The 55847-nt window shown below is 73.5% G+C and carries 54 protein-coding genes (2 of these 54 only partly in view); 23 read left to right on the plus strand and 31 right to left on the minus strand.

Annotation, left to right across the window (positions count from 1 at the left end; genetic code table 11):
* The 3 genes from F8568_RS10000 to F8568_RS10010 all read left to right on the plus strand — a co-directional run.
* Positions 1-206, plus strand: the 3' end of a protein-coding gene (locus F8568_RS10000; protein ID WP_151593228.1) for a SpoIIE family protein phosphatase. It extends 2017 nt beyond the left edge of the window; 206 of the gene's 2223 nt are visible here — the last part of the coding sequence; its start codon lies beyond the left edge, outside the window; its stop codon occupies positions 204-206.
* A gap of 42 nt (positions 207-248) precedes the next feature.
* On the plus strand, positions 249-749 hold the full coding sequence (locus tag F8568_RS10005) for an inorganic diphosphatase (RefSeq protein ID WP_151593229.1): 501 nt from the start codon (positions 249-251) through the stop codon (positions 747-749).
* Positions 750-878: 129 nt separating this feature from the next.
* The gene (locus F8568_RS10010) at positions 879-1769 is read left to right on the plus strand and encodes an RNA polymerase sigma-70 factor (protein ID WP_151593230.1); all 891 of its coding nucleotides are present in this window, start codon (positions 879-881) and stop codon (positions 1767-1769) included.
* A 9-nt stretch (positions 1770-1778) separates the two neighbouring features.
* Here F8568_RS10010 and F8568_RS10015 read toward each other — a convergent pair whose 3' ends face one another.
* Positions 1779-2285 (minus strand): hypothetical protein, encoded by a 507-nt coding sequence (locus tag F8568_RS10015; protein WP_151593231.1) that lies wholly within the window; start codon positions 2283-2285, stop codon positions 1779-1781.
* Positions 2286-2324: 39 nt separating this feature from the next.
* On the opposite strand from F8568_RS10015, the gene F8568_RS10020 reads away from it, so the two are divergent.
* The gene (locus F8568_RS10020; protein WP_202124739.1) at positions 2325-3266 is read left to right on the plus strand and encodes an HpcH/HpaI aldolase/citrate lyase family protein; all 942 of its coding nucleotides are present in this window, start codon (positions 2325-2327) and stop codon (positions 3264-3266) included.
* 58 nt (positions 3267-3324) lie between these two features.
* Positions 3325-4698: a CPBP family intramembrane glutamic endopeptidase gene (locus tag F8568_RS10025; protein WP_151593233.1), complete on the plus strand. Its 1374-nt coding sequence runs from the start codon at positions 3325-3327 to the stop codon at positions 4696-4698.
* Here the strand turns inward: F8568_RS10025 and F8568_RS10030 are convergent.
* Positions 4684-5079, minus strand: a complete 396-nt coding sequence (locus F8568_RS10030) for an NUDIX hydrolase (RefSeq protein WP_151593234.1) — start codon at positions 5077-5079, stop codon at positions 4684-4686. The genes F8568_RS10025 and F8568_RS10030 overlap by 15 nt on opposite strands.
* Positions 5080-5161: 82 nt before the next feature.
* Between F8568_RS10030 and F8568_RS10035 the strand changes: the two genes are divergently transcribed.
* The 4 genes from F8568_RS10035 to F8568_RS10050 are packed head-to-tail and all read left to right on the plus strand — an operon-like array spanning position 5162 to position 8422.
* Positions 5162-5809 (plus strand): DUF6758 family protein, encoded by a 648-nt coding sequence (locus tag F8568_RS10035; protein WP_151593235.1) that lies wholly within the window; start codon positions 5162-5164, stop codon positions 5807-5809.
* Between the two features lie 53 nt (positions 5810-5862).
* Positions 5863-6771: a PHP domain-containing protein gene (locus tag F8568_RS10040; RefSeq protein ID WP_151593236.1), complete on the plus strand. Its 909-nt coding sequence runs from the start codon at positions 5863-5865 to the stop codon at positions 6769-6771.
* Positions 6772-6780: 9 nt separating this feature from the next.
* Positions 6781-7491: an MBL fold metallo-hydrolase gene (locus tag F8568_RS10045; protein WP_151593237.1), complete on the plus strand. Its 711-nt coding sequence runs from the start codon at positions 6781-6783 to the stop codon at positions 7489-7491.
* 37 nt (positions 7492-7528) lie between these two features.
* Positions 7529-8422, plus strand: a complete 894-nt coding sequence (locus F8568_RS10050) for a RecB family exonuclease (RefSeq protein ID WP_151593356.1) — start codon at positions 7529-7531, stop codon at positions 8420-8422.
* Positions 8423-8578: 156 nt separating this feature from the next.
* Here F8568_RS10050 and F8568_RS10055 read toward each other — a convergent pair whose 3' ends face one another.
* Positions 8579-9487, minus strand: a complete 909-nt coding sequence (locus F8568_RS10055; protein WP_151593238.1) for an oxygenase MpaB family protein — start codon at positions 9485-9487, stop codon at positions 8579-8581.
* A 120-nt stretch (positions 9488-9607) separates the two neighbouring features.
* Positions 9608-10813 (minus strand): ABC transporter substrate-binding protein, encoded by a 1206-nt coding sequence (locus F8568_RS10060; RefSeq protein ID WP_236008616.1) that lies wholly within the window; start codon positions 10811-10813, stop codon positions 9608-9610.
* Positions 10814-11089: 276 nt separating this feature from the next.
* On the opposite strand from F8568_RS10060, the gene F8568_RS10065 reads away from it, so the two are divergent.
* From F8568_RS10065 to galT, 4 genes are read left to right on the plus strand one after another with little or no spacing between them, the layout of a single operon-like run.
* On the plus strand, positions 11090-13702 hold the full coding sequence (locus F8568_RS10065; protein ID WP_151593239.1) for a sensor histidine kinase: 2613 nt from the start codon (positions 11090-11092) through the stop codon (positions 13700-13702).
* Between the two features lie 6 nt (positions 13703-13708).
* Positions 13709-14089: a DUF742 domain-containing protein gene (locus F8568_RS10070; protein ID WP_151593240.1), complete on the plus strand. Its 381-nt coding sequence runs from the start codon at positions 13709-13711 to the stop codon at positions 14087-14089.
* Positions 14070-14681 (plus strand): GTP-binding protein, encoded by a 612-nt coding sequence (locus tag F8568_RS10075; RefSeq protein WP_151593241.1) that lies wholly within the window; start codon positions 14070-14072, stop codon positions 14679-14681. The genes F8568_RS10070 and F8568_RS10075 overlap by 20 nt, the downstream gene beginning before the upstream one ends.
* Positions 14682-14691: 10 nt before the next feature.
* The gene (gene galT / locus F8568_RS10080; RefSeq protein ID WP_151593242.1) at positions 14692-15753 is read left to right on the plus strand and encodes a galactose-1-phosphate uridylyltransferase; all 1062 of its coding nucleotides are present in this window, start codon (positions 14692-14694) and stop codon (positions 15751-15753) included.
* A 6-nt stretch (positions 15754-15759) separates the two neighbouring features.
* On the opposite strand, the gene F8568_RS47945 is transcribed toward galT, so the two are convergent.
* Positions 15760-17211 carry a membrane-associated oxidoreductase gene (locus F8568_RS47945; RefSeq protein WP_151593243.1) on the minus strand — a complete coding sequence of 484 codons (1452 nt, stop codon included), beginning with the start codon at positions 17209-17211 and terminating at the stop codon, positions 15760-15762.
* A 135-nt stretch (positions 17212-17346) separates the two neighbouring features.
* Here F8568_RS47945 and F8568_RS10090 point away from each other — a divergent pair, with 135 nt between their 5' ends.
* Positions 17347-18246: a hypothetical protein gene (locus F8568_RS10090; protein WP_151593244.1), complete on the plus strand. Its 900-nt coding sequence runs from the start codon at positions 17347-17349 to the stop codon at positions 18244-18246.
* 12 nt (positions 18247-18258) lie between these two features.
* On the opposite strand, the gene F8568_RS47950 is transcribed toward F8568_RS10090, so the two are convergent.
* From F8568_RS47950 to F8568_RS10140, 11 genes are all read right to left on the minus strand, one after another.
* Complete coding sequence (locus F8568_RS47950; protein WP_328600806.1) at positions 18259-18561, minus strand: asparaginase domain-containing protein; 303 nt, start codon at positions 18559-18561, stop codon at positions 18259-18261.
* Positions 18501-18788, minus strand: coding sequence for an asparaginase domain-containing protein (locus F8568_RS47955; RefSeq protein ID WP_268896207.1), 288 nt, complete (start codon positions 18786-18788; stop codon positions 18501-18503). The genes F8568_RS47950 and F8568_RS47955 overlap by 61 nt, the downstream gene beginning before the upstream one ends.
* A 108-nt stretch (positions 18789-18896) precedes the next feature.
* Positions 18897-19838 (minus strand): LamG-like jellyroll fold domain-containing protein, encoded by a 942-nt coding sequence (locus F8568_RS10100; protein ID WP_151593245.1) that lies wholly within the window; start codon positions 19836-19838, stop codon positions 18897-18899.
* A gap of 64 nt (positions 19839-19902) precedes the next feature.
* Positions 19903-21993, minus strand: coding sequence for a PQQ-dependent sugar dehydrogenase (locus F8568_RS10105; RefSeq protein WP_151593246.1), 2091 nt, complete (start codon positions 21991-21993; stop codon positions 19903-19905).
* A gap of 100 nt (positions 21994-22093) precedes the next feature.
* Positions 22094-23311 carry a hypothetical protein gene (locus F8568_RS10110; RefSeq protein ID WP_151593247.1) on the minus strand — a complete coding sequence of 406 codons (1218 nt, stop codon included), beginning with the start codon at positions 23309-23311 and terminating at the stop codon, positions 22094-22096.
* A gap of 73 nt (positions 23312-23384) precedes the next feature.
* Positions 23385-24188: a sugar phosphate isomerase/epimerase family protein gene (locus tag F8568_RS10115; RefSeq protein ID WP_151593248.1), complete on the minus strand. Its 804-nt coding sequence runs from the start codon at positions 24186-24188 to the stop codon at positions 23385-23387.
* Positions 24185-25315, minus strand: a complete 1131-nt coding sequence (locus F8568_RS10120) for a dihydrodipicolinate synthase family protein (RefSeq protein WP_151593249.1) — start codon at positions 25313-25315, stop codon at positions 24185-24187. Before F8568_RS10120 ends, F8568_RS10115 begins: the two co-directional genes overlap by 4 nt.
* A complete protein-coding gene (locus tag F8568_RS10125; RefSeq protein ID WP_151593250.1) occupies positions 25312-26460 on the minus strand; it encodes a Gfo/Idh/MocA family protein in 1149 nt (382 codons plus the stop codon). The genes F8568_RS10120 and F8568_RS10125 overlap by 4 nt, the downstream gene beginning before the upstream one ends.
* 33 nt (positions 26461-26493) lie before the next feature.
* A complete protein-coding gene (locus F8568_RS10130; protein ID WP_151593251.1) occupies positions 26494-27306 on the minus strand; it encodes an ABC transporter ATP-binding protein in 813 nt (270 codons plus the stop codon).
* Between the two features lie 11 nt (positions 27307-27317).
* Entirely contained in the window at positions 27318-28340 is a 1023-nt protein-coding gene (locus tag F8568_RS10135) for an ABC transporter substrate-binding protein (protein WP_151593252.1), read from the minus strand.
* Between the two features lie 88 nt (positions 28341-28428).
* Positions 28429-29355: an ABC transporter permease gene (locus F8568_RS10140; RefSeq protein ID WP_151593253.1), complete on the minus strand. Its 927-nt coding sequence runs from the start codon at positions 29353-29355 to the stop codon at positions 28429-28431.
* A 190-nt stretch (positions 29356-29545) separates the two neighbouring features.
* Between F8568_RS10140 and F8568_RS10145 the strand changes: the two genes are divergently transcribed.
* Positions 29546-30604, plus strand: coding sequence for a LacI family DNA-binding transcriptional regulator (locus F8568_RS10145; RefSeq protein WP_151593254.1), 1059 nt, complete (start codon positions 29546-29548; stop codon positions 30602-30604).
* Between the two features lie 114 nt (positions 30605-30718).
* On the opposite strand, the gene F8568_RS10150 is transcribed toward F8568_RS10145, so the two are convergent.
* The 7 genes from F8568_RS10150 to F8568_RS49455 form a co-directional block, all read right to left on the minus strand.
* Positions 30719-31498, minus strand: a complete 780-nt coding sequence (locus F8568_RS10150) for a hypothetical protein (RefSeq protein ID WP_151593255.1) — start codon at positions 31496-31498, stop codon at positions 30719-30721.
* Between the two features lie 3 nt (positions 31499-31501).
* Positions 31502-32296 (minus strand): polysaccharide deacetylase family protein, encoded by a 795-nt coding sequence (locus tag F8568_RS10155; RefSeq protein ID WP_160573565.1) that lies wholly within the window; start codon positions 32294-32296, stop codon positions 31502-31504.
* Positions 32293-33594: a polysaccharide deacetylase family protein gene (locus F8568_RS10160; protein ID WP_151593257.1), complete on the minus strand. Its 1302-nt coding sequence runs from the start codon at positions 33592-33594 to the stop codon at positions 32293-32295. Before F8568_RS10160 ends, F8568_RS10155 begins: the two co-directional genes overlap by 4 nt.
* Positions 33595-33626: 32 nt before the next feature.
* Complete coding sequence (locus F8568_RS10165; RefSeq protein ID WP_151593258.1) at positions 33627-35168, minus strand: polysaccharide deacetylase family protein; 1542 nt, start codon at positions 35166-35168, stop codon at positions 33627-33629.
* Positions 35161-36519: a glycosyltransferase gene (locus F8568_RS10170; RefSeq protein WP_151593259.1), complete on the minus strand. Its 1359-nt coding sequence runs from the start codon at positions 36517-36519 to the stop codon at positions 35161-35163. Before F8568_RS10170 ends, F8568_RS10165 begins: the two co-directional genes overlap by 8 nt.
* Positions 36516-37802 (minus strand): nucleotide sugar dehydrogenase, encoded by a 1287-nt coding sequence (locus F8568_RS10175; protein WP_151593260.1) that lies wholly within the window; start codon positions 37800-37802, stop codon positions 36516-36518. The genes F8568_RS10170 and F8568_RS10175 overlap by 4 nt, the downstream gene beginning before the upstream one ends.
* A 243-nt stretch (positions 37803-38045) precedes the next feature.
* Complete coding sequence (locus F8568_RS49455) at positions 38046-38180, minus strand: hypothetical protein (RefSeq protein ID WP_268896208.1); 135 nt, start codon at positions 38178-38180, stop codon at positions 38046-38048.
* 214 nt (positions 38181-38394) lie between these two features.
* Between F8568_RS49455 and F8568_RS10180 the strand changes: the two genes are divergently transcribed.
* Positions 38395-38922 (plus strand): NADAR family protein, encoded by a 528-nt coding sequence (locus tag F8568_RS10180; protein ID WP_151593261.1) that lies wholly within the window; start codon positions 38395-38397, stop codon positions 38920-38922.
* Here F8568_RS10180 and F8568_RS10185 read toward each other — a convergent pair.
* Together F8568_RS10185 and F8568_RS10190 are read right to left on the minus strand one after the other, a co-directional pair.
* Positions 38912-41029, minus strand: a complete 2118-nt coding sequence (locus tag F8568_RS10185; protein WP_151593262.1) for a DUF1990 family protein — start codon at positions 41027-41029, stop codon at positions 38912-38914. The genes F8568_RS10180 and F8568_RS10185 overlap by 11 nt on opposite strands.
* Before the next feature lie 108 nt (positions 41030-41137).
* A complete protein-coding gene (locus F8568_RS10190) occupies positions 41138-41587 on the minus strand; it encodes an amidohydrolase family protein (RefSeq protein WP_151593263.1) in 450 nt (149 codons plus the stop codon).
* 72 nt (positions 41588-41659) lie between these two features.
* Between F8568_RS10190 and F8568_RS10195 the strand changes: the two genes are divergently transcribed.
* Positions 41660-41938, plus strand: a complete 279-nt coding sequence (locus F8568_RS10195) for a hypothetical protein (RefSeq protein WP_151593264.1) — start codon at positions 41660-41662, stop codon at positions 41936-41938.
* Positions 41939-41944: 6 nt separating this feature from the next.
* Here F8568_RS10195 and F8568_RS10200 read toward each other — a convergent pair whose 3' ends face one another.
* On the minus strand, positions 41945-42661 hold the full coding sequence (locus F8568_RS10200) for an LmeA family phospholipid-binding protein (protein ID WP_151593265.1): 717 nt from the start codon (positions 42659-42661) through the stop codon (positions 41945-41947).
* Positions 42662-42774: 113 nt separating this feature from the next.
* On the opposite strand from F8568_RS10200, the gene F8568_RS10205 reads away from it, so the two are divergent.
* From F8568_RS10205 to F8568_RS10225, 5 genes are all read left to right on the plus strand, one after another.
* The gene (locus F8568_RS10205; RefSeq protein ID WP_151593266.1) at positions 42775-45279 is read left to right on the plus strand and encodes an FHA domain-containing protein; all 2505 of its coding nucleotides are present in this window, start codon (positions 42775-42777) and stop codon (positions 45277-45279) included.
* A gap of 72 nt (positions 45280-45351) precedes the next feature.
* On the plus strand, positions 45352-45903 hold the full coding sequence (locus F8568_RS10210) for a 2Fe-2S iron-sulfur cluster-binding protein (RefSeq protein ID WP_151593267.1): 552 nt from the start codon (positions 45352-45354) through the stop codon (positions 45901-45903).
* Positions 45900-46874: an FAD binding domain-containing protein gene (locus F8568_RS10215; protein ID WP_151593268.1), complete on the plus strand. Its 975-nt coding sequence runs from the start codon at positions 45900-45902 to the stop codon at positions 46872-46874. The genes F8568_RS10210 and F8568_RS10215 overlap by 4 nt, the downstream gene beginning before the upstream one ends.
* Positions 46871-48928, plus strand: coding sequence for a xanthine dehydrogenase family protein molybdopterin-binding subunit (locus F8568_RS10220; RefSeq protein ID WP_151593269.1), 2058 nt, complete (start codon positions 46871-46873; stop codon positions 48926-48928). Before F8568_RS10215 ends, F8568_RS10220 begins: the two co-directional genes overlap by 4 nt.
* A gap of 124 nt (positions 48929-49052) precedes the next feature.
* Entirely contained in the window at positions 49053-50699 is a 1647-nt protein-coding gene (locus F8568_RS10225; RefSeq protein WP_151593270.1) for an L-lactate permease, read from the plus strand.
* 5 nt (positions 50700-50704) lie between these two features.
* Here F8568_RS10225 and F8568_RS10230 read toward each other — a convergent pair whose 3' ends face one another.
* Positions 50705-50950, minus strand: a complete 246-nt coding sequence (locus F8568_RS10230) for a DUF2630 family protein (RefSeq protein WP_151593271.1) — start codon at positions 50948-50950, stop codon at positions 50705-50707.
* A gap of 123 nt (positions 50951-51073) precedes the next feature.
* Here F8568_RS10230 and F8568_RS10235 point away from each other — a divergent pair, with 123 nt between their 5' ends.
* Complete coding sequence (locus tag F8568_RS10235; RefSeq protein WP_151593272.1) at positions 51074-51493, plus strand: STAS domain-containing protein; 420 nt, start codon at positions 51074-51076, stop codon at positions 51491-51493.
* A 126-nt stretch (positions 51494-51619) separates the two neighbouring features.
* Here F8568_RS10235 and F8568_RS10240 read toward each other — a convergent pair whose 3' ends face one another.
* The 4 genes from F8568_RS10240 to F8568_RS10255 all read right to left on the minus strand — a co-directional run.
* Positions 51620-52372, minus strand: coding sequence for a succinate dehydrogenase/fumarate reductase iron-sulfur subunit (locus F8568_RS10240; RefSeq protein ID WP_151593273.1), 753 nt, complete (start codon positions 52370-52372; stop codon positions 51620-51622).
* A gap of 2 nt (positions 52373-52374) precedes the next feature.
* Positions 52375-54312: a fumarate reductase/succinate dehydrogenase flavoprotein subunit gene (locus F8568_RS10245; protein ID WP_151593274.1), complete on the minus strand. Its 1938-nt coding sequence runs from the start codon at positions 54310-54312 to the stop codon at positions 52375-52377.
* 2 nt (positions 54313-54314) lie between these two features.
* Positions 54315-55004 (minus strand): succinate dehydrogenase cytochrome b subunit, encoded by a 690-nt coding sequence (locus F8568_RS10250; RefSeq protein ID WP_151593275.1) that lies wholly within the window; start codon positions 55002-55004, stop codon positions 54315-54317.
* Positions 55005-55228: 224 nt separating this feature from the next.
* A protein-coding gene (locus F8568_RS10255) for a PP2C family protein-serine/threonine phosphatase (RefSeq protein ID WP_151593276.1) crosses the window boundary here: on the minus strand, positions 55229-55847 show its 3' portion. The gene runs 581 nt beyond the window's last position; only the last 619 of its 1200 coding nucleotides appear in the window; its start codon lies beyond the right edge, outside the window; it ends in the stop codon at positions 55229-55231.

Consider the following 55847-nt stretch of genomic DNA (forward strand, 5'->3'; position numbering starts at 1 on the left):
ACTCCGACGGGCTGGTGGAGAACCGCCGGCGCGGCGTCGACACCGGGCTCGGCGACCTGGTCGCCGCCGCGGCGGAGCTGGCGCCGGACGCCGCCGCCGACCCGCGCCGGGTCGTCGACCACCTGGTGGCCCGGCTGCTCGCGGGGTACGAGCAGTCCGACGACGTGACGCTGCTCGCGCTGCACGTTCCGGCATCGGCGAAGTAGGGGAGCCCGGCAGGCCGGGTACGACCCCGCGGGGGAGGCACCATGGAAATCGAGATGATCGTCGAGATCCCGCGTGGATCGCGCAACAAGTACGAGATGGACCACCGGCTCGGGCGCATCCGCCTGGACCGGATGCTGTTCACCTCCACGCAGTACCCGGTGGACTACGGCTACGTCCCCGACACGCTCGCCGAGGACGGCGACCCGCTGGACGCGATGGTGCTGCTGGAGGAGCCGACGTTCCCCGGCTGCCAGGTGTCGGTCCGCAGCGTCGGGGTGTTCTGGATGCACGACGGCGGCGAGCCCGATGCCAAGATCCTCACGGTGCCGGCGCGGGACGTCCGCTACGAGTCGGTCCGCGACCTCGGCGACGTGCCCACGTACTTCCTGGACGAGATCGCGCACTTCTTCGACATCTACAAGAACCTGGAGCCCGGCAAGGACACCGACGTGCGCGGCTGGCAGGACCGCGACGTCGCCGACCGGGAGATCGGCCAGTCCATCGAGCGCGCCGCCGACGCGCACCTGGCCCGCACGCGCTGACCGCCCGGCCACACCTCGCCCGGCGTCCGGCGGTTCCGGTCTGGGACGATGTCACGATCCGGGCGGGCGTCCCGTCCTCGGGGGTGAGGGCGGGCGCGCGCGTGCCCGGCCGGGAGAGGCTGAACGATCATGTCTGATGTCTTCGAGGAGCACCGCGACCTGCTGTTCGCGGTCGCCTACCGGATGCTCGGCACCGCCGCGGACGCCGAGGACGCCGTCCAGGACGCGTGGCTGCGCTGGTCCTCCGCCGACCGCTCGGACGTCCAGGACCCCAAGGCCTACCTCGTCCGGATCACCACGAACGTGGCGCTGGACCGGCTGCGGTCGGCGCGCGCGCAGCGCGAGACCTACGTCGGCCCGTGGCTGCCCGAGCCGATGCTGACCTCGCCGGACGTCGCGGCCGAGGGCGCCGAGCTGGCGGAGTCGGTGTCGATGGCGATGCTGGTGGTGCTGGAGACCCTCAGCCCGCTGGAGCGCGCCGTGTTCGTGTTGAAGGAGGTGTTCGGCTACCCGTACGCGGAGATCGCGCGGGCGCTGGACCGCGCGGAGACGTCGGTGCGGCAGCTCGGCACCCGGGCCCGCAAGCACGTGGAGGCGCGCCGTCCCCGGTTCGAGGCGGGCGGCGCCGAGCGGCGCGCCGCGACCGAGCGGTTCCTCGAGGCGGTCGTCGGCGGGGACATCAACCGGCTCATGGAGACCCTCGCCCCCGACGTGACGCTGTGGACCGACGGCGGCGGCAAGGTCCGCGCGCCGCGGAAGATCGTGCACGGCGCGGACCTCATCGCCCGGTTCTTCGCGAACATCACCACCCGCCCCTACGAGGGCGTCGACCCGGCCGACTGGCTGCTGCGCCGGGTCGAGATCAACGGCGGGCCCGCGGTGGTCGTGTCCGGCCCGGACGGGCCGATCAGCGTGATCACCGCCACCGCCGGCGCCGACGGGCGCGTCCGGGACATCCAGCTGGTGGCGAACCCGGACAAGCTCCGCGCGATCGCGGAGGGCCGCACGCTGACAATGTGACGCGGGCGGCTACCGGTCGACGGTGCGGCGCCTGCCGCCGAACATCTTCGGCGGCGGGCCCGCGGTGGTCGCCGGGGTCGGCACCGGACGCACCGTCGCGTACGCCTCCGGGGCCGGGTCGTCCGCCGCGTCCACCGGGGTGAGCCGGACGATCCACGACTCGCCCGCCCAGGTCCGCACCTGGCCCTCGTGGTCGCGGGCGTTCAGCCGCTCCTTGGCCAGCAGCGGCGCGACCTCGTCCCACAGCCCGGTGCCCGGCTCGACCCGCGCGCACTCGGCGGTGAAGGCGACGAGCCGGCCGCCCTTGTCCTTGCTGCGCAGGATGACGGTGACCCGGTCGGCCTCGGGCAGGCCCGGCAGGGGCTGCTCGCCCTCGCCGCCGGTCAGCACGTACGCCGACCCGTCGTGCCACACATGCCAGGCGGCGCGTGGCTGCGGCAGCCCGGGCAGGTCCAGCCAGAGCAGCCCGGACTTCTTCGCCGCCTCGTCGACCAGCGCGCGGTTCAGCTCACCCACGCCGAAAGCGTCTCACACCCGGTGGATACCATCCGGCCCATGCGCTCTCGACGTACCACCCTCGCGGTCCCCGGCAGCAATCCCCGTTTCATCGAGAAGGCGCAGGGGCTCCCCGCCGACGAGATCTTCCTCGACCTGGAGGACGCCGTCGCGCCGTCCGCCAAGGAGGACGCCCGCAAGACCGTCGTCGCCGCGCTCAACGACGGCGACTGGACGGGCAAGACCCGGGTGGTGCGGATCAACGACCTGGAGACGCACTGGGCGTACCGGGACGTGATCGAGGTCGTCGAGGGCGCGGGCGCGAACCTCGACGCGATCATGCTGCCGAAGGCGTCGGACGCCACCCACGTCCAGTGGCTCGACCGGCTCCTCACCCAGATCGAGAAGGCCACCGGCCTGGAGCCGGGCCGCATCGGCATCGAGGCGCAGATCGAGGACGCCAAGGGCATGGTGAACATCGACGCGATCGCCGCGTCGTCGCCGCGGCTGGAGTCGCTGGTGTTCGGCCCCGGCGACCTGATGGCCTCGATCAACATGCGGACGCTCGTGGTCGGTGAGCAGCCGCCCGGCTACCCCGAGGGCGACGCCTACCACTACATCCTCATGCGGATCCTGATGGCCGCGCGCGCCAACGACCTGCAGGCGATCGACGGGCCGTACTTCAACGTCCGGGACGTGGACGCCTTCACCCGGGTCGCCAAGCGCTCGGCCGCGCTCGGGTTCGACGGCAAGTGGGTGCTGCACCCGGCGCAGATCGACGCCGGGAACGCGGTGTTCTCCCCGTCGCAGGAGGACTACGACCACGCCGAGCTGATCCTGGACGCCTACGAGCACTACGTCACCGTCGAGGGACGCGGCGCCGCGACGCTCGGGGACGAGATGATCGATGAGGCGTCCCGGAAGATGGCGCTGGTCGTCGCGGTCAAGGGGCGCGCCGCCGGGATGGCCCGGACCAAGCGCTTCGCCCCCCCGGCGACCTGACGGGACGTACCATTCGTCCCACACGGTGACACCGTCGCGGGGAGAGGATCAGGTGGCGATGGCAGGGGACGGGAACGGCTGGGCCCCGCTCGATCCCGGCATGTCGGACGAGCCCGGGCGGGGGCCGGCACCGGAGCCCGCCGCGCCTCAGCCGCCCCCGGCACACGCCCCCGGCCCGCCCAACCCGGTCGGCCCACCCGGCCCGGTCGCGCCGGCCGGCTGGACGTGGCCCGCGGGCCAAGGCGCCCCACCACCCCACCCGGCGCCCCAGCCCTATCCGGGCCATTACGGCGCGCCGCCGCCGCCCTACGGCGCGCCCTACGGGCCGCCGTACCCCGCGGCCTACGGTCCCTACGTCCCGCAAGGGTTCACCGGGTACGGGCCGCCGCGGCCGAAGGGCCCGTGGACGGCCGAGCCCCCGCCCGGCACCCCGTTCCACCGGATGGCGCGGACACCGCTGCACCACTGGTGGCGGCCGCTCGCCGGCAGCGCGGCGATCGTCGTCGTGGGCATGGCGCTGACGATCGGCATGATGATCGTCGCACTCGTCGTCCGGGTCATCGCGACCGGCGAGGCGCCCGACACCACCGGCAGCGGCTCGGACACGATCCTCGGGAACTCCACCGCGGACCTGGCGTTCAACCTCGCCGCCATCGCGGTCTTCCTGCCGGTCGCGCTGCTCGCGGCGTGGCTGCTGCAGCGGCGCAGGCCCGGCACCCTCGCCTCCGTCACCGGCCGGGTCCGCCGGCGCTGGCTGCTCACCTGCTGCGCCCTCGCCGTCGGGTACTGCGCGGTGTCGTACGCCTCGTCGATCGTCGCCGCCGCGTTCCTGCCCGACGACTCCTCCGGCGGCGAGCACTGGGTCGGCTGGGGCCGGTTCGTGCCCGCGGCCATCGTGATCATCCTGCTGGTGCCGCTCCAGTCGTCGGCGGAGGAGGTCGTCTTCCGCGGCTGGCTGCTGCAGGCCATCGGTGCCTGCACGCTGCAGACCCGCACCGGACGGGTCGGGCGCGCCTTCAGCACCGTCTTCCGCACCCCCTGGCCCGGGATCGTCATCGGCTCCGCCGCGTTCACCTCCTTGCACGGCTACACCGGCTGGGGCATCCTCGACATCTTCGTGTTCGGCGCGGTCGCCGCCTGGCTCGCGACGCGGACGGGCGGCCTCGAGTCCGGCATCGCGCTGCACGTCTGCAACAACCTGCTGGCCTTCCTCGGTCCCGCCGCGGTCGGGGAGCTCGACATCAACGAGGGCTCGGTGCCGTGGCAGGCCGTCGCCGCCGACGTCGCGCCGATGCTGCTGTACGCGGCCGCCGTCGTGTGGCTGGCGCGCCGCAAGAAGATCCAGACCGTCACGTCCGTGCCGGCGGACGCCCCCGGCCCGGACGCGCTCCCGCAGGACCCCGAGCCCGAGTTCGCCTCACGGCCCCAGTAGCCCCCACGACTCCAGCGCCTCGACCAGGCCGTCCGTCAGCGGGAGGCCGCGCAGTTCCGCCGCGGTGACCCAGCGGGCGTCGGCGGCGTCGTCGCCGGCCCGCAGGACGCCGCCGACCACCCGGGCCTCGTAGTCGTGGATCTCGTAGACGACCCCGCCGGGACCGGGACGGTCCACCGACCCGGCGAGCGCGCCCGCCACCACGTCCAGGCCCGTCTCCTCCTTCAGCTCCCGGACCACCGCGGCGGCGTCGTCCTCGCCCGGCTCGACCCGCCCGCCCGGCACCGACCACAGCCCGGCGCCCGGCGGCCGGCCGCGCCGTACCAGCAGCAGCCGTCCGCTCCCGTCCCTGACGATCCCGCCGACGCAGCGCACCCTCATGCCACCATTTTGTCGCGCCTTGCCCGGTCCGCTACCTCGGGGAACTTGACGGCGGAGGGAGGCGGCGCGCAGGGTGGATATCATGAGGGCGGAGCCCACATGCCCGCGATGCGCGGGTCCGGTGAGCGCGCCGGGCCTCTGGTCGAGCGACTGGAGATGCGGCGTGCACGGCGCCGTACTTCCCCGCCAGCCGCCCAAGCGCCCCGGCCCGGACGGGCTGGCGGCCGTGCTCCGGGACGCGAGGGTCCCGGTCTGGACGCCCTGGCCCCTTCCGCCGGCCTGGCTCGTCACCGGCTTCTGCGGCGTGGGCGACGAGCGTTCGGGCGCCCGCGCGACGGCCGTCGCGCTGTCCGGGCCGGGCCTGCTCAGCGGCCCGGCCGACCTGGTGCTGATCGCCGAGGAGCCCGGCATCGGGCTCGGCGGCCACTACGCCGGGCTGGACGGCGGCGACCCCGGCCCGGGGTTCGACGGCAGCCCGCCCGACACCAAGATCGACGTGAGCGGCCCCGCCGCGACCTGCGGGCACTCGGTGCCGATGTGGGCCGTCGGCACCAGGGCGGACCGCGCCGTCTACGTCGGCGAGGCGATGGGCGACTGGCTGTGGGCGGTGCTGTGGCCCGCCGAGGCGGGCGTGCTGATGCTGGACCGCCTGAACCTCCTCGACCTGCGCGAGCCCGGCATGGACCTGGACCTGCCCTACGGCGCCTACAGCCCCCGGCTCGACGAGTAGCCGAACGGCCGCCTCAGCCGACTGTCAGAAGGGGCGGCTGTTAGAAAGGGCGCATGCGCATCGACCTGCACAGCCACAGCGACGCCTCCGACGGGACGCGCCCGCCGTCCGAGGTCGTCCGGCGGGCCCGCGCGAACGGCGTCGACGTCCTCGCCCTCACCGACCACGACACCGTCGCCGGCTGGGCCGAGGCCGCCGCCGCGCTGCCGGACGGGCTGACGCTCGTCCCGGGTATCGAGCTGTCGTGCAGGCAGGACGGGCGCAGCCTGCACATGCTCGGGTACCTGTTCGACCCGGCCGAACCCGTCCTCGCCGCCGAGCTGGCCCGGATCCGCGACGACCGGATCATCCGGGCGAGGACGATGGTGGAGCGGCTGCGGGCGCTGGGCGCGGACGTCACCTGGGACCGGGTCCGCGAGCTGGCGCGCGGCGAGGCCGTCGGCCGGCCGCACATCGCCCGCGCCATGGTCGAGGCGGGCGTCGTCGCGTCCCCCGACGAGGCGTTCACCCGGGACTGGATCGCCGAGGGCGGCCGCGCGCACGCCGACCGCTACGCGCTCGACCCGCGGCGGGCGATCCGGCTCGTCCGGGCGGCGGGCGGGGTGTGCGTGCTCGCCCATCCGCGGACCCGGCGCGGCGGCTACGTCTTCTCCGACGAGGTGATCGCGGGCCTCGCCGCGGCGGGGCTCGCCGGTGTCGAGGTCGACCACCCCGACCAGGACGCGGCGGAGCGCGCCGCGCTGCGCGGCCTCGCCCGCGACCTCGGCCTCGCCGCCACCGGCTCCAGCGACGACCACGGCGCCCTCACCGGCGACCGGCTCGGCGCCGAGACCACCGCGCCGGACGCCTACGCCGCCCTCACCGCCGCGTCCACCGGCTCCGCGCCCGTCGCCTCCGGCGCCGGCGCGGTACCGCCTGGCGCTGACGCGGGGCCGCCCGGAACCGTCCCGGAAGCACGGTAGGGTGCCAGCGTGGACGCGCGCATCGAACAGGTGACGACGTCGGGGAAGCTCACCCTCGACGACACCGAGTACGACGTCGAGAACAACACCTACATCGTCGGCGACGACGACGAGGTCATCGTGATCGACCCGGCCTTCGACGCCGACGCCATCCTCAAGGAGGTCGGCGAACGCGAGGTCATGGCCGTCCTGCTCACCGACGGCGGCGAGCACCGCCTCGAGGTGGTGCTCGAGGTGGCCGCCGCCGGCGAGGAGGACGAGGAGAACTGGGCCCCGATCGCGCTGCACCGCGGCGACCGGGTGCTGTGGCGGGACTACTTCGGCCGCCTCGCCCGCGAGGAGAAGGACGAGGACGACGCCAAGGCGCTGCGCTCCCTGGAGCCCGACATCTGGCTGGAGGACGGCGGCGTCTTCGAGATCGCCGACACCCAGCTGGAGGTGCTGCACACGCCCGGCCACACGCCCGGCAGCGTCAGCGTGATCAGCGAGCAGCTCGGCGTGCTGTTCTCCGGCGACACCCTGCACCGCGGCCGCCCCGGCTCGATCGGCGGCGTGTACGACGAGCTCGGCAAGCAGCTGAACTCGATCGGCGCGCTGCTCACCCCGCTGCCGAAGGACCTGCGGGTCCTGCCCGGCCAGGGCGAGGAGACGACGGTCGGCGACGAGGACGCCCGCTGGGAGACCTGGGGCTCGCTCGCCCGCGAGCAGGACGACGACTGATCCGGTGTCCGGGGGCGAGCAGCTGGGCTTCGACGGCATGCCCCAGCGGCTCTACGCGTGCACGCCGTCCCGGCTGAACACCTGGCTGGACTGCCCGCGCCGGTACCGGATGACCTACCTCGACCGGCCGATGCCGCCGAAGGGCCCGCCGTGGGCGCACAACAGCGTCGGCGCGTCCGTGCACAACGCGCTGGCCGGCTGGTGGCGGCTACCGGTCGCCGACCGGACCCCGGAGGCCGCCGGCGGCCTGCTGGCGCGCGGCTGGCTGACGGACGGGTTCCGCGACGAGGCGCAGTCCGCGCGGTGGCGCGAGCGCGCCCGCGAGATGACCGAGCGGTACGCGGCGGGCCTCGACCCGGCGGACGAGCCGGTCGGCGTGGAGCGCACCGTCGCGGCCCGCACCGACCGCATCGCCGTGTCCGGCCGCATCGACCGGCTCGACGCGCGCGGCTCCGAGCTGGTCGTCGTCGACTACAAGACGGGCCGGTACGTCCAGACGGCGGACGACGCGCGCGGCTCGCTCGCGCTGGCGATCTACGCGGTGGCCGCGTCCCGCGTGCTGCGCCGCCCGTGCCACCGCGTCGAGCTGCACCATCTGCCGTCCGGCGAGGTCGCGGCCTGGGAGCACACCGACGAGTCGCTGGAGCGGCACATCAGGCGGGCCGAGCGGATCGCCGCGGAGGCGTCCGCCGCCGACGACGCCTACCGGGCCCGCGTCCCGGCCCCGCGCCGCGGCGAGGCCCGCACCCGGGTCGCCGCGGCCCCCGGCCGCGATGCCGCGCCGCCGGTCGACCACGCCCCCTTCGACGACCGGTTCCCGGCGCGTCCCGGCCGCCTGTGCTCCTGGTGTGACTTCGCCCGCCACTGCCCCGAAGGCCGCGAAGCCGCCCCGAGAAAAGACCCCTGGGCGGCCCTCGCCGACGAGACCTGATCACCGGTCTTTCCGGACCACGCGCGGACCTCGACCGTCGCGATCGCGAGCGAAGCCGGATTCGAGCTTGCGAGAATCCGATCGCGCGGCGAGGCCCCCAGGGCCGAGTCGGAGCGATGCAGCGATCGCACGCAGCGCCCGTTGAAGGAAGGCGCTCTAGCGCCTGGCGCCGAGGGCGCTGCCAGGCCAACTGCGGGGGTCGCGCAGGCCGTAGAGGCCTTTGCCGAGGTCGTAGCCTTCGGCGGCGAGGTTCCGGCGGGCGCGTTCGAGCATGTCGCGGGTCGGCTTGGCGAAGGCGTAGTCGTGCAGCCTCTCCGGCACCGAGTTCATCGCGAGGCGGAACGAGCGGAGCGCGGCGGTGACGGCGGGCTGCGGGACCTCCGGGAGCGCGCCGTACATCTTGCGCGCCCAGTCGGGCAGCGAGTAGTAGCAGAGCGCGCCGAAGGGGAAGTAGCCCGGCTTGCCGGGGGCGAGGAACCGCAGGTTCTCCGGCAGCGTCGGCCACATCAGGAACCTGACGGTGGCCGCGGCCTCCTCGGTGACGCGCAGGTGCGGGCGCATGCTCGCGAGGTACTGCTCCATCTCCGCGACGCTGCCGGGGACGTCCTCGGCGTGCAGGCCGACGTAGGTGGCGGTGTGCCGCTGCTCGTCCAGGTACCGGTCGGCCATCGCGTCGGTGAGGAGCAGGCCGGAGCGGCGGGCGATCTGCAGGTAGGAGTAGACCTCGGCGCAGTGCACCCACAGCAGCAGTTCGGGCTGGTCGAGGCGCTCCTTCCTGCCGGTGTCGTGGTTGAGGATCCGCAGGCCGCGGTGGATGTCGCGGACCTTCCGGGCCAGCGCGTCGATCTCCTCGCGCGTGCCGAACGTGGCGACGCCGACGAAGTCGGCGGTGCGCTGGAGGCGGCCGAACGGGTCCTCCTGGAAGCCCGAGTTCTGCCAGACGCCCCACATGGCCATGGGGTGCAGCGCCTGCAGCATGAGGCTGCGCACTCCGCCGACCCACATGGACCGGTCGATGTGGACGCGCCAGGTCACGCTCTCGGGGGGCTGGACGGTCGCGGACATTCCCACCTCACCAGACGTCGTGCGACAAACTGGTGTAAGTGTCTCATTACCTGCCGACGGCCGTGCACCGGCCCCTGAGCGCGGCCGGTGCCCGTCCGTTCCGAGACCGATCCTGCCTGGTCAGCCCTTGATCTGCGTCCAGGCCTGGGTCCACCGCTCGTAGTCGACGCAGTCGTCGCCGCGGTCGTCGCCGCAGTCCTTCACCGGAGTGCGCCAGAACGCCAGCCGCTTGTAGAAGCCGGGATCGCCGACGTGGTACGTCGAGCAGAAGCCCTTCGCGGTGTACGCGCACGCCTTCGGGTTGGCCGGCGCCTCACCGAAGTACTGCGCGACCTGCGCCTGCACCTTCGGCTTGGTGATCCAGTTCATCCACTTGTACATGCACGCCGGATGCTGCGCCTTCGAGGAGATCATCCACGTGTCGGACCAGCCGGTGGCGCCCTCGGACGGGATCGTCGTCGCGACCGGCGACCGCTGGTCCGCCGCCAGGTTCGCGGTCACCTGCCACGCGGTGCCCGCGTAGTCGTCGGCGCTCTTGAACGACTGCAACTCGTCGAGGTAGTTCGCCCAGTACTGGTTGACGTTCGGCCGCTGCTGCTTCAGCAGGTCGATCGCCGCGTCGAACTGCTTGTCATCCAGCTCGTACACGTTCTTGATCTTCAGGTCGGGGCGGTGCGCCTTCAGGTACAGCGCGGCGTCGGCGATGTAGATGGGCGAGTCGTAGGCGACGACGTGGCCCGACGCGGGGGAGTCCTTCTTCCACACCACGTCCCAGGACGTCGGGCGCTGCGCCAGCTTGTCCGTCCGGTACATCAGCATGTTGGCGCCGTAGCCGTGCGGGACGCCGTACATCTGCCCGTCCACCGAGTTGTACGGCTGGTTCTTCAGGAACCCGGCGATGTCGCCGTACCCGCTGAGCAGCCGCGTGTTGACCGGCGCGACCGTCCCGCCGTAGATGAGCCGCAGCGACGCGTCGCCCGACGCGGACACGCCGTCGTACTTGCCGGTCCGCATCAGCGCGACCATCGAGTCGGACGTGTCGGCGACCTTCGCCTCGACGCGGCAGCCGGTCGCCTTGGTGAACGGCGTGACCCAGTCGACCGTCCGGTCGTTCGAGCCGTTCTCGGCGTAGCCCGCCCAGACGACCAGGTCGAGCCGGCCCTCCGAGGCGCCGATCTCCTGCTGCATCGGGATGTCGGGCGGCGGCGCCGTGCCGGACGAGCCGCCGCCGCACCCGGCGGTCAGCGCGGCCACCATAAGCATGGCCGGCGCGAGCGCCGCGAGCGGGCGCCGCGCCCGATGTGCGCGGTTCGGGGTGTTCGCCATCACGCTGAGAGATCGTAGGGCTATTTTTGGTCACGTGTGCACACAAAATGTGATGATCTGGAAACTGTCGACACACGGCGCGGGATCGTCCTAGGCTTCCGTGCGTTCCGCGCGGACCAGCCGGTATCGCGCAAACCCCGTCGGCCCCACCAGCCCCCACGAGCGAAAGTCGTCACCGAAGTGCCAAAACGAGGCCGCTCTCCGGACCCCTCCGCCGGCCACCGTCGGGTCCCCAAGGCGTCGCGGTTCCGGTCCATCCGGGTCAAGGTCGTCCTGATGGTGACCGTCTCGGTCGTCTCGCTCGGCGTGCTCTGGGCCTTCGCCGCGAGCATCGCGCTCGGCCAGGGCCTCAACCTGCGGCACGTCGAGACCGTCCAGGACCACTTCGGCTACCCGTCCGGCGCGCTCGGCAGCGCCCTGCAGAACGAGCGCCGGCTGTCGATGGTGTACCTCGGCAGCCGCACCGACGGGGACCGCGCCGCGATGGAGTCCGGCCGGCTCGTCACCGACCGGCAGGCCGAGCTGTTCCGCCGCCTCGTGCGCGACTCCGGCGCCCGCGGCGCCGCGCCCGCGCAGGCCCGCCGGCTCGCCGACCGGATCAGCGGCGAGCTCGCCGCGCTCGGCACCGGACGGCGCGCCATCGACACCGGCGCCACCGGCCGGTCCAAGGCGTTCGCCGACTACACCGCCCTGCTGTCGGACGTCGGGTCGCTGCAGGGCTCCCTCGCCACCCTGGACAACTCCGAGGTCGCCAAGGACGCCCGCAACGAGGCGTCGCTGTCGCGGGCCCGCGAGACCCTCGCCGAGGAGGACGCCGTGCTCGCCGGCGCGCTCGCCGCCGGCCGGATGACGCCCGCCGAGCACGCCCAGTTCGTCAAGCTCGTCGGCACCCAGCGGTCCCTGTACGGGTTCGCCTCGTCGGAGCTGCGCCCCGCCGACCAGGCCTACTACGAGCGCGTCACCGGCATGCCGGAGTACACCCGGCTCCGCTCGCTGGAGGACCGGTTCACCGCGTCCCGCGCGCTCGTCCGCCCGTCCTCCGGCTCCGGGACGCTGTGGAAGACCACCGCCGACTCCAACCTCACCCGGCTGCGCGGCCTGGAGCTGTCGGTGACCGCGGGCGCCGAGCAGCGCGCCAAGCCGATCTCCGACGGCATCATCACCCGGGTCGTGCTGGCCGGCGCGCTCGGCCTGCTCGCCGTCATCGCGTCCCTGTTCATCGCGGTGTGGGTGGCCCGGTCGGTGATCCGCGAGCTGGCCCGGCTGCGCCGCGAGGCGCTCGACCTCGCCGACGTCCGGCTGCCCGGCGTGATCCGCCGGCTGCGCCGCGGCGAGGAGGTCGACGTGGCCGCCGAGGCGCCGCCGCTGGCGTTCGGCACCCGCGAGATCGACCAGGTCGGCGAGGCGTTCAACGCCGCCCGCCGCACCGCGATCCAGGGCGCCGTCGAGGAGGCGACGCTGCGCCGCAACGTCAGCGACGTCTTCGTCAACCTCGCCCGCCGCAGCCAGACGCTGCTGCACCGCCAGCTCAAATTGCTCGACTCGATGGAGCGGCGCATCGAGGTCCCCGACGACCTGGAGGACCTGTTCCGGGTCGACCACCTCGCCACCCGCATGCGCCGGCACGCCGAGGGCCTCATCATCCTGTCCGGGCAGGCGCCCGGCCGCGGCTGGCGCAGCCCCGTCGCGATCGTCGACGTCGCCCGCGCCGCCGCGTCCGAGGTCGAGGACTACACCCGGGTCAACGTCGCGCCGATGGCCCGCGCCGCGATCGTCGGGCCCGCCGTCGCCGACGTCATCCACCTGCTCGCCGAGCTGATCGAGAACGCGACCGCGTTCTCGCCGCCGCACACCACCGTCCAGGTGCACGGGCAGGCCGTCTCGCACGGCTTCACCCTCGAGGTCGAGGACCGCGGGCTCAGCATGGACGAGCCGAGCCTCGCCGCGGCCAACGAGCGGCTCGCCAGCGGCGGCGAGTTCGACCTGTCGGACGCCTCGCAGCTCGGCCTGTTCGTCGTCGGCCGGCTCGCCCGCCGGCACGGCGTCAAGGTCACCCTGCGCACCTCCCCGTACGGCGGCATGACCGCGATCGTGCTGCTGCCCGAGGACCTCGTCGTCCGCGCCGACGCCGACGCGCTGGAGGCGCCGCCCGCGCTCACCACCCGCCGCGCCGAGGACGCCCTCGTCCCGGTCGGCGCGGTCGTCGGCGGCCACCGCCCGGACGGTCTCGCCGGCGACGAGCCGGGCGGCGCCGTGCTGCGCCTGCCCGCCGGACGGCACGCCGCGCCCCCGCCGGCCGGGCCGATCGGCCTGCCCTCCGGCGGTCCGGCCACCGGGCCGATCGGCCTGCCCTCCGAGGGCCCGGCCACCGGCCCGATCGGCGTGCCGGCGCCCCAGGCTTCCGGCGCCGGGACCGGCCCGATCGGCTGGGGCGACCCGTCCGCCGAGACCGCCGAGACCGGCGAGACCGGCGGGACCGGCGGGACGCCTCCGGCGGGCGAGCCGTCCGAGACGACCGGGCCGCGGCCGGTGTTCGCCGAGCCCGTGCAGGGGCCGCTGCCCGAGCAGCGCCGGTCGCCGTCCGCGTGGGGCGAGCCGCCCGCGCGCCGCGAGGAGGAGCGGCCCGCGGCGCAGCGGCCGCCGCGCTCGCCGCGCGAGGTCCGGCGGCGTCCCCCCGGCGCCGCCCGCGGCGACCGGCCGGCGCTGCCGAAGCGCGTCCGGCAGGAGAACATGGCCGCGCAGCTGCGCGAGGAGCCGGCCGTCCGGCCCGCCGCCGAGCCCGCCCCGCGCGCCGGCCGCACCCCCGAGGAGCTGCGCTCGATGATGTCGTCCATCCAGCAGGGCACCCGGCGCGGCCGCGCCGAGACCCTCGGCACCGAGGACTCGTGACCTCGGATGACCGGTCCTGGGAGCGAATGGCTCGATGACGAGGCCGGACCGATCGTCCGGTCGTACGCGCTCACCCGCGGGCGCGCCAGGCCCGCCACGGCCGAGACGTTCGACATGATCACGATCGTCGCGACCGCGGCGCGGCCTCGCTCCGGGTCGCCCGGCATCGGGCCCGAGCACCTGGACATCCTGGAGATGTGCCTGCAGCCGCAGCCCGTCGCCGAGATCGCCGCCCGGATCCGGCTGCCGCTGGTCGTCGTCCGGGTGCTGCTCGGCGACCTGCTGCACCACCGGCTCATCACCGTCACCCGCCCGCACCAGCAGGAGAGCACGCTCTCCAAGGAACGCCTGCTCAGGGAAGTGCTGCATGGTCTCCAAGCCCTCTGAAGCCGCGGGCCCGGCCCCCGCCGCGCCCATCGCGGTGAAGATCCTCATCGCCGGCGGCTTCGGGGTCGGCAAGACGACCCTCGTCGGCGCCGTCAGCGAGATCCGGCCGCTGCAGACCGAGGAGCTGCTCACCGACCGCGGCGTCGGCGTCGACGACACCGCGGGCGTCGAGCAGAAGACCACGACGACCGTCGCGATGGACTTCGGCCGCATCACCATCCGCGACGGCCTGGTCCTCTACCTGTTCGGCACCCCCGGACAGGACCGCTTCTGGTTCATGTGGGACGAGCTGTCGTACGGCGCGCTCGGCGCGGTCGTGCTCGCCGACACCCGCCGCCTCGCCGACTGCTTCCCCGCCGTCGACTACTTCGAGAACCGCGGGCTCCCGTTCGTCATCGCCGTCAACATGTTCGACGACGGCTACGACTACACCGAGGACGAGATCCGCGAGGCCCTCGACCTGACCGACGCCACCCCGATCGTGCTGTGCGACGTCCGGGAGCGCGCGTCCGGCAAGGAGGTGCTGACGACCCTGGTGAGGCACCTGCTGGCGGTCCACCAGGCGGAGACCGCCGGCGCCGCGGCCCGGTAGGCTGCGGGCGATGCACCGGACACGCGCGCGGCTCTCCGACGGCCGCGAACTCGTCTACTACGACGAGACCCCCGGAAGAGTCCCCGTCCCCGACCCGCGCGGCCTGCCGCCCGTCGAGCCGGTCTGCGAGGTCCGCCGCGACCCGCTGACCGGCGACCACGTCACGGTCACCGCGCACCGCAACACGCGCACGTTTCTGCCGCCGCCCGACCAGTGCCCGCTGTGCCCCGGCGGTCCCGCCTCGGAGATCCCCGACGACTCCTACGACGTCGCCGTCTTCGAGAACCGGTTCCCGTCGTTCGACGCCCGCACCCCGGCGGTGCCGCCGACGGTCGACGGCGCGGAGGTGTTCGAGCGGTTCCCCGGCGCGGGACGCTGCGAGGTCGTCTGCTTCACCGACGACCACGACGCCGCGATGGCGGACCTGCCGGTCTCCCGCGTCCGGACGGTCATCGACGCGTGGGCGGACCGCACCGCCGAGCTGTCGCGCCTCCCGGCCGTCCGGCAGGTGTTCGTGTTCGAGAACCGCGGCGTCGAGATCGGCGTGACGCTGCACCACCCGCACGGCCAGATCTACGCGTACCCGTTCATCACGCCGCGGACCGAGCGGATGCTCGCCATGGCGTCCCTGAGTCCCGGCCTGTTCGACGACGTGCTGAAGGCCGAGCGGGAGGGCACCCGGGTGGTGCTGTCCGGCGAGCACTGGACGGCCTACGTGCCCGCCGCGGCGCGCTGGCCCGTCGAGGTGCACCTGATGCCGCACCGGCACGTCCCCGACTTCGCCGCCCTCGACGGCGCCGAACGCGACGAGCTGGCCGTCCTCTACCGCGACCTGCTCCGCCGCTGCGACGCCCTGTACGACACGCCGCTCCCGTACGTCGCGGGCTGGCACCAGGCGCCGACCGGCGAGGGCCGCGACCTCGTCCGGCTGCACCTGGAGCTGTTCTCCGTCCGGCGCGCCCCCGGCAAGATCAAGTATCTGGCGGGGTCGGAGTCGGGCATGGCGGCGTGGATCAACGACGTGCCGCCGGAGGCCGCCGCCGCCCGGCTCCGCGAGGTCGCTGCCGGCTGAGCCCCGTCACTGCCGGCTGAGCGTCCGGCTGATCCCGGCGGCGATCGTCGTCGCGAGCACCCAGCCCGCGACGACCAGCACGTACGCCAGCCACTGGTGCCAGCCGGCCGGCTTGAACGCCTTCTCCTGCCCGAAGTCGATGATGGGCAGCAGCAGGTCGAGGGTGTAGAACAGCGCGTTGAACGGCGGATGCTCGCCGGCCTTCAGCGGCGCGGGCGGATGCGGCCCGAACACCGCCGTGCCCACGGCGAGCAGCCCGGCCAGCCACGCCGCCGCCCACAGCGGCCGGAACCCGTACCCGACCGTCACGTCCTGCAGGTATCCCCACAGCCGCGCGTACCGGGGCCGCGTCGACCGGTGCCGGCGCTGCTTGGCCAGCAGGACGTTCCGCGCCGCCCGGTCGTCGCCCGCCTGCCGGTACGCGGCGGCGAGCTGCTCGTACGCGTGCGGCACGTAGCCCTCCTCGTCGCGCTCCAGCATCGCGATGCGGGCCTTCGCGGGGAGCCGGGGCGTGAGCGAACCGTACGTCAGGCCGTCCAGCCAGACCGTGCCGCCGAGGGCGCCGGGCGCCGCGTGCAGCAGCCCGAACCGGCCTCGCAGCAGGTTCGCGGTGCCGTCGACCCGCGCCTCCCGCAGCCACATCTCGCCGATGACCGCGCTCGTCGCCCGCAGCGCGCAGGTCGCGTCGGAAAGGTGCGCCTGCGTCAGCACCAGCAGCCCGGGGATCGCCGCGCCGCGCACGCTCACCTCGCCGTCGATGCGCGCCCGGGTCGCGACCACGTCCGACCCGACGGTGAGGTTCTCGGCGTCGAGCGCCCGCCGGCCCGGGGCCAGCAGCACGGCCTCCCGGAGGTTCACCATGCCCGCGACGGACGCGCCGTTCAGCCGGATCTCTCCGCGCGCCTCGAGGCCGGGCGCCCAGACGTCGTCCTCGACGACGGAATGGTTGAGGTGCAGGACCTCCTCCCGCGCGCCGTCCTCGCCGAGCCGCGCGCGCTCCAGGAAGAGGGCGCCGGCCAGCCGCGCCCCGCCCAGCCGTATCTGCCCCGGGACGCGGCAGTCGGTGAGGCGCAGCACCCCGTCGACCTTGACGGTCTGCGCCACCAGGCCCGGCAGGAACGAGCCGCTGAGGTTCAGATGCCGCAGATCCGCGCCGTACAGCTCCGGCGCCTCGTCGAAACGGCAGCCCGACAGCCGCACCGGATGCGCGACGGTCGCGTACCGCAGGTCGAGCCGTTCCGAGATCCGCGCGCCGTTCACCCGCAGCGCCGCGATCTCCCCGTCGACGGCCGGGCCGAGCAGCAGCTTGCGCAGCACGCTCGCCCGCAGCGTCCGCGCGGGCCCCCAGCCGCCGCCGTGCTCGGGGTCGTCGTCGCCGTCCCGCAGGTCGACGGGCGTCCCCGTGCGGAACGCCCGCCACACGCGCCGCTCGACGGGACTCAGATCGATCGGCTCCACGACCCTGGAACCTATCGGGATCATCCGGTCTTCCGCCGGGCAACCGGACGACGGCGTGATCACCGCCGGAGGCGGCCTCCGCCTTTTCGCGCACTTCACGGAACGATCTCGGGCCGGTGCCCTAGCCTCCCAGGCATGCCCGAAAGCGTGCTGGCGCAGGGAGCGTTCGACGGGGTCGCCGCCACGGCCGCCGGGCCGCCGCTGGCGTTCGCCTCGCGGGCCGGCCAGGGCGCGAACATCGGCCAGGCCTTCGACCTGCGCACCCGCTCCGCCCTCGGCCCGCCGATCCCCGACTTCCCCGACCACCGCGCCGAGTGGGCGTTCGGGCTGCTGCCGGGCGGCGCGCCCGTCGTGGCCTGGACGCACCGCGACCGCGTGCACGTCCACGACCTGTCCACCGGCGGCGAGTTCACCGTCGACGGGCGGCCCGACCTGCTCGGGCTCGCCGTGCACGGCGGCCGCGGCGCCGTCGTCGCCGTCTCCGGACCGGCCAGCGACGCCCGGGTCGCCGTCCTCGACGCCCGCACCGGCGACCTGCTCGCCGAGTTCGGCGTCTGGCTCGGCCACTGGACCGCCATCGACCGCTGGATCCTGCACGCCACCCCCGCGAGCGGCCCCCTCGTCGGCCTCGCCCGCGACACCGAGCGCACCATCGGGCTCCTCGACGTCGAACGCGAGGAGGAGGCCGCGTCGCTGCCGTCCTCCGGCGCGCACGCGGTGCTGGCGCCCGGTCCGGACGGCCCGCCGCTCCTCGTCCAGCCGTCCGGCGCGGCCGTGCTCGTCCAATCCCTGGACGGCGACCCCGCGGTCGCGCTGCCCGCCCCGGGCGACGTCGGCGCGGTCGCCGCCGCGGTCGCGGGCGACCGGTTCCTCGTGGCCGCCGAGGCCGGCGGCGACCTGCTGGTGTGGGACGCCGCGTCCGTCACCCCGTCCCGCCGCGCGCCCGTGCCGGCGCGGGTGAACGACCTGGCCCTGGCCACGGACGGGACGCTGGTCGCGGCCACCGACGGCGGCCTGCGCCTCACATCGGCGTGATCGCCCGCGCCGTCAGCCGCGTTCGGCGAACGCGGCGGCGATCCCGTCGTCCAGCACCACGGTGTGGAGGCCCACCCGCACGTCCGCCAGGGCCGCCGCGTCCACCTCGACGGGCTCGCGGCGCGGCACAGCGCCGTGCACGGCGACCCGTCCCTCGTGGACGGACCCGATCGGGCCGGCGTTGGGCGACGTGAACGCCCCGGTGCTCGCGCTGTGCGTCTTCCGCACCCACCGCGCCGCGTGGATCTCGTCGTTCAGCACCACCACCGCGCCGAGCCCGCGCGCCTGCGGCGCCACGGCCACGTGTGCGGCCACGAGGACGCCCGCCGCACCAGGTCCAGGATCCGCGCGAACGTCAGCTGCGCGCTCGGCACGGCCTCGATGTCGCGCACCTCCAGCGGCACGCCCATATCGGCCAGGCCGGGGACGGCGGCCGTCAGTTCGGCGCCGGTCAGCCGCGCGACGACCGTCCCGCCGTCGCGGCCGGGACCGTGCCCCGCCATCGCGATCGTCCCGCCCAGCGTGAACAGTGCGACGCTCATCCCATCCCCCTCGCTTGATCAACCTCGCCAACCTACGCCCGACGCAGGCAGCCGGGCATGGCGAGGCCGCCGGTGCGCGGGGCGCACCGGCGGCCTCAGGGGGTGGGGTCAGCGTTTGGCTATGCGGTACTGGAGACGGGCCTCGCCCGGGGTGATGGCGCGGTCGAGGAACATCAGGCCGTCCATCCGGCAGTTGCAGGGGTTCGCCTCCCGGTTGTTCTGCGGGAAGCTGCCGCCGATCTTGATGCCGCGCGGGTCGGTGGCGGAGGCGAGGTGCGGGCCCGGCGTGCCCTGCAGCTTCCAGGGGTCGCCGGACACGGTGTAGAAGCCGTCGAGGGGCTCGCCGTTCTTGTAGAGGGACATCTTGCCGGTGTCGTAGTCGAACGTGGCCGCGAGGTGCACCCAGGTGTTCTGCGGCAGGAGGGTGCGCCAGTCCGTGTTCGCGGCGAACGTCTGCGAGCTGCCGCCGTCGATGCGGCGGCCGAGCGCGACGAGCCGGAGCGTGCCGGAGACGTCGATGATCTCCAGCAGGGCGCGGACGGCGTGGCCGTCGGAGTCCCCGGTGAGGACGCCGATGAGGCCGACCGCGTTGTACACGTCGTCCGGGTTCGCGGTGCCCGAGTTGGGCGACGGGTTCGTGCCGGTCATCTTGAACCAGCCCGCCACGGTCGCGCCGCGCACGGCGTTGAACGCGTGCAGGGACGGGACGCCGGTGGCGGAGTAGACGCCGGCCTTCCAGTCGTCGTTGCCGGCCGTGGACGGGTTCACCTGGCCGAGCTGGATCGCGTGCCGGCGCGCGCCGTCCCGGACGCGCATCGCGGCGCCGCCGTTGACGAGGTCGATGGTGGTGCCGGAGCGGCCGAGGTCGCGCTCCCGCGCGGCATCGCCGCGGGCGGGGTGCTCGAAGTCGTAGTAGGAGACGAGGTTCTTCTTCAGGGACGGGGCGACGCCCGGGGCCGGTGACGCCTGGGCCGGGGCGGCGAGCGAGGCGGCGACGACGGACGCGCCGAGCAGGGCGGTCGCGGCCGTGACGCGGCGGCGGAGCAGCATGGAGGGTCTCCTTCCGATGCCCCCGGGGCGGGCGGGCTCGCTCCCGCCCGCCCCGGGGAGGCCGTTACCGTGCCGGGTTCGCGTGGACGGTCAGGTCGCGGAGCCGTCCGATGTTGTCGAACGATCCGAACCCGACGCGCCCGGACGTGAACGTCTTGTCGAGGGCGGTCATGGCGGGACGGGTGGAGCCGTCCACGTAGACCGCGATCTCGCCGGTGCCGGCGCAGTGGGTGACGCGGACGCGGTGCCAGTCGGCGTCGGTGATGGTCGGCGGGGCGCCGTGCGAGCGGTTGGCGTTCCACTGCTGGTCGATGCGCAGCCGGTCCGCGCCGTTCACGACGAAGATGCCGTTGTGGGGGTAGATGCTGTTGTCGGTGGACAGGTGCGCGTAGTAGAAGTGCGTGTCGTCCTGGTAGCCGAAGACGATGATGACGTCGCGGTTGATGATGTCGACCGGGGTGTCGAGCCGCACCTCGGCGTCGATCTTGGACGAGCCGAGCACCGGGCCGGACTTCAGCACCGCGTACTCGAAGGGGCGGCGCGGCCCGGGCCGCTCGGAGCCGGCCTCGGCGAGGACGACCTCCTTACCGGGGAACCGCCACTTGGACGGCGTGACGGGCGCCCAGTTGTCCGCCGACATGACGCGGCTCTCGCGGACGTCGTTCGGGCGGCAGCCGGCGTAGCTCTTGGTGCCGACGACCTTCCAGATCTTCCCGTTGGCCTTGGCGAGCAGGTAGGGCTCGCCCTTGGCGTCCGAGCCGTAGCGCAGGTCGACCCGGTCGTCGCCGGCGAGCTGCTTCATCGTGACGGGGTTGCCCTTGGTGTCGTAGGCCGCGAGCGAGTAGATCTGCGCGCGGTGCTTGCCGGCCGGGTCCCGCTTCATCTCCGACTCTTCGGTGTACATGAGCCGGCCGTCGACGATGTCGGTGAACAGGTACTTGCCGCGCAGGGCGGGCAGGGCGGCGCCGCGGTAGACGTAGCCGCCGGAGATCGCGTGCCCGGTGTCGCTGGAGCAGTTCCAGTCCGCGGGCGGGTCGTGGTCGTAGGCGGCGACCGGGTAGTCGTAGTTGTACTTGGCGTCGTCGGCGGGCAGCGGGTACAGGTGGCAGCGGTCGTCCTTGCGGAAGGTGTACGCGCCCTCGCGCTCGCTCCAGCCGATGTTGTCGCCGGACTTCACCTCGTGGATCGACTCGATCTCGTGCTCGCCGATGTGCGCGAGGAACATGCGGTGCGTGCCGCCGGTGTCCCAGCTGAACCGGTGGGGGTCGCGCATGCCGTAGGCGTAGATCTCGCCGACCTTGCCGGACTGGCCGGCGAAGGGGTTGTCGGCGGGGATGCCGTACTTGCCGTTCGCGCTGTTGTTCCCGGCCGGGTCGATCCGCAGGATCTTGCCCTGCGGGACGCCGAGGTTCTGCGGGTCGCCGCCGTTGTCGCCGACGTTGCCGTTGCCGCCGTCGCCGACGGACATGTAGAGCTTGCCGTAGTCGGCGTCGCCCGGCTTGGCGTTGGGGTTGAAGTCGATCTGCTGCAGGTTGTGGACGCGGCCGGCGAAGCCGATGCGCAGCAGCTCGCGGTGGGTGCCGTGGAAGGTCTGCGCCTTCGGGTCGTCGGCGGTCCACTCGTCGATGACGCCGTGGTAGCCGGTCTTCGGCTGCGGCGTCAGGTCGGGGGTCTTGGTCGTGAGCGCGTTGCCCGACTCGACGTGCGCGGTGTAGAACTTGCCGTTCTTCTTGAAGTCGGGGTGGAACGCGACGAAGCCGAAGCCCTGGCCGAGGCCCGCGGCGGAGTAGAAGTCGGGGAAGGCGCCCTTGACGTCGAGGTAGACGTGCGACTTCCCGGTCTTCTTGTCGAGGAAGTACAGGTTGCCGTTCAGGTCGGGGACGTAGAGCCGGCCGGAGTGGTCGGGCAGCTCACCGACGTGGTTGATGCGGTTCCAGCGCGCGAGCCGCGGGTCGGTGGGCGGTGCGGAGGGCTCCGACTTGGGCAGCTGGGCGACCTCCTTGAGGACGAGGCCGAGTCCGGACGGGGCGGGGTCGTCGGGGATGGGGTCGAGGATCGGGGCGTCGTCGCGCGCCTGCGCACCGGCCGGGAGCACGGTGATGAGGGCGGCGAGCATCGCCAGGGTGGTCAGCAGGCACCATCTCAGTCTTTTCATTCCGACCGTCCAAGGTGGGGGGTTGGGTGGGGGACGGAGTGGATTGGAAAGCGCTTTCTGGAAGCGCTTTCCCGAACGTACGACCGGCTCTCGCCCGCCGTCAAGAACGGATTCGGCGCCGGATCGCGATCCCGGCGGCCGGCCGGGCGCGCGTCGACAGGGCATGGACCAGCGTCGCGGCGGCCGACACCGCGAGCCCGATCGGGGCCGCCGCCGCGTGCCCGGCCAGCGTCAACGCGACGGCGAGCACCGCGCCCGGCGCCCAGATCCACGTCCGGACGGGACGCGCGGGCCGTCCCCGCCGCCGCCGCGCGGCCTCGGCGGCCATCGGCGGGACGAGCGCGGGCAGCGCGGCGGCCAGCACCGTCAGCCAGTCGAGCAGCATCCGGTCGACGCGCAGCGCGGCGAGCACCGCGCCGGGCACCGCGACCGCCAGCACGCCCCACGCCCGTGCGCCGAACCGGCCGCCGGGCGGCAGGAAGCGGCGGACGGCGAGGGCGCCGGAGTGCACGGCGGCGAACGTCGGCGCGATCACCGACGCGGCGACGAACAGGTTCGCGGCGGGCAGCCCGTCCGGCCCGGCCAGCACCGCGACGACGTCGGTGGACCCGCTGGCCGCCGCGACGCCCGCGCCGACCACCGACGCGGCCAGCGCGGGCCCGACCAGCAGCGCGACGCACGCCGCGAGGTCGCGGCGGCCGCGCAGCCCGGCGGTGAAGTCCGGCGCCCGCACGGCGAACACCGACACGTACCCGATGTAGCCGGCGAGGTCGGCGGCGAGCCCGGTGAACGGGCCGTCCCGCGCGAACGACACCGGCGACGCGGGCGGCGGCAGCCGCACCGCGACGATCCCGATCAGCGCGATGGCGGTGAGCGTGGTGGCGACCGCGATCGCGTTCCACCGCCCGCCGCCGGCCAGCAGGACCGCGACGATCGGGACGGTCAGCAGCACCGCCCCGGCGGCGTCCGGCAGGCCGGTGAGCGCGGCGAGGGCCGCGCCGCCGAGCCCGACGTTGAACCCGAACCAGCCGGCCATCGCGGCGGCGAGCAGCGCGGTGAACGCCCGCTCGGCGGCCGGCGGCAGGTAGCGCGGCGCGAGGACGGCCATGCCGGCGCCGTCCCCGGCGGGCGGGCGCAGGCCGAGCCGCCCCTGCGCCGCGAGCAGCGCCGTCATCACGGCGCCGCCGGCGGCGAGCACGGCGACGGGCAGCGCGCCGCCGTGCCGCCCGCCGACCTGCGCGCCGAGGACGAGCGCGCCCGGCGCCGTCCCGATCCCGAGCCACGCCCCCGACGCCCCCCGCCAACTCCGCCCCTCCATTGAGTTGCGGCGAGTTGTCGTTATGCGCGCCGTCACAACGACGACTCGCCGCAAGTGAACGCGGTTCGGGGGGTCATGCCACGTGCTGGGCGTAGCGGGACAGGGACAGGTTGAGGGCGGCTTGGCCGGGCATCGCCCACAGCTCGTCGTTGAAGATCTCGACCTCGATCGGGCCGGTGTAGCCGGTGGCGTCCACGGCCTCGCGGAACCGGCGCAGCTCGATGCGGCCGTCGCCGAGCATGCCGCGCCCCGTGAGGACGCCCTCGGGGAGCGGCGTCACCCAGTCGGCGACCTGGAACAGGGCGATCCGGCCTTCCGCGCCGGCGCGCGCGATGCCGTCCCACACGGCCGGGTCCCACCACAGGTGGTAGGTGTCGACCATGACGCCGACCTGGGTCGGAGAGAACGGCGCGGCCAGGTCGAGGGCCTGGGCGAGGGTCGAGACGACGCACCGGTCCGAGCAGTACATCGGGTGCAGCGGTTCCAGGGCCAGCTGGACGCCGTGCTCGCCCGCGTACGGCGCGAGCTCGGCGAGCAGGTCCGCGACCCGCGACCGGGCGCCGTCGAGGTCCCGGGAGCCGTCCGGCAGGCCTCCGCTGACCAGGCAGAGGACGGGGGCGTTGAGGGCGGCGGCCTCCTCGATCGCGCGGCGGTTGTCGTCCAGGGCGTCCGGTTTGTGGAAGAAGCCGCCCCGGCACAGCGACGTGACCGCGAGGCCGTGGTCGCGGACGAGCTCGGCCGTGCGGGGCAGGCCGTACTCGGCGACGGGCTCGCGCCACAGGCCGACGCCCGCGACCCCCGCCGCCGCGCAGCCGGCGAGCAGGTCGGGGACCGGCCAGTGCCGGGTCGTCCACTGGTTGAGGCTGAACCTGGTCATAGGGCTCCTTGGACGGTCAGCCAGGCGCGCATCCGGGTCGCGGCGAGGTCCGGGTCGGGCAGCAGCCCGGCCGCGTCCGCGAGCCGGAACAGCCGGGACAGGTGCGGGACGGACCGCGCCGACTCCAGCCCGCCGACCATCCGGAAGTGCCGCTGGTGCCCGGCCAGCCAGGCGAGGAAGACGACGCCGGTCTTGTAGTAGTACGTGGGGGCCTCGAAGAGGTGCCGGGCGAGCGGCAGGGTCGGCGCGAAGATCTCGTCGTAGGCGTCCGAGCCCTGGTCGAGGGCGTGCAGCGCGGCGGCGGCCGCGGGCGCGATCGCGTCGAAGATCCCGAGCAGTGCGTCGCTGTGCCCCTCGGCATCGCCCTTGATCAGCTCCGGGTAGTTGAAGTCGTCGCCGGTGTACAGGCGGACGCCGGCCGGCAGGCGCCGCCGGAACGCGATCTCCCGGCCGGCGTCCAGCAGCGAGATCTTCACGCCGTCGACCGAAGCGGCGTGCTCGCCGATCAGCGCCAGCAGCGCGTCGGCGGCGGCGTCCAGGTCGGACGAGCCCCAGTAGCCCTCCAGCGCCGGGTCGAACATCGGGCCGAGCCAGTGCAGGACGGCCGGGCTGCGCAGCTGCGGCAGCAGCCGCCCGTACACCGCCGCGTAGTCCTCCGGCCCGCGTGCCGCGGCGGCGAGGTGGCGGCTCGCCATCAGCACCGGGACGGCCCCGGCGTCCTCGATGACGCCGAGCTGCTCCTCGTAGGCGGCGGTGATCCGCTCCAGCGTGGCCGGGCCGGGCGGGAGCTGGTCGGTGCCCGCGCCGCAGACGATCCGGCCGCCCGCTGAAAGCGCTTCCTCGCTGCTGCGCACGATGAGCTCGCGGGTCGTCGGCCAGTCCAGCCCCATCCCGCGCTGCGCCGTGTCCATCGCCTCCGCGACGCCCAGCCCGTACGACCACAGGTGGCGGCGGAACGCCAGCGTCGCGTCCCAGTCCAGCGAGTCGCCGAACGGGTCGGCGACCACATGGGCGGCGGCATAGGCGACCCGCGACGACGCCGGCCCCGGCGGCGGGGGATAGGCGCGCGGCTCGCCCATCGTGTGCGGGACGAGCGTCCCGTCCGGCTCCGGCAGGTCGATCTTCATCGCCGCAGCTCCGGCACCTCGAGGCGGCGGCCCTCGCGCCACGCCTGAAGCCCCAGCTCCGCGAGCTGCACCCCGCGCGCCCCCGCGTAGAAGTCCCACTCGAACGGCGCGTCCTCGGCGACGTGCCGCAGGAACATCTCCCACTGCGTCTTGAAGCCGTTGTCGAACACGGTGTTGTCCGGGATCTCCTGCCACTGCGAGCGGAAGTCCTCCGTCGCAGGCAGGTCCGGGTTCCACACCGGCTTCGGCGTCATCGACCGGTGCTGGACGCGGCAGCGCCGCAGGCCCGCGACCGCCGACCCCTCCGTCCCGTCGACCTGGAACTCCACCAGCTCGTCGCGGAACACCCGGGTCGTCCACGACGAGTTGATCTGCGCGACGATCCCGCCGTCCAGCTCGAAGATCCCGTACGCGGCGTCGTCGGCGGTCGCCTCGTACGGCTTGCCGTCCTCGTCCACCCGCTGCGGGACGTGCGTCGCGCCGAGCGCCTGCACCGACCTGACCTGCGCGATCGCGTCGAGCACGTACCGCCAGTGGCAGAACATGTCGAGGATGATCCCGCCGCCGTCCTCGGCCCGGTAGTTCCAGGACGGCCGCTGCGCCTCCTGCCAGTCGCCCTCGAACACCCAGTAGCCGAACTCGCCGCGCACCGACAGGATCCGGCCGAAGAAGCCGCCGTCGATCAGCCGCCGCAGCTTCAGCAGCCCCGGCAGGAACAGCTTGTCCTGCACCACGCCGTGCTTGATGCCCGCCTCGTCGGCGAGCCCGGCGAGCGCGAGCGCGCCCGCCAGGTCGTCGGCGAGCGGCTTCTCGGTGTAGACGTGCTTGCCGGCCGCGACCGCCGCGCGGATCGCCTCGACGCGGGCGCTCGTCACCTGCGCGTCGAAGTAGATCTCGGTGTCCGGACGGGCCAGCGCCTCGTCCAGGTCGGTCGTCCAGGCGTCCAGCCCGTGCCGCGCGGCGAGGTCGCGCAGCTTCGCCTCCGACCGGCCGACCAGCACCGGCTCCGGCCACAGGTCGGTGCCGTCCGCCAGCCGCAGCCCGCCCTGCTCGCGGATCGCGAGGATCGAGCGCAGGAGGTGCTGCCGGTATCCCATCCGGCCGGTCACGCCGTTCATGACGATCCCGATGGACTTGCGTGCCATCCCGTTCCTTCCCAGCCTTGTGTAGAGGCGTGCCTAGTCGAGCGCCGCGCCGGCGCCCAGGAGCTTGCGGATGCGGCCGGTGACGCGGGCGAACTCCGGCTGCGCCATGGTCTGCGCGTAGTCCCGCTCCGCGGGCAGGTCCACGTCGATGACCTCGGCGACCGTGCCGGGCCTGTCGGTCATCACCACGACCCGGTTCGCCAGGTACGCGGCCTCGGCGACCGAGTGCGTGACGAGCAGGACCGTCGTGCCGGTCTCCCGCCAGATCCGGTTCATCTCGATGTTGAGCTGCTCGCGGGTGAGCGCGTCGAGCGCGCCGAACGGCTCGTCCATCAGCAGGACGGGCGGCTCGTGCAGCAGCGCCCGGCACAGCGCGACCCGCTGCTGCATGCCGCCGGACAGCTCGTGCGGCAGCGCGTCCTCGAAACCGGTCAGCCCGGTCATCTCCATCAGCTCGGCGGTGCGCCGCCGCGCCTGCTCCGCGGGCATCTTGCGCATCTCCGCTTGGAGCAGGATGTTCTTGCGGGCGCTGCGCCACTCCAGCAGCGCGGCTCGCTGGAACACGTAGCCGATGTCGGCGCGCGGCCCCGCGACCTGCTCGCCGCGCAGCCGGACGCTCCCGGTGGACGGCTTGAGCAGCCCCGCGACGAGCTTCAGCAGGGTCGACTTCCCGCAGCCGGACGGCCCGACGATCGCGACGAACTCCCCCATCGGGACGTCCAGCGACACCTCGCGCAGCGCGGTGACGTCGCGCTTCTTGCTGCGGAACCGGACGGCCACCTCGTCGATGCGCACGGCGGACGACTGCTCCGCCGCGGCCTTGCCCGGTTCGCTCATGGTCTTCATCGCCCGTCCGCTCATCCCTGCGCCGCCAGCTGCGGCGACCAGTACGTCGACGGCGCCTCGGCCTTGCCGATGACCCCGGTCTGCTGGAACAGCGCGATCGTCTGCTTCCAGTCGTCCTCGCTGTTGACGCCCGGCGCCTTGCCCTGCGTCGCCTGCGTGTGCAGCAGCGTCAGCGTGGTCTTGAACTGCTCGGTGACGACCTTCGCCGGCGGCAGCTGCTCGGACGCGCCGGCCATGCTGGCGACCGCGCCGGCCGGGTCGGCCTCGGCGGCCGTCCACGCCTCGCTGGTGGCGGCGACCATGTCCTTGACCAGGTCCTTGTCGCTCTTCAGCTTCCGCTCGCCGACCAGCAGGCCGTTGGAGAAGAAGTTGACGCCGAAGTCGGAGTAGCGCAGGTACGACACCGGCTTGCCGGACTTGTCGGCGACCGTCGGACCCTGGTCGTTGGCGAACCCGACGAGCCCGTCGGCCTTGCCGGAGATGACCGCGGCGATCTTCCCGGCGGGGTCGGTGTTCTGCAGCGGGACGTCGCTCTCCGACAGCCCGTTCTTCTTCAGGAACACCGGGAACGTGCGCGACAGCGCGTCGCCCGCGGTGATCGCGATCTTCTTGCCCTTCAGGTCGGCGGGGGCCTTGAGGTTCTTGGCGCTGAAGGCCTGCACCGACGCGGGCGTGGTCTGCAGGAACACCCCGATGCTCTTGATCGGCATGCCCTTGTCGACGGCGGCGAGCAGCGCCGGGGTGTCGGCCCAGCCGAAGTCGGTCTGCCCGGCGCCGGTCGCCTGGACGGTCTTCTGCGAGCCCTGGCCCGCCTTGATCTCCAGGTCGATGCCGTGCTTTTCGTAGATGCCCTTCTTCTTGCCGTAGTAGAAGGGCGCGTGCTCGCCGTAGGGGTACCAGTTCAGCGTGAGGGTGACCTTCGTGAGCTTCTTGCCGGAGGCACTGGTGGTCTCGCCGGAGTCGCCGCCGCAGGCGGTGGCGGCCAGGGCCAGGGCCGGGGCAAGGACGGAGACGGCGAGGATGCGGAGTTTCATGGGAGGTCCTCCATGGGTGGGGTGAACTCCCGGCCGGCCGGCCGGTTCGTGGAGGCGGGTTCGGAAGGGCCCGTCCGGACGGGCCGGGTCAGTAGGTGGTGGTGACGGCCTCGCCGCGGCGGCTGGCGTGCCAGGGGAGCAGCAGCTTCTCGGCGATCTCGACGGCGACGAACAGCACGACGCCGATGGCGGACATCACCAGCAGCCCGGCGAACAGCATCGGGGTGTCGATGTTGCCGTTGGCCTGCAGGATCACGTAGCCGAGCCCCTCGTTCGCGCCGACGAACTCGCCGACGACGGCGCCGGTGACGGCGAGCGTCACGGCGACCTTCAGGCCGGAGAACAGGTGCGGCAGCGAGGCGGGGAGCCGGATCTTGGTGAAGGTGGCGAACGCGCTCGCGCCCATCGTGGACGACAGCTGCAGCATCTCCGGGTCGACCGCCTTCAGCCCGGCGACCATCGAGATCACCACCGGGAAGAACGCGATCAGCACCGCAACGACGATCTTGGGGCCGATGCCGAAGCCGAGCCAGACCACGAACAGCGGGGCGATCGCGATCTTGGGGATGACCTGCGCGAACAGCAGGATCGGGTAGAGGGTGCGCTCGACCGTGCTGGAGTAGACCATGATCACTGCGGCGGCGACGCCGATGACGACCGCGAGCGCGAAGCCGATCAGGGTCTCGTAGGTGGTCACCCATGTGTGGTGCCAGATGTAGCCCCACTTGTCGCCCATCAGCTTCAGCGTCGTCCAGGGCGAGGGCACCAGGTACGCCTCGACCAGCTTGAACGCGGTGATCGCCCACCAGGCGGCGAAGCACGCCACCAGCAGCGCGACCGGCCGCCAGGCCGACTCCAGCGCGGTCGCGATCCGCTCGCCCGCGCCGGGCCGGTCGCGTTCCACGACCCCCGGGGCGTCCGCCGGCGGCTTGGCGCCCGCCGCGCCCCGCCCGTGCGGGGGGCGGTTCGCCGAGCGCGGGGGGTCGTCCCCCCGCGAGAGGTGCTGACTCACCATGGTTCCTCCGGGACCGTGCCGAGAAAGCGCGTTCAGAAAGCGCTTTCTGAGGTACCGTAGGAACCTGCGCCGGGCGCGGTCAAGAGGGTCTTTCCGAACGGGCCCGCCGCGCGGCGGCCGGCGAGGCCGCGCGGGACCGCCGCGGTCCCCGCCCGGGCGGCGCGGGGGACGCCCCCCACGAGGAGGACGCATGACCGAGGCGGCGGAGGAGCCGCGCACCGCTGACCGGGCCTACGTGACGCTGCAGGACGTCGCCCGGCAGGCCGAGGTGTCGCTGGCCACGGCCTCCCGCGTGCTCAACGGGACGTCGCAGGTCAGGGCCGATCTGCGGGAGCGGGTGCTGGCCGCCGCCGCCGAGCTCAGCTACACCCCGAACGCGCACGCCCAGGCGCTCGCCAGCTCCTCCAGCAAGTCCGTCGGGGTGATCTGCCACGATGTCAGCGACCCCTACTTCGCCGCCGTCGCCCGCGGCGTGATGCGCACCGCCGCCGAGCACGGGATGCTCGTCATGCTCGCCAGCACGTTCCGCGACCCGTCCCGCGAGATCGAGTACGTGGCGATGCTGCGCGCGCAGCGGGCCCGCGCGATCCTGCTGATCGGCTCCGGCTTCGAGGACCGCGACTGGGAGCGCTCGATGGCCGGCGAGCTGGACCCCTACCAGCGCACCGGCGGGCGCGTCGCGGTGCTCAGCCGGCACCGCAGCCTCAAGGTCGACGCCGTCCTGCCGCAGAACCGGGAGGGCGCCGGGGCGCTCGCCCGCGCGCTGCTCGACCTCGGCCACCGCGACTTCGGCGTGCTCAGCGGGCCGCGCGCGCTCACCACCGTCTCCGACCGGCTCGGCGGCTTCATCGAGGCGCTCGCGGAGGCCGGGGTGCGGGTGCCCGAGGAGCACATCGTCGAGGAGTCCTTCACGCGCGACGGCGGGTACCGCGCGGCGACCGAACTGCTGCGCCGCGACCCCCGTCCGACCTGCGTGTTCGCGGTGACGGACGTGATGGCGATCGGCGCTCTCGCCGCGCTGCGCGACCACGGCGTCGCGGTGCCGGGCGAGATCTCCCTCGCCGGCTTCGACGACATCCCGATCGTGCGCGACCTCGCGCCGCCGCTCACCACCGTCGCGCTGCCGCTGGAGGCGATGGGCGAGCACGTCATGGGCCTCGCGCTGCGCGAGCCGCCCGCCCGCCGCAGCCGCATCGAGCGCGTGGCCGGCCACGTCATCCTCCGCGACAGCACCGCCGCCCCCCGTTGACTTGTGGCGGGGGGGGGGGGGGGGGGGGGGGGGCGAAAAAAAAACACCCCCCACAACAACCCGGGGGGGGGGGGGGGGGTTATGAGGGGCTCCATAACCACGACACGCCACAAGTCAACCGAGGGGGTGGGCGCGGAGGTCGGTGAAGGCGAACTCGCAGTTGTCGGCGCGCAGGCCGATCGAGCCGGGGCGGACGATCGGCGGGCCGTGCCGGCCGCCGTCCACGGCCTCCAGCAGCACGCGGCCGTCCTGGCGGACGGCGATGGTCACCAGCGACCGTCCGTTGGAGGTGATCCGGACGTCGAAGGACTGCCACGCGCCCGGCCGGAACGGGTGCCGGACCTGGCCGAGCGTCGTGTAGGTGCCGCCGTTCTCGGTGCCGCCGGTCAGCTTCTTCTTCACCACGAGCAGCCCGTCGCGCCGGGCCAGCGACGCGACGTACAGCTCGGTCTGGTCCTGGCGGCGCAGCATCAGGTGGAGGCCGTCGGTCGGCTCGGTCGGCGCCCGCCCGCCGCCCGGCACGAGCCGCAGGACGCGGACCCGCAGCGTCACCCGGACGTCCTCGAAGTCGGCGCGGCGGGTGTTCATCCGGAACACGCTCGACCCGGTGCCGGTGGACGAGCGGGCGTCCGGCACCGCTTGGTCGGGCGGCCCGGACCAGCCGGCGCCGTCCCGGACGAACAGGGACCCGCTGGTCACGTCCCAGTCGGGGGACCGGCGCGCGTCGGACGCGCGCGGGTTCCAGTGCGCGTACTCGTTGGTGACCAGGCGGTCGCGCCCGGACGTGCGGGACGCGAAGTCGCCCGGCCCGCCGCATCCGCGCAGCGACAAGACGGCCGCGGGGAGCGCCGCGGCGGCGACGGCGCCCGCGACGATGGTCCGCCGTGACGACATCGGCTACCCCGCGTCGAGCGCCGTGCACAGGCCCCGCGCCCGGAGCCCGGTGATGATCGCCGGGAGGGCCCGGATGGTGGCGGCGGAGTTGGCGACGCCGTCGTGCATCAACACCACCGAGCCGGGGCCGGCCTTGGCGAGGACGGTGGCGGCGATGTCGGCGGGCCGCCGCCCGCGCCAGTCGTTGGTGTCGACCGACCAGCGGACGACCCGCAGCCCCAGCGCGCGCGCCTGCGCGTCCACGACGCCGTCGGTGTTGCCGAACGGCGGCCGGAACAGCGTGGGGCGCGGCGCGCCCGCCCGCATGATCGCGGCGTTGGTGCCGGCGAGCTGGCGGCGGACGGCGGCGGCGTCGAGATCGGCCATGTGCGGATGGTCCCAGCTGTGGTTCTCGGCGAGGTGGCCGCCCGCGACGACCGCCCGGACGAGCGCGGGGTGCGCGGCGGCCTTCTTGCCCATGATGAAGAACGTGGCGCGCACGTCGTAGGCGCGCAGGACCTCCAGGATCTGCGGCGTGTAGACGTCGGGGCCGTCGTCGAAGGTGAGGGCGACGCGCCCGCGCCGGCACGCGTTGCCGGTGTCGGCGTGGTCGAGCAGCGCGCGGTTCACGACGGTCTCGGCGTGCAGGGTGCCGGCGTTGCCGCGCTGCGGGACCAGCGCGTCCAGCGCCGGCGGGACGATCGCGGCGAGCGCGAGGACGCCGAAGCCGAGTTCGGTGAGGTGGCGGCGCAGCCGCCGCTTGCGGCGGGCCGGGCGGCCGGGCCCCGTGGGCCCGGCCGCCTTCGCTTCATCGGTCATGTGCCCTGGTCCGTGAGGGAGAAGTCGTCGACGACGAGGGTCCCGGCGCCCGGCAGCGCGACACCGAAGCTGATGTTGGTGGCGCCCGCGGGGACGGCGGGGGTGGTGACGAGCGTCTGCTGCCAGGTGCTCGTCTGCGTGAGGGTCGGGCCGTTCGTCCAGAACGTCCAGGCGCCGGTGGCGCTGCGGTAGTAGATGCTCATCTTGGTGGTGACGCCGGCCGCCCAGGTGCCCTTGTACCAGACCCCGAGCCGGTAGCTGTGGCCCGGCGTGGCGGCGGGCGCGCAGGTCCCGGCGTCCTGTCTGGTGACGAGCTTGCGGTCGCCGTCGGTGCGGGCGGAGACGTCGACGCGTTCGGCGAACTGCCCGGTGTGCGAGTCGTTCGTCCGCGTCCAGGCGAAGGTGTTCGTCCCGTACCCGCCGAGCTGGAAGCAGTCGGGGACGCCGTCGGTCGCCGCCTCCAGCGACGGGTTCTGCACGGTCGTCGGCGACGGCGGACCGTTGACGGGCGGCTGCAGGCTCCCGCCGATGACCTGGTCGACGGTCTTCACCACCGTCCCGTTCGCCGCGCGCGGCGCGAGCCAGTCCAGGAACGACGACAGCGTGGCCGGGCTGACGGCGTAGGTGTCGTCGCAGCCGTTGCAGACGTGGTGGACGACGAGCTGCACCCATCCGCCGCCGTGCGTCTCGGCCTGCGTCACGTACCCCTGGAGCTGCGCGAGCGTGGTGCCCGTCTTGACCGAGTCGGGGGTCTGGGTGAAGTAGGGGCTCGCCGGCGGGATCGTCTCGGCGTAGCCGCAGCCGTTGCAGTCGCCGGGCGAGACGACCCCGCCGACCGTCCGGGCGCTGTTGTAGCCGCAGTCGTGCACGACCTGCCCGGACGTGCTGCTCGCGTTCCCGTACGGGTAGGCGAAGTTCTTGACGGTGAAGCCCATGTTCAGCAGCGCGACGCGGTCGTCGCAGACCTGCCGCTGCTGCTCGGTTGTGGAGAGGGTGGGCAGGTCGGCGTGCGTGATGGTGTGGCCGCCGATCTCGTTGCCGGCGGACTCCAGCGACGCGATCTCCGCCTGCGTCATGTAGCCGGACGTGCCGACCCGGGCGCTGTTGATGTAGTAGGTCCCCTTCATGCCGTGGCTCGCGAGAGCCGGGCGGGCGTTGTCGTACTGGTCCTGCGCTCCGTCGTCGAACGTCAGCGACACGACCGTGCCGGTGTCGGCGCTCGCCGGCACCTCGGCGAGGACGCACGCCGCGCCGACCAGCGCCGCGGTGACGAGCACGAGAAGTCTTCGTGGAGACATCGGGGGTACTCCGTGGGGAGTCGGGGGTGGGGTCAGCGCTCCTGGAGAGGGGTGAGCGCCGGATCGCGGAAGACCAGCGTGCGCCGGCCGCGCGCCGCGATCTCGAACGTGAGGCCTCCTTCGTTGAGCCGCGGGTCGATGGCGGCGCGCAGCGGCGCGCCGCCCGCCACGGCGACGGTGATCCGGTCGCCGCGCACCTCGATCCGGACGGACCGCGCTCCCTCCCGGGCCGCGAGCCGGGTCCGGCCGAGCACGACCGGGGCCGCTTCCCCGATCTGCTGCCGGACCAGGACGGACGCGGCGCCGACGACGACCTCGACGCGGCCGCGGTGGCCCGCGCCCGCGCCGTCCCGGACCGCGATGACCGCGCTGGTGCGCGGGTCGATGCCGGTGACGGACGTGCTGACCCGGTAGTCCGTCCACTGGCTCGTGTTGACGCCGGTGAGCAGGCAGGTCCCGTAGACGTCGCTGGTGACGCGCAGGTCGGACGCGCGGCGCCGGCAGGTGGCGAGGTCGCCCGTCCAGGGCAGCGCCGCCAGGTCGCGCGGCGGCGCGGTGGGGACGGCGGCGCGGATCATCTCCAGCAGGTCCGCCACCGACGTGGTGGAGCGGACGCCGATCCGGCCGAGCGTCCAGCGCGGCGACCCGGCGGTGAGCGCGTCCACGTGGTCGGTCGGGACGTTCTCGCCGGCGAACGCCTCGCTGAACCCGGCGTGCCGGATCAGCACGGGCAGCTCGGCCGCGATCCGCGGATCGTTGCCGGTCTCGCCCGGCGCGCCGAACGGGTAGGAGAACGCGGTGGCCCGGCGGCCGAGCGTCTTGCGGAAGAACCGCTGGCTGCGGTTCAGGTCGGAGCGGATCCGGGCGCGCCAGTGCCCGAGCGTCTCCGTCCGGCCGCGCAGCCGGAGCAGGTTCGGCATCGGCGGGGCGACGTCCCCCGGCACGCGGGCCAGGTCGTGCAGGTCGTCGCCGTGCGAGCCGAACTCCCACCGCCCGGTCGCGGCCAGGTCGCGGACCTGCCGGGTGGACAGGTAGTACGACGGCGTCCCCGGCTCGACGATCTTCCCGGTGGTGAGGAACCCCACCGCGGTGAAGCCGTGCGCCCTCAGCACCGGGTCGGCGGCCGTCCAGTCGGTGAGCTGCCCGTCGTCGAAGGTGATGAGCAGGGCGCGCGGCGGCAGCCGGACCGGCCGGTGCGCGAGCAGGTCCTCCACGTCCCGCAGCCGGACGGTCCGGTACCCGGCCGCCGCGAGCGCCGCCATGTGCTCGCCGAACAGCCGCCGCGTCAGCGTGCTGCCGGAGTGGTCGGTGTCGGACACCCCGTGGTAGGTGAGGACGAGCACCGATCCCGGGTACCGGGGCAGTGCCGCCGCCGTCCGGGCCGCCGCCGGGTCCAGCCGGACGGCGGGCGCCGCCTGCTGCCCCGGGTCGAACGGCCGGCTCAGCGTCACCCACGTCGTGAGCGCGAGGGCGAGCGCGCACAGGAACACCAGGCCGGTGAACGCCCGGAAGGCCCGGGTGGACCGGCCGGGCGGCGGCCGTTCCCAGGGCGCGGGCTCCTCCCGGTCAGCCATCGCTCGCCGCCGCGGTGTACACCTGGATCGGGCGCGGCGCCGACGAGGGCGGCGACGCGTCCCGGGTGCCCCACTTCCCGTCCCGGATCCGCGCCACCGCCCACAGCAGCTGCGGGGAGAACGCGACGTAGAAGAACGTGCCGACGAACGCGTAGATCCACATGCCGTCGTCGCGCAGCATCCGGTACGTCAGCGCGTACCCCATCGACACCAGGTACAGGCCGAGGAAGTAGATCATCGGGAAGCGGCCGCCGGCGAGCGGGACCGCCAGGCTGTACAGCACCACGATCGGGCTGAGCAGGCCCGCGATCGTCTGGACGGCGATGGACGGCAGCGCGCGCGTCCGGCTCCGCCACACGTGCGCGAGCAGCAGCGGCCCCTCCCGGCTCCACGACTTCTTCCACCGCAGCTGCTGCCGGAAGAACTTGCGGTACCGGTCGGGCGCGTCCGTCCACGCCTCCGCGCGGGCGTCGTAGCGGGTCGTCCAGCCGGTCTTGATGACCCGGTTGGTGAGCGCGCGGTCGTCGCCGTAGGTGCACTCGACGCCGAGGAAGCGCTGGTGCTCCCAGGCGTCCAGCAGCGGCGCGATCGCCGTCCGCCGGTACGCGGCGAAGCAGCCCGAGCAGCAGGTGACCGCGCCCAGCACCGACTCGGCGCTCTTGAGCAGCTGGAAGGACACGTAGTAGCGGGCCGCCTGCATCCGCGTCAGCACGTTGCTCTCGGCGTTGCGGACGTAGGTGAGGCCGGAGATCGCGCCGACCTTCCGGTCCGCGAACCCCTGCACGAGCAGCCGGACGGAGTCGGGCGCGGGCATCGAGTCGGAGTCGACGAACACCAGGATCTCCGCCGAGGTCGCCCGGATCCCGGCCGCCATCGCCGCGCGCTTGCCCTTGTTGGCGCCGAGGTCGACGCAGCGCACCCGGCCCTTCGGGTAGCGCGCGGCGGCCTTGCGCATGTGGTCCCAGGTGTCGTCGGTGGACCCGTCGTTCACCACGACGATCTCCAGCTTGCCGGCGGGGTAGTCCAGCCCGAGGCAGGAGTGGATCGTCCGGGCGACGGCCTCGCCCTCGTTGTAGGCGGGCACCACGATCGCGACGGACGGGGTGATGCCGGCGTCGCGCGGCGGCCGGTAGAACGCGGCGAGCACGAACCGGCTGATCACGTAGCTGCTGACCAGCACCGTGTACGTGGGGAGCAGCAGGTCGCCGCGCATGTAGGCGACCTTCACCCCGACGTGCCAGACGATGACGCCGCAGATCACGGCGACGCCCGCGAGCGCCCCCAGCGAGACCAGGCGGGCGCGCCAGGGCAGGCCGCCGAAGGGGATCGGCGACCGCCGGTCACGGCTCACAGCGCCACGCGCCGGGCCGGACCGGAGAAGCGGTACGTCGCGTCCAGCAGCAGCTGGTCCTCGCGCAGCCAGTCCAGGTCGAGGCCCTGGTGCGGGGTGTGCGCGATCACCAGGTCGGCGGGGCCGGGCTCGGCGCTCGCCAGCTTCGTGCCACCCTCGGTGACCAGCTCGGGGACGCGCGGGTCGTGGTAGCGGACGGCGGCGCCCGCCGCCAGCAGCCCGTCGATGATCTCCAGGGCGGGGGACTCGCGCAGGTCCTCGACGTCCGGCTTGTAGGCGACGCCGAGCACCAGCACGTCCGCGCCGGCCAGGCCGCGGCCGTGGTCCGACAGCACCTGCCGGGCCCGCTCCACCACCTGGCCCGGCCGCATCGCGATCGCGTTCATCGCGGCGGAGACCAGCGGCGTGTGCAGCCGGTCGCGCTTCAGCTGCCAGAGCAGGTAGTGCGGGTCGCAGGGGATGCAGTGCCCGCCGGCCCCGGGGCCGGGGAAGAACGGCATGAAGCCGTACGGCTTGGTCGCGGCGGCCTCGATGACCTCCATCACGTCCAGCTCCAGCAGCCGGCTCGCGTCCGCGAACTCGTTGACCAGCGCGATGTTGACCGCCCGGAACGTGTTCTCCAGCAGCTTGGTCATCTCGGCCGCCTCCGCCGAGGAGACCCGGTGCAGGTCGCCCGCGTACCGGCCGAGCAGCGCCATGGCCCGCACCGCGCAGCGCGGCGTGACGCCGCCGACCACCCGCGGGACCTCCTCGTGCGGGTGCCGGTCGTTGCCCGGGTCGATGCGCTCCGGGCTGAACGCGACGAAGACGTCCGTTCCCACCCGCAGGCCGCGCGCCGCCAGCGGCCGGACGAGCAGGTCCCGCGTCGACCCGACGTAGCTGGTCGAGGTGAGCACGATGGTCTGCCCGTCCCGCGCGTGCGCGGCGGCCGTGGCGCACGCCTCGGTCAGGGCGCCGAGGTCGGGGACGAGGTGCCGGTTCACCGGCGTCGGCACGCAGATGATCAATGCGTCGGCGCGGGCCGCGTCCGCCGGGTCGGCGGTCACGGTGAGGCCGTCCCGCGCCTCCCGGAGCCGCTGATGGTCGCTGTCCAGCAGGTCCACGCGGCCGGCGCGGATCGCCTCCAGCCGGCCGGGGTCCCGGTCGACGCCGAGGACCCGCAGGCCGGCGGCGTGGAAGGCGAGGGCGGTGGGCAGCCCGACGTAGCCGAGCCCGATGACGGCGACGTCGTATGTGGATGAATCCGTGTGCCGGGCCCCGATGGGCGAAGCAGCGGAGGACATGGGTCAGTGATCTCCCCGTGTGAGCTCCGGTCCGATGGCCGGAGTCCATCAGCCGTTGGCAAAGACGGGGTAAAGGGTCATGGGCAGCCGCTTGACGAGGGACCGCCGATCAGCGGAGGGCAGGTACGCCCGATGGCGGATGACATCTCTCCACCGGTAAACGATCATGCTCGTGAGCAGGTGAAAAGCGCAGGACCCGCCCGGAGTGCCGGGCGGGTCCTGATCGCGGCCGAAACCGGCCGGTCAACGTGCGGCGAGGTCGTCCTCCGGGGCGCCCGTCTCCGCGTCCAGGGGGCGCTCGGACTCGGTGTCCGCCGGGCGCCGCTCCGGCCACGAGTTGATCCGGGTGCGACGAGGGTTCGCCAGGGCGTTGTCCATTTCTACTGCTGTCCTCCCGTTGACGACGGCCCGCGATTCTCCGCATCCGGGCCGACCGAAATAAGAAGATCTTCCCCGATGACCCACCTGGTTTAGCAAAATGGTCTAGACCGCGAGGCCTGCACCCCGGCATAACGCCGCGCCCCCGGTGCCGCATTCCGCCCGCCCGAAAACCGGATAGCGCCGCGGGCCCGGTCCTGCCACCATCGTCGGCATGGACGTCCAGCAGCTCATCCGCCTCCACGCCGAGGGCACCCCGCCGAAGTACCTGTTCTTCTGGGGCCACCGGACTCCCGGCCCCGGCTATCTCAGCCAATGGTGGCCGTCCCCATTCACCGTCGACGGAGTGACCTATGCCACGGCGGAGCATTACATGATGGCGGAGAAGGCCCGGCTCTTCTCCGACGACGAAACGGCCGCGGCCGTCGTCGCCGCGCCCCATCCGGGCGCCGCCAAGGACCTCGGCCGCCGCGTCCGCGGCTTCGACGACGACGCCTGGACCGCCCACCGCACGTCCATCGTCGTCGCCGGGAACCGGGCGAAGTTCGCCCAGAACCCCGAGCTGCGCGACTACCTCGTCGGCACCCGCGCCCGCGTCCTCGCGGAGGCCAGCCCCCTCGACCGCGTCTGGGGGATCGGCCTCGCCGCCGACGACCCGCGGGCGCTGGACCCCGCCGAGTGGCAGGGGGAGAACCTGCTGGGCTTCGCGCTGATGACCGTCCGCGACTCCCTCAGCGGCTGACCGCGGCCTCCCCGGCCCGGACGCGGCGCCGCGCGGCGAGCCCCGCCCGCGTGAGGTCCGACATGCGGCGGCACGCCCGCCGCTGGTAGATGAGCTGGGTGGGCCGGCCGAACAGCACGAAGCCGAGCCGCACGAGCGGGTTGCGGATGGCGGCGCGTTGCGAGAAGGCGTGCAGGTGGAACTCCACCTCCCCGGTGTCGAGCCATTTGTGCACCTCCTGGTCCATCTGGCCGCGTTCCAGGTGCCCTTCCAGCGTGCTGTAGTTCCAGCCCCACACGCGCACCCGCCGGCCGTCCCGCTCGACGACCTCGTCGACGACGTCGCCGACCCGGACGCCGAGGTGGAAGCGCAGCCCGAAGAAGCGCGCCTCGAGCAGCATGTCGGCGCCGGGCTCCGGCTCGCCCGTCCGGTAGGCGCTGCGGATGATCCGCGGGTCGGCGAACTCGTAGTCCCGGACGAGGCGGCGCGCGATCTCCCAGCCGCCGTCCGGCTCCGGCGGGCCGGGACGCTCCGGCGGGAGGGCCTGGACGTGGTCGTCGATGTGCCAGGCGGCGGGCCCGGCGTTCTCCGGCCGCTCCCGGGCCTCGAAGTTCACCGGCCGGTCCCGCAACCGCCCGTAGAGCCGCTGGAGCCGGCGGTGCGCGCGCGGGCCCTTGCGCCGGACGGTGCCCCTCCGCCGGCCGCCGGGCAGCGGCCGGCGCTTGCGGGCGTCGAGGTGCTGGACGGCGTCGTAGGCGCTTCCCCGCACCTGATGGAGAGGACCGGCGGGCCGCAACCCGGGGATCGGGTTCCGTACCGGATTGAACCGCACCGGGGCGCCGTCGTCGGCGCGCGCGGGCCCGGTGAGGACCAGCTCCCCGAACCGCTCCCAAGGCCCGAGGCCCGTCGCCACGACCAGGTCCATCGTGATCGGGCCCGCCGCGGCGGCGCGGGCCAGCGCCGCGAAGTCCGCCGGGACGGCGCGCCGGGCGAACGCGCCCAGCAGGACGTACCGGTCGCCCGCCTTGTACGGCAGCAGCGAGCCGTAGAAGCCGGGCCCCCAGTGGTTCGCCGGACGGAGCATGTGACGGGCGGCCCGCCCGTGGCCCGTCGTGGCCAGCAGCAGTTCGGCGGTCGCCGGGTCGCCGTCCTCCACGGGCTGCCGCCAGCGCAACGCCAGCCCGAGGATGTCGGGGTACGGCGCCGGCAGCCCGACCGACCGCGACAGGCGCGCCAGCCCTTGCAGCTCCGCCGTGTCGTCCAGCAGCGGGACGCCCCAGAAGCGCGAGGTGCCGGACAGCCGCAGGACGGCGTCGAGGACGACCCCGCGCGGATGCAGCGGCCGGCCTCCGCGCGCTTTCGCCAGCGCGGTGAACGTCCGGGCGAGCGCGGTGGCCGCCGGGCGGGCCACGTGGCGCCCGTCGACCCGGGAGTCCCCGGCGACCTCGGTGCGCTCGGTGAACACCTCGACGTCCCCCGCCCTGCGGCCCCCGGCCATCTCCGCCACGCGGCAGCAGAAATGGGTCCACATGTGGAGCTGCATCTCCTTCGCCATGCCGACCCGGTCGTAGAGGACGTCGGCCAGCCGGTCGCCGCTGCGCGTCCACGACTCGATGGTGAACCAGAGCCCGCCGTCCCCGGCGTCCCGCGCCCGGAACTCGATCTCGCCGGCCTCGACGTGCCCGCTCAGGGTCGCGAGCCGGAACGACAGCGGCGTGCGCTCCACCACCCGCACCGGGCAGTTCCACGGCCCCGGCATGTGGACGTCGTACTCGTCCCCGAGGTCGAGCCCGGAGGAGGCCCCGGAGATCTTGTCGAACACCGCGAACTCGACCGGCGACGCGGCGTTGACGTCCGCGCGCAGCCGTTCCATCAGCCCGGCCGCGTCCAGGTCGGCGCCCTCGACCCGGACCTGGTAGCGGCGCTGGTAGACGGGCCCTACCCCCTGCCGCAGCCCCTGGATGCGGTCGCCGCCGCGGGTCGGGATCCGCGCGAGGTCGAAGCCCGGCTCCGTCCGGAGCCGCTCCCGCTTCGCGGTGCGGGCCGTCCGGAGCCAGCGCCAGAGCGCGAGCCCCGCCCCCGCCGGCCAGCGCGCCGTCCGCACACGCTGCCGCCACCGTCGTCGCACGGCGCCCTCCAGGATCACCAGCGCCTTCGCGCCGCCTTGCGTCTCCGCGAGTCACGCCCTACCCGAGCCACCCCCGCCAAACCGGCCCCCGCCCGACCGGCCCCCGCCTCACAGGCCGAGCAGCTCGGCGAGGGTGCCGCCGAGGACCCGGTCGCGGGTCTCACCGGGGGAGGTGACGCGCTCGACGGTCATGCGCGCGAGCACGGGGTCGCCGTAGGGCGCGTCCGAGCCGAACAGGGTGCGGCCGGGGATCTCCGCGATCGCCACCCGGACCGCGAAGACGATCGGCGCCGTGGACAGCTCCAGGTACATGTTCGGCGTGTCCCGGACGAGCTCGACCGCGCGCATCCAGTGCGCCCCGCCGAGCTGGCTCACGACCAAAGGGACGCGCGGGTACCGGCGGGCGAGCCCCCCGAGCGTCTCCAGATCCTCCGCCGTCGTAGGCGCCGACCCGTGCACGACGACGGGCAGGCCGCCGTGGTCGCGGGCGGCCCGCAGCACCGGTTCGACGAGCCCGGCGCGTCCCGGCGCCGGCGTCAGCTCACCGATGCCGTTCAACTAAAGGAGGAGCGCAGTGCTGATCGGGGAGCTGTCCCGGCGCACCGGGGTCAGCGAGCGGCTGATCAGGAGATGCTGACCAAGGCGCGCAAGCGCGTGCCCGCGCTGCGGTTCGGCGCGCTCGCCGGGACGCTCGGCGTCCTCGCGACCGCGGCGACGTACCGGATGAACGTGCTGCTGCTGGAGAAGAAGCTGCCGCCGGAGCTGGCGTCGTTCGTCGCGGCGCTGGCCTACGGGGGCGGCGCGGGCGCGGCGGCGGTGGCGGCGTCCCGCAAGTGGAAGGGGCTGCCCGCGCCGCTGCCGACCGAGACGGCCCGGCAGGTCGCGGGGATCATCACCGACACCGGCTGACGGCGGTCAGGAGTCGCTGAACTTCACGTTGCGGCCGACGACGTGGAGGCCGACGCCGTTCGAGGAGACGGTGACGCTCTGGAACGACAGGCCCATCGGCAGGCCGCTCACCGGGACGGTGAAGTCGAGGTCGTCGCCGATCTCCGAGCGCGAGAACCCCTCGATCGACTGCGTCTTCACCACGATGCTGTTGCCCTGCTTGGTGACGGTCGCGGTCGCGGTGGCCTCCGTGATGCCGAGGTCCATCTTGGCCTTGACGAGGTTCTTCCCCGCCGCCGTGAGCACGAGGTCCGGGTCGTCGCTCGCGCGCGCCAGGTCCTTGAAGCTGACGAACGCGGTGCCGTCGACGCTGCCGAGCGTGCCGCTGCCGAACCCCGAATCGACCCGGACGTCCCGTGCGCGCACTTTGAGGTTCGTGATGTGCAAGGGGCCCTCGGTGATTCCGTTGGCCTCGAGCCGCACATCGCCGAAGTGACGGGACGCGACCTGGGTGAGGAACGGGATTCCCTTGATCGTCACTTTCGGCGTCGCCGGGAATCCCTCCTTTTTGATCTGCGCGGCCATCTCGTGCTGCGCGAACACCACGCCGCCGCGGTCGGCCGCCACGAGGAGCAGCGCGATCAGCAGGACGGCGCAGATCAGGACGGTCAGCCACCGTGGCCGCCCGCGCCGCGGAAGGCGTTCGACACGGGTGACGGCAGCCGCGCCCGGCGGTTTCGCCATGGCGCTCACTCAATTCCGTCGCCGGGATCCTGTCAATGGGACCGGTGTCCCGCCGATACCGGGCACGGAGAATGGGCCGCGACATTTGCGGGAAGAGGACTTACACTCCCCGCATGACGGCCGGTCCTTCCGCCGAATCGCTCGCCGCGCCCGTTCTCGTCGTCCGCACGCGGGACCGGGTGCACCGGCTGCGCCCCGGGGGTTCCTACCGCATCGGCCGCGACCCCGCGTCCGACATCGCGCTGTCGGATCCGCGCGTCTCGTGGTGGCACGCGGTGCTGCGGACGGGCCCGGACGGCTGGCTGATCGAGGACGTCGGCAGCAGCAACGGCACGTTCTGCCAGGGCGGACGCATCGAGCGGATGGAGATCGGCGGGCACCGCACGTTCCTGCTCGGGCACTCCAGCGAGGGCGAGAGCCTCGCCTGCTTCCCCGAGAGCCCGCCGCCGAGCCGCCGCCAGGTGTACCCGCCGCCCGCCGGGCGCGGGGCGCCGCCCGCCCAGCCGCCCGCGCAGTCGCCGGCCCCGCCCGGCCGCCCGTCGGGCACCCCGCCGCCGCCGTCGGGCACGGCGCCCCCAGTCCCGCAGCGGCCGCCGCTGCCCCGCACGGTCCCGCCGCCGCGGCCGGAACCGGCCGCGGCGTTCCGGCCGAGCGTCGACCGGAACCCGAGCCAGATCATCCGGGTCGCGCCGAAGACGCTGCGGATCGGCCGCGCCGCCGACAACGACATCGTCGTGCCGGACCTGGTGGTGTCCCGGCACCACGCCGAGCTGCGCAGCCTCGGTCCGGGACGGCAGCGGATCGTCGACCTCGGCAGCCACAACGGCACCTACGTCAACGGCGCCCGGGTCGAGTCGGCGGAGTTCACCGAGCGCGACCTGCTCGGCATCGGGCACGCGACGTTCCAGCTGGTCGGCGAGGAGCTGCGGGAGTACGTCGACACCGGCGACGTGTCGCTGTCGGTGGAGGACCTGATCGTCCGGACGCCCGAGGGCAAGGTGATCCTCGACGGGGTCGGGTTCCCGATCCCGGAGCGGTCGCTGGTCGGGGTGATCGGGCCGTCCGGCGCGGGCAAGTCGACGCTGCTCGGCGCGGTCACCGGCACGCGCCCCGCGACGGAGGGCACCGTCCGCTACGACGGCCGCGACCTGTACGCCGACTACGACGAGCTGCGGCACCGCATCGGGCTCGTCCCGCAGGAGGACATCCTGCACACCCAGCTCGACACCCGGCAGGCGCTGCTGTTCGCCGCCGAGCTGCGGTTCCCCGGCGACACCCGCAAGCGGGAGCGCGAGCAGCGGGTGGACGAGGTGATCGGCGAGCTCGGCCTGACCGCGCACGCCTCGACCCGCATCGACCGGCTGTCGGGCGGGCAGCGAAAGCGGGTCAGCGTCGCGCTGGAGCTGCTGACCAAGCCGTCGCTGCTGTTCCTGGACGAGCCGACCTCCGGCCTCGACCCGGGCCTGGACAAGACGGTCATGGAGATGCTGGCGGAGCTGGCGCACGACGGCCGGACGGTCATCGTCGTCACGCACAGCGTCGCGAACCTGGACGCCTGCGACCGGCTGCTCGTGCTGGTCCCGGGCGGGCGCCTCGCCTACTACGGGCCGCCCGCCGAGGGGCTGGAGCACTTCGGGAAGAAGTCGTGGGCGGAGGTGTTCCAGGCGTTCGACCGGGAGCCGGACCGGGACTGGGCCACCGAGTTCCGCGCCTCGCCGCGGCACGCCCGCTACGTGGAGAGCGGCCGGCAGGGCGGCGCCGTGCAGGCCGACACGGCGGTGCCCGCGCCGCCGCCCCGGCGGCAGTCCCGGCTGGCGCAGCTCAGCACGCTGTGCCGGCGCTACCTCGCGGTGATCGCCTCCGACCGCAGCTACCTGGTGCTGCTCGGGGTGATGCCGCTGATCCTCGGCGGGCTGAGCGCGGCGATCCCGGCGCCGAAGGGGCTGACGGGGCCCTCGCCCAACACCGACGCCGCGTCCAAGCTGATGGTGCTGGCGTTCGCGGCGTGCTTCGCGGGCACCGGCAACGCCGTCCGCGAGCTGGTCAAGGAGCGGACGATCTACAGCCGGGAGCGGGCGGCGGGCCTGTCGGCGGGCGTGTACCTGATGTCGAAGCTGCTGGTCCTCGGGGTGATCACGGCTCTGCAGGCGGTCGTGCTGGTGCTGATCGGGACGATCGGGGTGAAGCTGCCGCCGTCCGGGACGTTCACGGCGGTGCTGCCGGAGCTGATGCTGGCGATGGCGCTGCTCGGCGTGGTGTCGATGACGCTGGGGCTGCTGGTGTCGTCGTCGGTGAACAGCTCGGAGAAGACGCTGCCGCTGCTGATCGTGCTGTCGATGGGCCAGCTCGTGCTGTCCGGGGGGCTGGTGCGGCTGGCGGGCAAGCCAGGGCTGGAGCAGCTGGCGTGGCTGTCGCCGTCGCGCTGGGGGTTCGGCGCCGCCGCCGCGACCATCGACCTCGACACGATCATGCCGCATCCGGGTGGCGCCGATCCGGCGTGGAAGCACGCCGTCGCCGCCTGGGGGGTGGACCTCGGCATCGCGGCGGGCCTCGGCGTCCTGTTCTCCCTGCTGGCCTGGTACCGGCTGTACCGGCTGCGCCCCCGGCGCCGCCGCTGAGACGCCGGCGGGCCCCGCCGGACGCCCTGACCGCCGAGACTGCCCGCGTGGATCCGGGGTAGGCAACCGGGCATGGACAGCGAAGCCACCCCGGTACACGCCGAGATCGCGCTGGTCGTGAACGGGACCGAGCACCGGCTGCGCGTCGACACGCGCGCGTCGCTGCTGGACACCCTGCGCGAGGACCTCGGGCTGACCGGCTCGAAGAAGGGCTGCGACCACGGGCAGTGCGGGGCGTGCACCGTCCTGCTCGACGGCCGCCGGGCGAACGCGTGCCTGGCCCTGGCCGTCGCGCACGACGGCGCGGAGGTCGTCACCGTCGAGGGGCTGGCGCGGGACGGCCGGCTCAGCCCGCTCCAGGAGGCGTTCATCGAGCACGACGGGTTCCAGTGCGGCTACTGCACGCCCGGGCAGCTCTGCTCGGCGACGGCCGTCCTCGACGAGGCGGACCGGGGCTGGCCCAGCGCGGTGACCGAGGACCTCACCGCCGACCCCGTGCTGGACGACGACGAGATACGCGAGCGCATGAGCGGCAACCTGTGCCGGTGCGGCGCGTACACGGGCATCGTCAAGGCGGTCCGGGAGGCGGCGCGCGAGACGGAGACGGACGGGGCCAGGGCATGAGGCCCTTCGTGTACGAGCGCGCCACCAGCGCCGACGAAGCCCTGCGCCTGCACGAGGACGGCGCCCGCTACCTGGGCGGCGGCACCAACCTCGTCGACCTGATGAGGCTCGGCGTGGAGGAGCCGGCGCGGCTCGTCGACGTGTCCCGCCTCCCGAACGGCGAGATCGAGCTGCGGCCCGACGGGAGCCTGCTCATCGGCGCCGCCGTCACCAACAGCGACCTCGCCGCGGACCGGACGGTCCGCGAGAGCCACCCGATGCTGGCGCAGGCCGTCCTGGCGGGGGCGTCCGGGCAGATCCGCAACCTCGCGACGGTCGGCGGCAACCTGCTGCAGCGCACGCGCTGCTCCTACTTCCAGGACGCCGACAAACCGTGCAACAAGCGCGTCCCGGGCACCGGCTGCCCGGCCCGGGAGGGCGAGCACCACAACCTCGCGATCCTCGGCCACTCCGAGGCGTGCGTCGCGACCCACCCGTCCGACATGGCGGTGGCCCTCGCCGCGCTCGACGCCACCGTGCACGTCCGGGGCCGCGGCGGCGAGCGGACGGTCCCGCTCCGCGACCTGCACCGGCTGCCCGGCGACGACCCGCGGCGCGACACCGTCCTGGACAGCGGCGACCTCATCACGGCCGTGGAGGTGCCGCCGCTGGACATCCCGTCCCGGTACCGCAAGGTCCGCGAGCGCGCGTCGTTCGCGTTCGCGCTGGTGTCGATCGCGGCGGCGCTCGACGTGGAGGGCGGCACCGTCCGCGACGTGCGGATCGCGCTCGGCGGCGTCGCGCACAGGCCGTGGCGGGCGCTGCGCGCCGAGGAGGCGCTGCGCGGCGCCCCGGCGATCGGTGAGGAGTTCCAGCGCGCCGCCGAGGCCGAGCTGGCCGCCGCCGAGCCGCTGCGCGACAACGCCTACAAGGTGCCGCTCGCGCGCAACCTGATCGTCCGGACGCTGACCGAGCTGGGAGAGCGATCATGAGCGACCGGCTGGAGAGCCGCGAGAAGGTCACCGGGGCGGCCCGCTACGCCTACGAGCACCCGCTGGAGAACCCGGCCTACGCCGCGGCCGTGCAGTCGACCGTCGCCAAGGGCGAGATCTTGGAGGTGCACGCGGACGCCGCGCTCCGGATTCCGGGCGTGCTGACCGTCCTGTCCTGCGAGAACGCGCCGCACCTGCACGAGGTGGCGAACGGGGAGCTGGCGGTGTTCCAGTCCCGGACGGTCGCCTACCGGGGCCAGTTCGTCGCCGCCGTCATCGCCGAGACGCTCGACATCGCGCGGGAGGCGGCGCGGCACGTCCGCGTCGACTACGTCTCCGAACCGTTCGACGTGCTGCTCAGCGCGGACGACCCGCGCCTCTACAAGCCCGACAAGGTGAACCCGGCGTTCCCCGCCGACACCGAGCAGGGCGACCCGGAAGGGGCGTTCGCCGGCTCGGCCGTCCGTGTGGACGCGACGTACACGACCCCGGCCGAGCACAACAACCCGATGGAGCCGCACACGACCGCGGCCCAGTGGAACGACGACGGCACCCTCACGCTCTACGACTCCACCCAGGGCGCCTCGCTGGTACAGGACACGATCGCCCAGGTGTTCGGCCTCGACCGGACGCACGTGCGCGTCATCGCCCGGCACGTCGGCGGCGGGTTCGGGTCCAAGGGCACACCGCGCCCCAACGTCGTGCTCGCGGCGATGGCGGCGGGCGCGGTGGGCCGTCCGGTGAAGTTCGCGGTGCCGCGCCAGCAGATGTTCGCCACCACCGGCTACCGGACGCCGACGATCCAGCGGTTCCGGCTCGGCGCCGACGCCGACGGCACGCTGAACTCGATCATCCACGAGGTGTTCGAGCAGTCCTCCACCGTCACCGAGTTCGCCGAGCAGACCGCCACCCCCACCCGCGTGATGTACCGGGCGGGGAACCGCCGCACCGCGCACCGGCTCGTCCGCCTCGACGTCCCGACGCCGTCGTGGATGCGGGCGCCCGGCGAGACGCCCGGCATGTTCGCGCAGGAGTCGGCGATGGACGAGCTGGCCGTCGCCGCCGGCGTCGACCCGGTCGAGCTGCGGATCCGCAACGACACCGACCGGGAGCCGGACAGCGGGCTGCCGTTCAGCTCCCGCAACCTCGTCGCGTGCCTGCGCGAGGGCGCCGACCGGTTCGGCTGGGAGCACCGCGACCCGGCGCCCGGCGTCCGCCGCGAGGGCCGCAAGCTCGTCGGGACGGGCGTCGCCGCGTCCACCTACCCGGCCTACCTGCGGCCGAACAAGGCGACGGCGCGCGCCGAGGAGGACGGGACGTTCACCGTCCGGATCGCCGCCGCCGACATCGGCACCGGCGCCCGCACCGCCCTCACGCTGATCGCCGCCGAGGCGCTCAAGGCCGACGCGGACCGGGTGACGGTCGAGATCGGCGACAGCGCGCTGCCGCAGGCGAGCGTCGCGGGCGGGTCCGCCGGCACCGCGAGCTGGGGCACCGCCGTCGTCCGCGCCTGCGAGTCGCTGCTCGGCAAGATGAACGGGTCGGTGCCGCCCGGCGGGCTGGAGGCGTCCGCCGACACCGCCGAGGAGATCCGGGCGCGCGACGCCTACGCCCGGCACGCGTTCGGCGCGCAGTTCTGCGAGGTCGAGGTGGACGCCGACACCGGCGAGGTCCGGGTCCGCCGGATGCTCGGCGTCTTCGCCGCCGGCCGGATCATCAACGCCAAGACCGCGCGGTCGCAGTTCATCGGCGGCATGACGATGGGGATCGGCATGGCGCTGATGGAGGAGAGCGCCATGGACCCGGAGTTCGGCGACTACGTCAACCGCGACCTCGCCCAGTACCACGTCCCGGCCTGCGCGGACGTCCGCGACATCGACGCGGCGTGGGTGGAGGAGTCCGACCCGCACCTGAACCCGATGGGCGCCAAGGGCATCGGCGAGATCGGCATCGTCGGCGCCGCCGCGGCCGTCGCGAACGCCGTGCACCACGCGACCGGCGTCCGCGTCCGCGACCTGCCGATCACCCCGGCCCGGCTGCTCCCGCTGCTCTGACCGGTGCCGCGGCCCTCGGGGAGGTGCTGACTGGTTGAAAAGTTCACCAGCAATGTGAGGCGGGACACATGACGGGGTATTGACGGTCCGAATCGGGGGCCGCTCCTAACCGCGAGGTGATCCCGTGTACCGACAGGTCCTCGATCCCGTCGCCGACTCGCTCGGCTGGAGTTCGCTCGTCGCCGCGCTGCCGCTGGCGGTGCTGTTCGTCCTGCTCGGCGCGCTGCGCATGCGCGCCTGGCTGGCCTCGCTGATCGCGCTGGCGGTCTCGCTGGCCATCGCGATCTGGACGTACGGGATGCCGGCCGACCAGGCGTTCCTGGCGGGCACCGAAGGCGCCGCGTTCGGCTTCTTCCCGATCCTGTGGATCGTCATCAACGCCCTCTGGGTCTACAACATCACCGTCGCGACCGGCCACTTCGACGTGCTGCGCCGGACGTTCGCGCAGGTCAGCGACGATCAGCGGCTGCAGGCGATCCTCATCGCGTTCTCCTTCGGGGCGCTGCTGGAAGCGCTTGCCGGGTTCGGCACCCCGGTCGCGGTCACCTCCGTCATGCTGATCGCGCTCGGCTTCCAGCCGCTGAAGGCCGCCGTCCTCGCCCTCACCGCCAACACCGCGCCGGTCGCGTTCGGCGCGATGGCCACGCCGATCCTCACCCTCGGCAAGGTCACCGGCGAGTCCAGCGACACGCTCGGCGCCATGGTCGGCCGGCAGACCCCGATCCTCGCCGTGTTCGTGCCGCTGATCCTGGTGCTGATCCTCGACGGCCGCCGCGGCGTCCGCGAGACATGGCCGACCGCGCTGTTCTGCGGCGCCGCGTTCGGCGCCGCGCAGTACGTCACCGCCAACTTCATCTCGGTGCCGCTCGCCGACGTCGTCGCGTCGCTGGTGTCGGCCGCCGCGGTCGTCCTGGTCGTCCGGCTCCGCCGCCCGCACGCCCCGGCCCGCCCGGTGATCGCCGGCGGCGCCGCCGACGAGCCGACCCCCGAGTTCGCCGCCCGCGCCGGGCGCGCCGAGGCGCCCGCCGACTCGCGGGCCGACGTCGTCCGCGCCTACGCCCCCTACGCGATCATCATCGCGGTGTTCGTCGTCTGCCAGATCGACCAGGTCAAGGACTGGCTCAACGGCGCGACGCAGACGGTCGGCTGGCCAGGCCTGCACATCACGGCCGCGTCCGGCAAGCCGTCGACGCTGCCGACCTTCACCTTCAACTACTTCACCACGCCCGGCACCCAGATGCTGGTCGCGGGCCTCCTCACCATGATCGCGCTGCGCGTCGGCGCGGGCCGGGCCCTGCGCGCCTACGGCACCACGCTCGTCCAGCTCCGCTGGGCGATCCTCACCGTGATGGCCGTGCTCGCGCTCGCGTTCGTGATGAACGCCTCCGGGCAGACCGTCACGCTCGGCACCTGGATGGCGGGCGCCGGCGGCGCCTTCGCCGTGCTGTCCCCGGTCCTCGGCTGGCTCGGCACCGCCGTGACCGGCTCGGACACCTCGTCGAACTCCCTGTTCGGCGCCCTGCAGATCACCGCCGCGAACAAGGCCGACCTGTCGCCCGTGCTGATGGCCGCCACCAACAGCTCCGGCGGCGTCCTCGGCAAGATGGTGTCCCCGCAGAACCTCGCGATCGCCGCGGCCGCCGTCGGCCTGGACGGCCGCGAGGGCGACATCTTCCGCCGCGTCGTCCTGTGGAGCCTGCTGTTCCTGGCCGGCATGTGCGTGCTGTCGGGGCTGCAGTCCACCGGCGTGCTGTCGTGGATGGTGCCGTGACGGCCCTACTGGCGGTAGCCCTCGACCTCGCTCGCCGGACGCACGTGCGCCTCCTCGGGGTTCTGCCCCGCGTCGATCCTGGCGCGCCGCTGGCGCAGCAGGTCCCAGCACTGGTCGAGGGCCACCTCCAGCTCCCGCAACCGCCGTCTCGCGTCCTCACCGGTGGTCTCGGAGCGTTCATGCGCCTGCCGGAGCGCGTGCTCCTCGTCGATGAACTCGTTGATCCGCTCCAGGATCGCCTTCTCGTCCATGAAAAGCCTCCCGATGGCGGTTTTCCCGCGTGGTGGGGTCCAGAAGGTGTCAACAGGTGAGATCGTGGCATATACGGGCGTCCCCACGGTAGGCGGCGCCCCGGTCCGAAGGGCGAGGAGCGGATGACGGTCTGGCGGATCACCGGCGGCGAGGGCGGCCCCGGCGGGGCGCGCCCGGAGCGCACCGCTCCCCGCTACGACGTCGTCGAACTCGACACCCCGCTGCTGCGCATCGAGGGCGCCGCGGACACCCCCTGGCTGCGCATGTCCGGCGAGGTGGACGTGTCCAACGCGAACGACCTGAAACGCGCCCTGCGGTCCGCCCGCGCCCGGGTCGACGGCGACCTGCACATCGACCTCGTCGGCGTCGACTTCATCGACGTCGCGGGCCTGCGCACGCTCACCGTCGCGGCCCGCGACCTCGCCGGGCGCGACGGCCTGCTCGTCCTGCACTCGGTCACCGCGCACATCGACAAGCTCGTCCGGCTGATCGGCTGGGACGCCGTACCCGGCCTCGAACTGCACTGCCGCCTGCGCCCCTGACCCTCGCGCGGCGCTCCGCCGGCACGGCTCAACGAGCATGCAGGCTGGGGCCGGCGTGATCGGCATGCGCCGACAGCAAGGCGGCCCCGCCCGGGAATCCGGGCGGGGCCGTGGCCTGAGGGCGGGTCAGCGCTTCTTGCCGCCGGCGGTCGCCTTCAGGTAGTCGCGGTTCAGGTTCCCGATCACGTCGAGCGGGATGCCCTTCGGGCACGCGACCGTGCACTCGCCGGTGTTCGTGCAGCCGCCGAAGCCCTCCTCGTCGTGGGTGTCCAGCATCGACACGACGCGGTCCCAGCGCTCCGGCTGGCCCTGCGGCATCAGGCCGAGGTGGGTGACCTTCGCGCCGAGGAACAGCGACGCCGAGCCGTTGGGGCAGGCCGCGACGCACGCGCCGCAGCCGATGCACTCGGCCGCCTCGAACGCGCGGTCCGCGTCCGGCTTCGGGACGGGCGTGGAGTGCGCCTCCGGGGCGGTGCCGGTCGGCGCGGTGATGTAGCCGCCCGCCTGGATGATCCGGTCGAACGCGGACCGGTCCACCACGAGGTCCTTGACGACCGGGAACGCCCTGGCGCGCCACGGCTCGACGTCGATGACCTCGCCGTCCTTGAACTTGCGCATGTGCAGCTGGCAGGTGGTGGTGCGCTCCTCGGGGCCGTGCGGGGTCCCGTTGATGACCAGCGAGCACATGCCGCAGATGCCCTCGCGGCAGTCGTGGTCGAACGCCACCGGCTCCTCGCCGCCCGCGATGAGCTTCTCGTTGAGGACGTCCAGCATCTCCAGGAACGAGGCGTCGGGGGAGATGTCGTCGAGCTTGTACTCGACCATCCTCCCCTTGTCCTGGGGGCCGCTCTGGCGCCAGACGCGCAGTGTGAGCTTCATGATTACTTGTACGACCTCTGCGTCGGGTGGACGTATTCGAAGTTCAGTTCCTCCTTGTGGAGGACGGGCTGCTCGCCCTCGCCGGCCCATTCCCAGGCGGCGACGTAGCCGAAGTTGTCGTCGTCGCGCTTGGCCTCGCCGTCCTCGTCCTGGCTCTCGGCGCGGAAGTGGCCGCCGCAGGACTCGGTGCGGTGCAGGGCGTCGATCACCATCAGCTCGGCGAGCTCGAAGAAGTCGGCGACCCGGCCGGCCTTCTCCAGCTGCTGGTTGAGCTCCTCGCCGGTGCCGGTGACCTTGACGCGCGTCCAGAACTCCTCCCGCAGCGCCGGGATGAGCTCGAGGGCCTTGCGCAGGCCCTCCTCGGTGCGCTCCATGCCGCAGTACTCCCACATGATGTGGCCGAGCTCGCGGTGGAAGGAGTCGACGGAGCGGTCCCCGTCGATCGACAGGAGCCGGTCGATGCGCGACGTCACCCGCTCCTCGGCCGCGGCGATGTTCTGCTCGTCGACGGGCGGGAGCGCGTTGCGGGCGATGTAGTCGTTGATGGTGTTCGGCAGCACGAAGTACCCGTCGGCGAGGCCCTGCATCAGCGCGGACGCGCCGAGCCGGTTCGCGCCGTGGTCGGAGAAGTTCGCCTCGCCGATCACGAACAGGCCGGGGATCGTCGACTCCAGGTCGTAGTCGACCCACAGGCCGCCCATCGTGTAGTGGACGGCGGGGTAGATGCGCATCGGCGTGTCGTAGGGGTTCTCGCCGGTGATGCGCTCGTACATCTCGAAGAGGTTGCCGTACTTGGCCTCGACCTTGTCGCGGCCGAGCCGCTCGATCGCGTCGGCGAAGTCGAGGTAGACGCCGAGGCCGCCGGGGCCGACGCCGCGCCCCTCGTCGCAGACGTTCTTGGCGGCGCGGGAGGCGATGTCGCGCGGGACCAGGTTGCCGAAGGACGGGTAGATGCGCTCGAGGTAGTAGTCGCGCTCGTCCTCGGGGATGTCGTAGGGCTTGCGGGTGTCGCCGGCCTTCTTCGGCACCCAGACGCGGCCGTCGTTGCGCAGCGACTCCGACATCAGCGTCAGCTTGGACTGGTGGTCGCCGCTGACCGGGATGCAGGTCGGGTGGATCTGGGTGTAGCACGGGTTGGCGAACAGCGCGCCGTGCCGGTGGGCGCGCCACGACGCGGTGACGTTCGAGCCCATCGCGTTGGTGGACAGGAAGTACACGTTCCCGTAGCCGCCGGACGCCAGCACGACCGCGTCGGCGGTGTAGTGCTTGATCTCGCCGTTGATCAGGTTGCGGACGACGACGCCGCGCGCCCGCCCGTCCTCCATGATCAGGTCGAGCATCTCGTGCCGCGGGTACAGCTCCACGTTCCCGGCGTCGACCTGCCGCATCAGCGCCTGGTAGGCGCCGAGCAGCAGCTGCTGGCCCGTCTGGCCGCGGGCGTAGAACGTGCGGGACACCTGCGTGCCGCCGAACGAGCGGTTGTCGAGCAGGCCGCCGTACTCGCGGGCGAACGGCACCCCCTGCGCGACGCACTGGTCGATGATCTGCCGGGAGATGTCGGCGAGCCGGTACACGTTCGACTCGCGGGACCGGAAGTCGCCGCCCTTCACCGTCTCGTAGAACAGCCGGTAGACGCTGTCGCCGTCGTTGCGGTAGTTCTTCGCGGCGTTGATGCCGCCCTGAGCGGCGATCGAGTGGGCGCGGCGCGGGCTGTCCTGGAAGCAGAACTGCTGGACGTGGTAGCCGGCCTCGCCGAGGGTGGCGCCGGCCGAGCCGCCCGCCAGGCCCGTGCCGATGATGATGATCTTCTTCTTGCGCTTGTTGGCCGGGTTGACCTGCTTGGCCTCGAACTTGCGGGTCGTCCAGCGGTCCTCGATCGGGCCCTTGGGCGCCTTGGCGTCGGCGATCGGCTCGCCGGACTTGTAGAAGCTGTCGCTCATGTTCAGCCCACCCATCCGAAGGTGACGGAGATCGGGACGGCGATGAAGCCGAGGGTCACCACGGCGGCGACGGTCCCCGCGAGGGCGCGCAGCGCGCCGTTGCTGCGGGGGCTGCGCAGGCCGAGGGTCTGGAACGCGCTCCAGATGCCGTGGTTGAGGTGCAGGCCGACCAGCAGGACCGCGAGGACGTACCAGATGGTGATGTACCAGCGGGAGCCGTCGAAGTCGGCGATGACCCGGTCGTAGGGGGTGGCGTCGGATCCCAGCGGGTTGACCGCGAAGAAGGTGAGGTCAAGCAGGTGCCAGATGATGAAGACCGCGACGACGATGCCGCCGTAGCGCATCGTGTAGGTGGCGTAGCCCTGCGCGTGCGACTTCTTCTTCGACTGGTACTTCACCGGGCGGGCGGACGCGGCGCGCTTGGCGAGCGAGATGGCCGACCACATGTGCAGCACGACCGACACGACGAGCACGATCTCCAGGATCGTCAGCAGCGTCCGGTGCGGAACGGCGGGCTCGCCCATCGTGCGCAGCCAGTGCGCGTAGTGGTCGAAGTCCCCCGCGCCGAGGAAGATCTTCAAGTTCCCGATCATGTGCGCGATCAGGAACAGCACCAGGATTGCGCCGGTCACGGCCATGACGGCCTTCTTGCCGACGGTCGATCGGTAGATCGCAGGTATCGCTATAGCCACGTCGCGAACGGTATGTCCAATTTGGACAAGAGCGCCAAGTCATCAGCGCACTCAATCCGATAGCCACAGGCTATGCATCGAGCCGGGGCGGGCCTCCCCGGCCCCTCCGCCGTCCATGATCGTGAGTGACTTCACAGCGGGTCCGGGAACCCGCCCGGACGGTGACGCAGCCGACATTGACCCGGCGCCGCCGGTGTGCGGTCAGGACGCGGCCGTGACGCGGATCACGACGCCGTGGCCTGCCGCGACAGCAGCAGCACCGCCAGGTCGTCGGTCAGGGCGCCCCCGTTGAGGTTCTCCACCTCGGTCACCAGCTCGTCGATCAGCGACCGCCCGGTGACGCCCTTGGCGCGCGCCCCGCGGGCCAGTTCGACGAGCCCGTCGGTGCCGAGCCGGGCCGAGCCCGCGCCGACCCGTCCCTCGATCAGCCCGTCGGTGTAGAGCATCAGCCCCCACGACTCGCCGAGGTCGATCTCCGTCGTCGGCCACTCCGCGCCCGGCACCAGGCCGAGCGCCGGCCCGTGCGCGTACTCCGGCAGCGCCGCGACCTCGAAGCCGCCGCCGGGCACGTCGCGGAACAGCAGCGGCGCCGGATGCCCGGCCAGGTGCATCCGCGCGGTCCGCCGCGACGGCGCGATCGTGACCATGCACAGCGTGGTGAAGATCTCCTCGCTGCGCCGCTCGTGCCCGAGCACGGTGTCCAGGGTGCCGAGCAGCTGCTCGCCGGTGTGCCCGGCCAGCACCAGCGTCCGCCACGCCATCCGCAGCTGGACGCCGAGCGCCGCCTCGTCCGGGCCGTGCCCGCACACGTCGCCGATCATCAGGTGGACGGCGCCGCCCTCG

It is taken from the genome of Actinomadura physcomitrii (assembly GCF_008923205.2).
Lineage (GTDB): Bacteria > Actinomycetota > Actinomycetes > Streptosporangiales > Streptosporangiaceae > Spirillospora > Spirillospora physcomitrii.

Bases quoted from the DNA above. Each gene is read 5' to 3' on its own strand.
- F8568_RS10070 (WP_151593240.1), top strand. From the start codon at position 13,709: ATGACCGGTCCTGGGAGCGAATGGCTCGATGACGAGGCCGGACCGATC.
- F8568_RS10155 (WP_160573565.1), bottom strand. From the start codon at position 32,296: ATGACCGATGAAGCGAAGGCGGCCGGGCCCACGGGGCCCGGCCGCCCG.
- F8568_RS10175 (WP_151593260.1), bottom strand. From the start codon at position 37,802: ATGTCCTCCGCTGCTTCGCCCATCGGGGCCCGGCACACGGATTCATCC.
- F8568_RS47955 (WP_268896207.1), bottom strand. From the start codon at position 18,788: ATGAGCGTCGCACTGTTCACGCTGGGCGGGACGATCGCGATGGCGGGG.
- F8568_RS10060 (WP_236008616.1), bottom strand. From the start codon at position 10,813: ATGGCGAACACCCCGAACCGCGCACATCGGGCGCGGCGCCCGCTCGCG.
- F8568_RS49455 (WP_268896208.1), bottom strand. From the start codon at position 38,180: ATGGACAACGCCCTGGCGAACCCTCGTCGCACCCGGATCAACTCGTGG.
- F8568_RS10020 (WP_202124739.1), top strand. From the start codon at position 2,325: ATGCGCTCTCGACGTACCACCCTCGCGGTCCCCGGCAGCAATCCCCGT.
- F8568_RS10135 (WP_151593252.1), bottom strand. From the start codon at position 28,340: ATGAAACTCCGCATCCTCGCCGTCTCCGTCCTTGCCCCGGCCCTGGCC.
- F8568_RS10040 (WP_151593236.1), top strand. From the start codon at position 5,863: ATGCGCATCGACCTGCACAGCCACAGCGACGCCTCCGACGGGACGCGC.
- F8568_RS10145 (WP_151593254.1), top strand. From the start codon at position 29,546: ATGACCGAGGCGGCGGAGGAGCCGCGCACCGCTGACCGGGCCTACGTG.
- F8568_RS10150 (WP_151593255.1), bottom strand. From the start codon at position 31,498: ATGTCGTCACGGCGGACCATCGTCGCGGGCGCCGTCGCCGCCGCGGCG.
- F8568_RS10125 (WP_151593250.1), bottom strand. From the start codon at position 26,460: ATGGCACGCAAGTCCATCGGGATCGTCATGAACGGCGTGACCGGCCGG.
- F8568_RS10110 (WP_151593247.1), bottom strand. From the start codon at position 23,311: ATGGAGGGGCGGAGTTGGCGGGGGGCGTCGGGGGCGTGGCTCGGGATC.
- F8568_RS10205 (WP_151593266.1), top strand. From the start codon at position 42,775: ATGACGGCCGGTCCTTCCGCCGAATCGCTCGCCGCGCCCGTTCTCGTC.
- F8568_RS10245 (WP_151593274.1), bottom strand. From the start codon at position 54,312: ATGAGCGACAGCTTCTACAAGTCCGGCGAGCCGATCGCCGACGCCAAG.
- F8568_RS10030 (WP_151593234.1), bottom strand. From the start codon at position 5,079: ATGAGGGTGCGCTGCGTCGGCGGGATCGTCAGGGACGGGAGCGGACGG.
- F8568_RS10165 (WP_151593258.1), bottom strand. From the start codon at position 35,168: ATGGCTGACCGGGAGGAGCCCGCGCCCTGGGAACGGCCGCCGCCCGGC.
- F8568_RS10130 (WP_151593251.1), bottom strand. From the start codon at position 27,306: ATGAAGACCATGAGCGAACCGGGCAAGGCCGCGGCGGAGCAGTCGTCC.
- F8568_RS10035 (WP_151593235.1), top strand. From the start codon at position 5,162: ATGAGGGCGGAGCCCACATGCCCGCGATGCGCGGGTCCGGTGAGCGCG.
- F8568_RS10120 (WP_151593249.1), bottom strand. From the start codon at position 25,315: ATGAAGATCGACCTGCCGGAGCCGGACGGGACGCTCGTCCCGCACACG.
- F8568_RS10200 (WP_151593265.1), bottom strand. From the start codon at position 42,661: ATGGCGAAACCGCCGGGCGCGGCTGCCGTCACCCGTGTCGAACGCCTT.
- F8568_RS10055 (WP_151593238.1), bottom strand. From the start codon at position 9,487: ATGTCCGCGACCGTCCAGCCCCCCGAGAGCGTGACCTGGCGCGTCCAC.
- F8568_RS10075 (WP_151593241.1), top strand. From the start codon at position 14,070: ATGGTCTCCAAGCCCTCTGAAGCCGCGGGCCCGGCCCCCGCCGCGCCC.
- F8568_RS10065 (WP_151593239.1), top strand. From the start codon at position 11,090: ATGGTGACCGTCTCGGTCGTCTCGCTCGGCGTGCTCTGGGCCTTCGCC.
- F8568_RS10090 (WP_151593244.1), top strand. From the start codon at position 17,347: ATGCCCGAAAGCGTGCTGGCGCAGGGAGCGTTCGACGGGGTCGCCGCC.
- F8568_RS10210 (WP_151593267.1), top strand. From the start codon at position 45,352: ATGGACAGCGAAGCCACCCCGGTACACGCCGAGATCGCGCTGGTCGTG.
- F8568_RS10195 (WP_151593264.1), top strand. From the start codon at position 41,660: ATGCTGACCAAGGCGCGCAAGCGCGTGCCCGCGCTGCGGTTCGGCGCG.
- F8568_RS10215 (WP_151593268.1), top strand. From the start codon at position 45,900: ATGAGGCCCTTCGTGTACGAGCGCGCCACCAGCGCCGACGAAGCCCTG.
- F8568_RS10050 (WP_151593356.1), top strand. From the start codon at position 7,529: ATGCCCCAGCGGCTCTACGCGTGCACGCCGTCCCGGCTGAACACCTGG.
- galT (WP_151593242.1), top strand. From the start codon at position 14,692: ATGCACCGGACACGCGCGCGGCTCTCCGACGGCCGCGAACTCGTCTAC.
- F8568_RS10240 (WP_151593273.1), bottom strand. From the start codon at position 52,372: ATGAAGCTCACACTGCGCGTCTGGCGCCAGAGCGGCCCCCAGGACAAG.
- F8568_RS10140 (WP_151593253.1), bottom strand. From the start codon at position 29,355: ATGGTGAGTCAGCACCTCTCGCGGGGGGACGACCCCCCGCGCTCGGCG.
- F8568_RS10025 (WP_151593233.1), top strand. From the start codon at position 3,325: ATGGCAGGGGACGGGAACGGCTGGGCCCCGCTCGATCCCGGCATGTCG.
- F8568_RS10235 (WP_151593272.1), top strand. From the start codon at position 51,074: ATGACGGTCTGGCGGATCACCGGCGGCGAGGGCGGCCCCGGCGGGGCG.
- F8568_RS10160 (WP_151593257.1), bottom strand. From the start codon at position 33,594: ATGTCTCCACGAAGACTTCTCGTGCTCGTCACCGCGGCGCTGGTCGGC.
- F8568_RS10010 (WP_151593230.1), top strand. From the start codon at position 879: ATGTCTGATGTCTTCGAGGAGCACCGCGACCTGCTGTTCGCGGTCGCC.
- F8568_RS10105 (WP_151593246.1), bottom strand. From the start codon at position 21,993: ATGAAAAGACTGAGATGGTGCCTGCTGACCACCCTGGCGATGCTCGCC.
- F8568_RS10100 (WP_151593245.1), bottom strand. From the start codon at position 19,838: ATGCTGCTCCGCCGCCGCGTCACGGCCGCGACCGCCCTGCTCGGCGCG.
- F8568_RS10220 (WP_151593269.1), top strand. From the start codon at position 46,871: ATGAGCGACCGGCTGGAGAGCCGCGAGAAGGTCACCGGGGCGGCCCGC.
- F8568_RS10005 (WP_151593229.1), top strand. From the start codon at position 249: ATGGAAATCGAGATGATCGTCGAGATCCCGCGTGGATCGCGCAACAAG.
- F8568_RS10180 (WP_151593261.1), top strand. From the start codon at position 38,395: ATGGACGTCCAGCAGCTCATCCGCCTCCACGCCGAGGGCACCCCGCCG.
- F8568_RS10115 (WP_151593248.1), bottom strand. From the start codon at position 24,188: ATGACCAGGTTCAGCCTCAACCAGTGGACGACCCGGCACTGGCCGGTC.
- F8568_RS10230 (WP_151593271.1), bottom strand. From the start codon at position 50,950: ATGGACGAGAAGGCGATCCTGGAGCGGATCAACGAGTTCATCGACGAG.